19 protein-coding genes are annotated in these 43375 nt (G+C 73.2%); 6 read left to right on the top strand and 13 right to left on the bottom strand.

All coding sequences use genetic code 11. The annotated features are described in order from the left end of the window. Window positions 1-151: 151 nt before the first annotated feature. Both ACMA1D_RS12350 and idi read left to right on the top strand, forming a co-directional pair. The gene (locus tag ACMA1D_RS12350) at window positions 152-1099 is read left to right on the top strand and encodes a cation diffusion facilitator family transporter (RefSeq protein ID WP_414724050.1); all 948 of its coding nucleotides are present in this window, start codon (window positions 152-154) and stop codon (window positions 1097-1099) included. 57 nt (window positions 1100-1156) lie between these two features. Further along, entirely contained in the window at window positions 1157-1768 is a 612-nt protein-coding gene (gene idi, locus ACMA1D_RS12345; RefSeq protein ID WP_414723959.1) for an isopentenyl-diphosphate Delta-isomerase, read from the top strand. On the opposite strand, the gene ACMA1D_RS12340 is transcribed toward idi, so the two are convergent. Further along, a complete protein-coding gene (locus ACMA1D_RS12340; protein WP_414723958.1) occupies window positions 1743-2237 on the bottom strand; it encodes an ATP-binding protein in 495 nt (164 codons plus the stop codon). The two genes, idi and ACMA1D_RS12340, sit on opposite strands and share 26 nt — an antisense overlap. Before the next feature lie 683 nt (window positions 2238-2920). On the opposite strand from ACMA1D_RS12340, the gene ACMA1D_RS12335 reads away from it, so the two are divergent. The 4 genes from ACMA1D_RS12335 to ACMA1D_RS12320 all read left to right on the top strand — a co-directional run bounded on the left by ACMA1D_RS12335 (window position 2921) and on the right by ACMA1D_RS12320 (window position 7739). Continuing rightward, entirely contained in the window at window positions 2921-3679 is a 759-nt protein-coding gene (locus ACMA1D_RS12335) for an enoyl-CoA hydratase/isomerase family protein (protein ID WP_414723957.1), read from the top strand. A gap of 68 nt (window positions 3680-3747) precedes the next feature. Beyond that, window positions 3748-4605, top strand: a complete 858-nt coding sequence (locus ACMA1D_RS12330) for an SCO6745 family protein (protein WP_414723956.1) — start codon at window positions 3748-3750, stop codon at window positions 4603-4605. Window positions 4606-4824: 219 nt separating this feature from the next. Then, a complete protein-coding gene (locus ACMA1D_RS12325; RefSeq protein WP_414723955.1) occupies window positions 4825-4959 on the top strand; it encodes an LPFR motif small protein in 135 nt (44 codons plus the stop codon). Between the two features lie 383 nt (window positions 4960-5342). After that, window positions 5343-7739, top strand: coding sequence for a Tex family protein (locus ACMA1D_RS12320; RefSeq protein WP_414723954.1), 2397 nt, complete (start codon window positions 5343-5345; stop codon window positions 7737-7739). 318 nt (window positions 7740-8057) lie between these two features. Here ACMA1D_RS12320 and ACMA1D_RS12315 read toward each other — a convergent pair whose 3' ends face one another. From ACMA1D_RS12315 to ACMA1D_RS12260, 12 genes are all read right to left on the bottom strand, one after another. Continuing rightward, window positions 8058-9080 carry an SMP-30/gluconolactonase/LRE family protein gene (locus ACMA1D_RS12315; protein ID WP_414723953.1) on the bottom strand — a complete coding sequence of 341 codons (1023 nt, stop codon included), beginning with the start codon at window positions 9078-9080 and terminating at the stop codon, window positions 8058-8060. A 365-nt stretch (window positions 9081-9445) separates the two neighbouring features. Further along, window positions 9446-11659 carry an MMPL family transporter gene (locus ACMA1D_RS12310; RefSeq protein ID WP_414723952.1) on the bottom strand — a complete coding sequence of 738 codons (2214 nt, stop codon included), beginning with the start codon at window positions 11657-11659 and terminating at the stop codon, window positions 9446-9448. A gap of 823 nt (window positions 11660-12482) precedes the next feature. Further along, the gene (locus ACMA1D_RS12305) at window positions 12483-13751 is read right to left on the bottom strand and encodes a hypothetical protein (RefSeq protein ID WP_414723951.1); all 1269 of its coding nucleotides are present in this window, start codon (window positions 13749-13751) and stop codon (window positions 12483-12485) included. Then, a complete protein-coding gene (locus tag ACMA1D_RS12300) occupies window positions 13751-15325 on the bottom strand; it encodes an MFS transporter (protein ID WP_414723950.1) in 1575 nt (524 codons plus the stop codon). The genes ACMA1D_RS12305 and ACMA1D_RS12300 overlap by 1 nt, the downstream gene beginning before the upstream one ends. Window positions 15326-15736: 411 nt before the next feature. After that, window positions 15737-16477, bottom strand: coding sequence for a thioesterase II family protein (locus ACMA1D_RS12295; RefSeq protein WP_414723949.1), 741 nt, complete (start codon window positions 16475-16477; stop codon window positions 15737-15739). A 293-nt stretch (window positions 16478-16770) separates the two neighbouring features. Next, on the bottom strand, window positions 16771-17841 hold the full coding sequence (locus ACMA1D_RS12290) for an HAD-IIIC family phosphatase (RefSeq protein WP_414723948.1): 1071 nt from the start codon (window positions 17839-17841) through the stop codon (window positions 16771-16773). Continuing rightward, the gene (locus ACMA1D_RS12285) at window positions 17838-19004 is read right to left on the bottom strand and encodes an acyl-CoA dehydrogenase family protein (protein ID WP_414723947.1); all 1167 of its coding nucleotides are present in this window, start codon (window positions 19002-19004) and stop codon (window positions 17838-17840) included. The genes ACMA1D_RS12290 and ACMA1D_RS12285 overlap by 4 nt, the downstream gene beginning before the upstream one ends. 13 nt (window positions 19005-19017) lie before the next feature. After that, on the bottom strand, window positions 19018-19275 hold the full coding sequence (locus ACMA1D_RS12280; RefSeq protein WP_414723946.1) for a phosphopantetheine-binding protein: 258 nt from the start codon (window positions 19273-19275) through the stop codon (window positions 19018-19020). A gap of 14 nt (window positions 19276-19289) precedes the next feature. Further along, on the bottom strand, window positions 19290-20201 hold the full coding sequence (locus ACMA1D_RS12275) for a 3-hydroxyacyl-CoA dehydrogenase family protein (RefSeq protein WP_414723945.1): 912 nt from the start codon (window positions 20199-20201) through the stop codon (window positions 19290-19292). A gap of 169 nt (window positions 20202-20370) precedes the next feature. Then, complete coding sequence (locus tag ACMA1D_RS12270; RefSeq protein ID WP_414723944.1) at window positions 20371-24180, bottom strand: SDR family NAD(P)-dependent oxidoreductase; 3810 nt, start codon at window positions 24178-24180, stop codon at window positions 20371-20373. Beyond that, window positions 24177-33968, bottom strand: a complete 9792-nt coding sequence (locus ACMA1D_RS12265; protein WP_414723943.1) for an SDR family NAD(P)-dependent oxidoreductase — start codon at window positions 33966-33968, stop codon at window positions 24177-24179. Before ACMA1D_RS12265 ends, ACMA1D_RS12270 begins: the two co-directional genes overlap by 4 nt. After that, complete coding sequence (locus tag ACMA1D_RS12260; protein WP_414723942.1) at window positions 33965-43315, bottom strand: SDR family NAD(P)-dependent oxidoreductase; 9351 nt, start codon at window positions 43313-43315, stop codon at window positions 33965-33967. Before ACMA1D_RS12260 ends, ACMA1D_RS12265 begins: the two co-directional genes overlap by 4 nt. Window positions 43316-43375: the final 60 nt, after the last annotated feature.

The raw sequence follows: 43375 nt of genomic DNA, 5'->3' as shown, positions 1-43375 counted from the left end.
CTCACGCGATCCCGGCCCGTAGGGCATCCGCGCAGGTCACAGCCAATGACAACGGTATTCAGCGCCGCGTTGCATTCACCCCCCGGCACCCCGTTCACTGAGATCGACGCCGCGCTGCAAGAGCCGGCCGATGACCGATGTGGAGGCATTCATGGGTGCTGGGCACCAGCACGGTCACTCCCACGCGGCCCCGCCCGCCGGGGCGACGGGCACCGCTGCCGCCGCCTACCGCGGGCGGCTGCGGATCGCGCTCGGCATCACGCTGACGGTGATGGTGCTGGAGATCCTGGGCGGACTGCTCGCGGGGTCGCTGGCGCTGCTCGCGGACGCCGGGCACATGGCCACCGACGCGGTGGGCCTCGGCATGGCGCTGCTGGCCATCCACTTCGCCGGGCGGCCCGCGAGCCCGCGCCGCACCTTCGGCTACGCCAGGGCCGAGATCCTGGCCGCGCTCGCCAACTGTCTGCTGCTGCTCGGCGTCGGCGGCTACATCCTGTACGAGGCGGTCAGCCGCTTCCTCACCCCGGCCGCGACCGAGGGCGGGCTGACCTTGGTGTTCGGCGCGATCGGCCTGGTCGCGAACGTGGTCTCGCTGTCGCTGCTGCTCCGCGGCCAGAGCGAGAGCATCAATGTGCGCGGCGCCTTCCTTGAGGTGCTGGCGGACGCACTCGGCTCGGTGGCCGTGCTGGTCTCGGCCGGGGTGATCATGGCGACCGGCTGGCAGGCGGCCGACCCGATCGCCTCGCTGGTCATCGGGGTCATGATCGTGCCGCGCACCTGGAAGCTGCTGCGCGAGACGCTGAACGTACTGCTCGAAGGGGCGCCGCAGGACGTGGACACGGCCGAGGTGCGCGACCACATCCTGGCGCTGCCGGGCGTCGAGGGGCTGCACGACCTGCATGTGTGGACGATCACTTCGGGGCTGCCCGTCCTCTCAGCCCATGTCGTAGTAAGCCCGGAGGTGTTGGATTCTGTCGGTCATGAGAAGTTGCTCCACGAATTGCAGGGTTGCCTGGGCGAGCACTTCGACGTGGAGCACTGCACCTTCCAGTTGGAGCCCGGTGGCCACGCGGCGCACGAGGCTAGGTTGTGCCACTGACGCATGCCACTGACATGCGGCAAACTGGACCGCCGAAGCCCAACGACGAGGATGGACATGCCGACCACACCCATCAACGGCCCCTCCACCGACAGTGCGGCGGCAACCGTGCCCGCCCCCGCCGCGCAACCGATCATGCTCGAACTGGTCGATGAGGCCGGCAATACGATCGGCACCGCGGAGAAGCTCTCCGCGCACCAGGCCCCCGGCCGGCTCCACCGCGCTTTCTCCGTCTTCCTCTTCGACGACCGCGGTCGTCTGCTGCTCCAGCAGCGCGCGCTGAGCAAGTACCACTCCCCCGGCGTCTGGTCGAACACCTGCTGCGGCCACCCGTACCCGGACGAACCGCCGTTCGTCGCCGCCGCGCGCCGCACCGGCGAGGAGCTCGGGGCCGCGCCGCTGCTGATGCGCGAGGCGGGCCGGGTCCGCTACAACCACCCCGACCCCGCCTCCGGGCTGGTGGAGCAGGAGTACAACCACCTGTTCGCCGGGCTCATCGGGACCGACCTGCGGCCCGACCCCGAGGAGATCGCCGACACCGCCTTCGTCACGCCGGAGGAGTTGGACAAGCTGCGCGCGGAGCGGACGTTCTCGGCGTGGTTCATGGACGTGCTGGACACCGCACGGCCGACGATCCGTGAGATTACGGGCGCTGCCGCGGGTTGGTAGCCGTCAGCGGGAGCGCGGCCCAGACGACCTTGCCGCCGCTCGCGGTGTGCTCGACGTCATAGCTTCCACCGACCTCGTCCGCTACCGCCTTGACCAGCAACAACCCCCGCCCGCCGGTCTGGCCCTGGTCCGCGACCAGGGCCTTCGGCCGGTAGGGGTGGTTGTCCTCGACGGCGACCTTGACCCACTGCGGTCCGACGGAGACCTCGACCGCGATCTCCGGTGAGAGCAGCGCGGCGTGCTTGACCGCGTTGGTGACCAGTTCGGAGGCGATCAGCAGCAGGGACTGGAGGATCTCGTCGGCGACGGGAACGCGCTGGTTCCTGAGCAGGTCGCGCACGGCGTGCCGGGCCTGGGGCACGGCGGCCTCCTCGGTCTTGGCCGTGAACCGCCACACACCCTCGTACGCAATGGGTCTCCGGGGCGGGGCCTGCCCTGGGTCAGGCGGGACGCTCCCGAGAATCTCCATGTCCGATACCCACCCATCTAGCACTGCCGTGGCTCGATACTCGTGACGAGTGTTAGGAGTGCGCGGGGCGGCGCCGACCAACTGAACACAAGTCGGCGCCTATCGACACTTTTTGACCGGGTGGCGTTGGCGGGTTTACTAGTGCGACGCATTGTGTCCGCCCGGCCGGAAGCACCTTGATCGTCTCGGGACGGCTCATGGGGTACGCGTCCGCGTTCGGGCCCCACCGTCCGCCGGCGCCGTCGCACGCCCTGACCGGGGGCCGCGACCTCGGCGGTACGGGCCGGGCGCGGGCGGCCCCGACGCGGCGGCGGGTCCGGGGGTCGGCTCCGTACGGGCCCCGTCAGAACGGGCCGCGCGCCGGCCGGCCGTCGCGGCTGGATCGAGCCCGTCCGCGACGCCGTCCCGGGTGGCCGACCGCACTCGTCCGGGTGGTCCTGGTGCTCGCACTCCCCCGCCGCACCCACCCCATTGCGCCGCGCACCCCCCGTACGACGCGCCGTTCGCACCCCGAAACGCGTCTCATGCCGGCCGCCAACCCGTCTCCGACCAGGCACATCGCCCCTTCTGAACATCAGTGAGAACTTTGTTCCAGGGTTGGCCGCCGGACGAGTGATCTCTTCCACTCAGCAGACGATGGGATCTTCGTCGTAGCCTTCCAGCCACCCGGATACGATCCGCGCATGGAGCCTTGCCTGCTGTATTCGGTCACCGACGGCATCGCGACCGTCATGATCCACAACCCCACCAAGCGCAATGCCATGACGTACGACATGTGGCGCGAACTACCCCCCCTGCTCGACAAGCTCACGGTCGATCCGCACGTGCGGGCGCTGGTGCTGACGGGCGACGGCGACACCTTCTGTGCAGGCGCGGACATCGGCTCCCTGATCGAGCGGGGCGAGGAGGCCCAAGGGCTCGCGGTGACGGCCGAAGAGGCGCTCGCTGCCTTCCCCAAGCCCACCCTCGCCGCGGTGCGCGGCTTCTGCGTGGGCGGCGGCTGCCAGTTGGCCGCCGCCTGTGACCTGCGCTTCGCCACCAGCGACAGCGCCTTCGGCATCACCCCGGCCAAGCTCGGCATCGTCTACCCCGCCTCGTCCACCGCCCGACTGGTGGGCCTGGTGGGGCAGGCCACCGCGAAGCACCTGTTGTTCTCGGCCGAGTTGATCAACGCCCAGCGGGCCCACCTGCGCGGCCTGGTGGACGAGGTCTTCGCGCCGGAGGACTTCGACCACGAGGTGGCCCACTTCGCGCGCGTACTGGCCTCCCGCTCGCAGCTCACACAGGCCGCGGCGAAGGAGTTCATCGCCGGCGCGGTGGACCCCGACCGCATCGCCTACTGGACCGAGCAGGCCCGTACCAGCGACGACACCGGCGAGGGGGTCACCGCCTTCCTGGAGCGCCGGGCACCGCGCTTCCAGTGGACGCTTCCGGCCAGCTAACCGACGGCGGCCGGTCGCATCGCCGGCGCCGCTTCCGGGCGTGGCTACCTGCCGGTAGCGTGCGCGGCATGACCTCACTGCCCGAGCGCGCCGCCCGGCGCTGCTACAGCGTCCTCAACCCGCTGCACTCCTGTACGTACTTCGCCCCCGAGACCGCCGACGAGCTGGGGCAACTCGGCGTCAAGGAACCGCGGGGCGTCTACTTCGCCGCCCGCTCGGCCCCGCTGGGCCGGGTGGGCGCCGCGGTGGTCACCGCGACGTTCTACGGGTTCAAGCACGAACTGGTCGCCCAACACGTGCCCGGCGTGTGGGAGGTGACGACGCCCGAGGCCGCGATCGAGGCCCGCTACACCGCGGTCGACGCGGCGCTGCACCGGATGCTCGGGGCGGAGGCCTCCGCCGAACTCGCGGAGGCCGCCGAACTCGCGGTGCGTGCCACCGAGGCGTGCAGCCGCGCCGCCCGCCCGCTGTACGCGGCGCACGCGGAGATCCCCATACCGCAGAGCCCCGTCCTGGCCCTGTGGCACGCGACGACGCTGCTGCGCGAGCACCGCGGCGACGGCCATCTGGCACTGCTCGTGGACGCCGAACTCGACGGCCTGGAGTCGGTGGTCTCGCACTCGGCCAGCGATCACGGGATGAACCCCGAGTGGGCCCGCAAGATGCGCGGCTGGTCCGAGGAGGAGTGGGCGGCTGCCGAGGACCGGCTGCGCGAGCGCGGCCTGTTGGCGGCCGACGGGACGCTGACCGAGGCCGGCAGCGAGCTGCGCAAGGACCTGGAGCACCAGACCGACCGGCTGGACCGGGCGCCGTACGAGCACCTGGGTGCGGCGGGCGTCGAGCGGCTGACGGAGCTCGCCTCGACGTTCGCGGCGACGCTGGTGGCCGCGGGCGCCTTCCCCGCCGACCTCTTCCCCAAGCGCTGACCCGGGGTCCACGGCCGGGGAGGCTCGGCAGCGGCACGCCGGCCCGGGGCCGAACGGGGCACGCAGGGAGCCGCTTTGGGCGCGTCGGGTGCGCGCGGGCCGGTTTATCGGGGACGTCCCGGGTACTCGGGTTTCGGCAGGCGGCGTTCTGACGGGCGCGTCGTCGATGCGGACGAGACAGGAGCCCGAGACGGAAACCGAATCCGAGGAGGAAGTGCCGTGTTCCGTGCCATCGCCGATGTCCTCCGTACCGTGGGCGGCACGCTGGCCGCCGTCGTGACGCTCCCCTTCCGGGCCCTCGCCCGGCTGTTCGGCGCGGCGTCAGGCGGCGGTCCACGCCGCCGCAGGGTGTGAGCGCGCGCCGGTGGGTGACCACCTGACCCCGCCCGCGTACCGCCACATCCACGCAGCACACCGCAGCCGCCCGGCACCATGCCGGGCGGCTGTGGCGCGCCCGGGGCCGGACGCAGGGCGAGGCTTGCCGACGGGTGCGGCGCGGGCCCCCCCGGGGCGGGCGCGCCCGGGGCGCCACGTGGCGCCGGGCAGTGCTGACCGGCCCGAGCCAGCCTGCGCCGTCCCGGCCGACCGTCGCTCACCTGCGGCGCCGTGCCGTCGGCCGTGCCGGGGCGGGGCGCCCGTGGGGCGCGGGGACGCGCGGGTTGGTCCGCCATGGCCGCGTTGTCACACCCACCTGCCACAATGCAGGTCGCGGTGCAGACCAGAAAGCGGAGCGTGAAGTGACGACGTCCATCGAAGGCCGGATCGCCGATGAGCTGGGAGTGCGGGAGCGGCAGGTGAAGGCCGCCGTCGAGCTGCTCGACGGCGGTTCGACGGTGCCGTTCATCGCGCGCTACCGCAAGGAAGCGACCGAGATGCTCGACGACGCGCAGTTGCGCGCCCTTGAGGAGCGGCTGCGCTATCTGCGCGAGCTGGAGGAGCGGCGGGCGGCGATCTTGGAGTCGGTCCGTTCGCAGGGCAAGCTCGACGCGGAGGTGGAGGCCCGCATCCTGGCCGCCGACTCCAAGGCGCGCCTTGAGGACGTCTACCTCCCGTTCAAGCCCAAGCGGCGGACGAAGGCGCAGATCGCCCGCGAGGCGGGGCTCGAACCGCTGGCGGACGGCCTGTTGGGCGACCCCTCGGTGGAGCCGCGGGCCGCCGCCGCCACCTTCGTGGACGCCGAGCACGGGGTGGCCGACGCCGCCGCCGCGCTGGAAGGCGCGCGGGCCATCCTCACCGAGCGGTTCGGCGAGGACGCGGACCTGATCGGCGAGTTGCGCGAGCGCATGTGGCAGCGCGGCCGGCTGGCGGCCAAGGTCAGGGAGGGCAAGGAGGAGGCGGGCGCGAAGTTCGCCGACTACTTCGACTTCGCCGAGCCGTTCACGGAGCTGCCTTCGCACCGGGTGCTGGCGATGTTCCGGGCCGAGAAGGAAGAGGTGCTCGACCTGACGCTGGAGCCGGAAGAGCCGTCGGAGACGCCCGGCCCCAGCTCCTACGAGCAGGCGATCTCGCGCCGCTTCGGGATCGCCGACCGCGGCCGGCCCGCCGACGGCTGGCTGGCCGACACGGTGCGCTGGGCCTGGCGCACCCGGGTCCTGGTGCACCTGGGCATCGACCTGCGGCTGCGGCTGCGGCAGGCCGCCGAGGACGAGGCGGTGCGGGTCTTCGCGGCGAACCTGCGTGACCTGCTGCTCGCGGCGCCCGCCGGGACGCGCGCCACGATGGGGCTCGACCCCGGGTTCCGTACGGGCGTGAAGGTCGCGGTCGTGGACGCCACCGGCAAGGTGGCCGCCACCGAGACGATCTACCCGCACGTGCCGCAGCAGAAGTGGGACGCCGCGCTCGCCACGCTGGCCCGGCTGGCGAAGGAGCACCAGGTCGAGCTGATCGCGATCGGGAACGGCACCGCCTCCCGGGAGACCGACAAGCTGGCGGCCGAGCTGTGTGCGGGCCACCCCGAGCTGCGGCTGACCAAGGTGATGGTCTCCGAGGCGGGCGCCTCGGTGTATTCGGCGTCGGCCTTCGCCTCCCAGGAGCTGCCGGACCTGGACGTTTCGCTGCGCGGCGCGGTCTCCATCGCCCGCCGGTTGCAGGACCCGCTGGCCGAGCTGGTGAAGATCGACCCGAAGTCGATCGGCGTCGGCCAGTACCAGCACGACCTGTCCGAGGTGAAGCTCTCGCGCTCGCTGGACGCGGTCGTGGAGGACTGTGTGAACGGCGTGGGCGTGGATGTGAACACGGCGTCCGCCCCGCTGCTCAGCCGGGTCTCCGGGGTCAGCGCCACCCTCGCCGAGAACATCGTGGCGCACCGGGACGCCAACGGCCCGTTCCGCAACCGCAAGACGCTCAAGGACGTGAGCAGGCTGGGTCCGAAGGCGTACGAGCAGTGCGCGGGCTTCCTGCGCATCCGCGGGGGCGACGACCCGCTGGACAGTTCAAGCGTGCACCCCGAGGCGTATCCGGTGGTGCGGCGGATGGTGGCGACGGCCGGGGGCGACGTCGGCTCGCTCATCGGCAATACGGCGGTGCTCCAGCGGATGGACGCGGCGCAGTTCGTGGACGACTCGTTCGGGCTGCCGACGGTCACCGACATCCTCAGGGAGTTGGAGAAGCCCGGCCGGGACCCGCGGCCCGCGTTCAAGACGGCCACGTTCAAGGAGGGGGTCGAGAAGCTCGGCGACCTCGTGCCCGGGATGTTGCTGGAGGGCGTGGTGACCAATGTGGCCGCGTTCGGCGCGTTCGTGGACGTCGGGGTGCACCAGGACGGCCTGGTGCACGTCTCGGCGATGTCGAAGACCTTCGTGAAGGACCCGCGGGACGTGGTGAAGCCCGGTGACATCGTGCGGGTGAAGGTGTTGGACGTGGACATCCCGCGCAAGCGCATCTCGCTGACGCTGCGGCTGGACGACGAGGCCGCGCCGGCGGGTGCAGGGCGGGACGGCGACCGGCCGGAGCGCGGCGCCGGCCGGCGGGGCGCGCCGCAGCAGCGGCAGCGCGGATCGGGTGGCGGCCAGGGCGGGCGCTCGGGCGGCGGCCAGCGCTCCGGCTCCGGGGCGCGGCGCGACGCGGCGCCCGCCGGCGGGGCGATGGCCGACGCGCTGCGCCGGGCGGGCCTGCTGGACCCGGGCCGCGGCTGAGCCCCAATGCGGCGGTGTGGTCGGGCAGTTGGCTACTTCCCGTTGTCCGGGCCCGCCCGCTGGCGAACCGTGGGGCGGGCCCGGACGGGTTCGGGCGCCGCGACGGGCGTGCCGCACGGTGGTCGTGCCGCAGCCCGCACGCGGCCGAGGCCGGTACGGGCTGCGGTTCGGTGGTTCTTCTTGGCTCCGCCGGTGCTGGTGCCGGGACCGGTGGACCGGCGCCCGGTTCGGGCCGTGGTTTGGTGCTTCCCCCTGGCTCCGCCGGGTTCCAGCGGTCCGACGGTCGGTGCGCCGGGGCCCGTGCGGGCCCGCCGGCTCCTACCCCTGGGGGCGGCGGGCGCTCAGGCGCCAGCGGGTGGCGTAGGCGTCGAGGTTCTGGGCGGGGGCGTCGGTCGCCGCCGCGTGGGGGCGGGTGGGGCCGCAGCCGCGGATGCGCGGGGCTCCGGTGGCCGCCACGACCAGCGAGTAGACGTGGTAGCCGGCGGTGATGAAGAGCCGGTTGTTCTTGGGGCCGCCGAAGGTGACGTTCGAGGCGGTCAGCGGCAGGATGATGCGGCCGATGAGGGTGCCGTCCGGGGCGTAGCAGTGCAGTCCGCCGCCGCCCGCCGCGGCCCACAGCCGGCCCTCGTCGTCGAAGCGGACGCTGTCGAACTGGGCGACGTTGGCCGGCGCCTGGGCGAAGACCGTGCCGGGGCCGAGCGTGCCGTCGTCGCGGACGTCGTACACCTTGATGTGGCCGCCGACCGTATCGGCCACAAAGAGCCGGCGCTCGTCGGGGGAGAAAGTCAGGCCGTTCGGCGTGAGGAATCCCTCGGCCATGATGCGGACCTTACCCGTGGCCGGGTCCACTCGATAGATGTTGCTGGCGCCGATCTCGCTCTCGCCACGGTTTCCCTCATAGTCGCTGAGGATGCCGAAAATGGGATCGGAGAACCAGATCGAGCCGTCGGACCGTACGATCACGTCATTCGGGCTGTTGAATCGCTTGCCCGCGTACCGGTCGGCGATGACGGTGCGGGAGCCGTCGTGCTCGGTCCTGGTGACGCGGCGATTGCCTTGTTCGCAGGTGATCAGCCGGCCCTCGCGGTCCAGCGTGTTGCCGTTGGGGTGGCCGGCCGCGGTGCGGAAGACGCCGACCGTGCCGGTGGCCTCGTCCCAGCGCAGCAGCCGGTCGTTGGGGACGTCGCTGAAGATGAGCTGACGCCAGGCGGGGACGTAGAGCGGACCCTCCGACCAGCGGGTGCCGTCATACAGGAGTTCTAATCTCAGATCTCCGTTGGCGGGGATAAGAAATCGGTCGTCCAGGATTTCATAAATATCCGAGCGCCCATCAATTGCCATGGTTTCTCCCACTGGCTCACATGCCTCACGAACACCCGCATGTTTACAGAACCTCCACCACAGCCGCAAGGGCTCGTATCGCATTCTTCAATGCGTTCCAAAATGCCAAAGAAAACGGACTCACTCATTCCTGGTGGGCGTCCGCCGGCGGCCTTCACGAAAAGCGGACCCGGCGATTCTTAAAACGTGCACGGCACACACGGAACGGGCTCGGAAGCTGCCGGGCCGGCCGGCCGCGCCTGGACTGCCGCGCCGGCCTTGGCCGGGCCAGGGCCGCGGGACCCACCGCCCGGCCCGGTACGCGCCCGGCGGCGGCCACCCCCGTCGGGGATGGCCGCCGCCGTGTGGAGCGGGCGCCCGCCGTGCTAGACGCGGGGTGCCATGCGCTCCGCGTCCAGCGCGCCGTGCGCGACGGGCTGCGGCCGGTTCAGCTTGGCCCCTTCGATGTCCAGGTTGGGCAGCATCCGGTCCAGCCAGCGGGGCAGCCACCACGCGCCACGGCCCACCAGCATCAGCAGCGCGGGCACCAGCGTCATCCGGACCAGGAAGGCGTCGACGACGATGCCGACGGCGAGGCCGAAGGCGATCGGCTTGAGCGTCAGGTCCTCGGCGGTGACGAAGCTGGCGAACACCGAGAACATGATCAGCGCGGCGGCGGTGACGACCCGGGAGGCGTGCCGCGAACCCGCGATGACGGCCTCTTCGTGGTTGCCGGTGTGCACGAAGTGCTCGCGCATCCGGGCCACCAGGAACACCTCGTAGTCCATGGCCAGGCCGAACAGCACGGCGATCAGCACGATCGGCATGAAGCTGAAGACCGGGCCGGTCGTCTCGACGCCGATCAGTTCGGCGAGCCAGCCCCACTGGAAGACCGCGACCGCAGCGCCGAAGGCGGCGCCGACCGAGAGCAGGAAGCCGAGGGCCGCCTTGATCGGCACCACGACCGACCGGAAGACCAGGAGCAGCAGGACCAGGGCGAGGCCCACGACCACGCCGATGAACGGCAGCAGGGAGTCGCTGAGCCGGTCCGAGACGTCGATCGCGGCGGCCGTGGAGCCGGTGACCAGGATGCGGGCGTCGGCCTCCGCCGCCCACTGCGGCGTCTCGTCCCTGATGTCACGGACCAGCCGCACCGTCTCCTCGTCCCGCGGGCCCTCCTTCGGCACCACGGTCAGGATCGCGGTCCGCCCGTCGTTGCCCACCTGCGGCTCCTGCACGGAGACGATGTCCGGCAGGTTGAGCCCCTTGAGCTCGGCCTCGACCTGCTTGGCCGCGGGCCTGGGGTCGCCCGTGGCCTTCTGCACGAGGACCAGCAGTCGGCCGTTGTTGCCCGGGCCGAACGCCTCGGAGATCTGGTCGTACGCCTTGCGCTGCGTGGAGTCGGGCGACGCGGTGCCGTTGTCCGGCATGGCCAGGGTCAGTTGGGTGGTCGGGACCGCGACCGCGCCGAGGCCGAGCACGACGATCAGCACCGTGGCCAGCGGCCGGCGGGTCACCAGGCGGGCCCACCGCTCGCCCCCCGTGCGGCCCTCGCCGGAGGAGGCGCGCTCGCGCCGGCTGGCCCGGGAGCCGACCTTGGGCCGTACCCGCTCGCCCGCGAAGCCGAGCAGCGCCGGCAGCAGGGTGATCGCCACGGCCACCGCCATCAGCACGGTCCCGGCGGCGGCGAGCCCCATGACGGTCAGGAACGGGATGCCGACGACGCTCAGGCCGGCCAGCGCGATGATCACGGTGAGGCCGGCGTAGACGACGGCGCTGCCCGCGGTGGCGGTGGCACGGGCCGCGGACTCCTCGGCCGCCATGCCGGCGGCCAGTTGCGCGCGGTGCCGGGAGAGGATCAGCAGGGCGTAGTCGATGCCGACGGCGAGGCCGACCATCAGCGCCAGGCTGGGCGCGGTGGAGGAGATGGTGGCCACGTTCGAGATCAGCATCAGCCCGATCAGCCCGACGGCGAGCCCGATCAGGGCGGTCAGCAGCGGCAGCCCGGCCGACAGCAGCGAGCCGAAGGTGATGACCAGGACGACGATGGCCACGGCCAGGCCGATGACCTCGCCGATGCCGGGCTCAAGGCCGGCGGTGCTGTAGATCGTGCCGCCGACCTCGGCCTCCAGGCCGCTCTTGCGGGCCTCGGCGGCCAGGTCTTCGAGCGCGGTGACGCTGGAGTCCTCCAGTGCGTCCCGCTTGATCGGGTACAGCACCTGGGCCAGGGCGGTCCGCTTGTCCTCGGAGATCTTGTTCGCCTTGAAGGGGTCGACCGCGGTCTCCACCTGGGGGGCCTTGGCGGCTGCCGCGACCGTGCGCTCGATGGCCTGGCGGTAGGCGGGGTCCTGGACGGTCTTGCCCTCGGGGGCGACGAAGACCAGTTGCGCGGTGACGCCGGTGGAGGCCGGGAGCGACTTCTCCAGTACGTCGATGCCCGCCTGGGACTGCGAGCCGGGGATGGTGGCCTCACTGTCCAGGTGGGAACCGTACGCGGCGAGCCCGCCGCCGGCCAGGGCCAGCAGCAGTAACCAGACGGCGAGGAAGCGGCCTCGGCGACGGAACGCCGCTCTACCGAGGGAGTACAGCAAGGTGGCCATCAGATTGTTCCTTCTATCGTCGATGGGAAGGTTGCCCAGCACGGGCCTGCCTCGGCCTCACACAGCGACGTTGGGTGGCGTCGGTGCTGGTCAATCCCTGGTTCTGCGGAGCGGTCACGCCGGGCGGCGGGCCGTCCCCGCCGGGCGTCGGTCAGCAGACCTGACCCGGCGGGGGCGGCGGTACCAGTGGTGCGGGTGCCGGCGTGGGGTGCCGGCGCGGTGCGGGTCGTGCCGGGCGCGTGGGGGGTGCGGGCGCAGGTGCGGGAGGCCGGTGGGCCGCTCACACTGGGTGGTGCGGCGGCGGGCGGCGGGCCCGCTGCGCGCCCCGGTACGTCCGGGGCGCGCGCCCCGTAGGGGGTGTGCCGCGCCGGGGGCCGTGGGGAGCTCGTCGGGTGTCGACCGGTCCGCGGGCGCCGGCCCGTACGCCCGGGGCGCGAGCGGGGCGGGTGCGGTGCTCAGGTACGTGCGGAGAGAAGTGGCCACGAGAAGGCCCTCCGGGTTCCGATGGAGTCCGACGAGATCTCAGACGCTACGGAGAATGCGCGCCGCCATCGAGCCGCCAGACCCCCGGATCTACAGGGGGGGCTCCCCCGCGCCCCTGGTAGGGGTAACCCCCGAACTACCCGGATCGCGCTGGTCAGTTGGGTTACGGCCGGCTCGGGAAACCCTACCCAACCCCTACTGCTGATGCGTAAGGGGTTTGAGCGTGCGCAGTGATGTATAGGGGTTCGTGGGATGGATGTTTCTGGTGATGCTTCTGAGGTCAGCGTCCGCGCCGTCACGCGCCGGGGAGCCAGCGCCGCGAGACGATCGGGCGGGGGCATCAGAGCGCGTCGGTGTCCACGAGGCGTCGCCAGCCCTGGCCGGTCAGGGCGTGGGCGGGGACGCCGGAGCCGCCGAGCCGTCGCCAGCTCCCCGGCACGGCGAGCAGACAGCCGGTGAGCGCCGCGAGGGACAGCCCGGCCGCCGGGTCCGAGCCGACCGGAAGCAGCTCCTCCCGGCTCCCGGAGTACCAGCCGCTCCGGGTGGCGGCCCGAGCCAGTTCGCGTACCATCGCCCGCCGTCCGCGGCCAGTCTCCGCGTGCCGGACCAGGGCCGTCAGCAGCATGTGGGTGCGCACCCCGGCGCGGACGGCGGGCAGCGGCCCGACCGGCTCGGCGCAGGAGACCCGGAGCCAGCGGCGCACCAGGTCGGCCCCGGCGAGTTCGGCGTTGACCGGCTCCACCAGGCGCGGGTTGACGTCGATGTAGTGGACCAGGCCGAAGTCCTCGTCCAGTACGGCGTCCAGCGCGAGCGGGCCGTGCCAGTCGAGCACCGCGCCGAGCTTCGCCAGGTGTTGGATGACGTCGGGCAGCACCACCGACTCCTTCACCGACGCACTGCCCTGGACGCCCTCGCGTCGGCGCAACACCGTGTGCGCGCCGGCCAGTTCACCCCGGTCGAAGAGCGCCTGCACCATGACCACCAGGCCCGGCATCCGGCGCTGCACCAGCACTTCGCCGCCGGCGTCGAAGGTCTCCCGGACGGCGGGAAGGGTGGCGATGCGGGTCAACTGCTCGGGCTCTTCGGCCAGCCACACGCCCCGGCTCGACGTGGCCACCGGGAGCTTCACGTACGCCGGCAGCCGGCCCGCCTCGGCCAGCAGGGCGCCTTCGTCCGCGGCGAGTGCGGTCTCCGGCTGCGGCAGTCCGATGTCGTCGAGCAGCCGGGTGGCGGCGGCTTTGTCCTGCACCTGGCGGATCGCCCGGAAGTCGGGGACGGCGAGCCCGGGCACCAGGGGGGCGAAGTCGGCGCGGTACCTGGCCAGCGCCACCAACTGCTCGTGGGTGGGCAGCAGTACGTCGTACGGGTGGCGGGTGAGGACCTCGCGGAGGGCTTCGAGGTAGCGCAGCGGGTCGGCGGCGAACGGCGGGCACTTGTGGCGGCGCCCCACCCACCGCGAACCGGCCGTCAGGGAGGTGCCGCCGCAGTCCATCACCCCCACCCGGTGCCCCTGTCGGCCCAGCACGGTGAGCACCTGGCGGGCGGTGGCGCTGGACGCCTCGGTGAGGAGCACCCGGTAGCGCCGGCCTGCCGGGGCGGAGTCAGCCATCAGTCTTCCCCTCTGCCTGCGCCGTTTTCGTGGTGGTCTGCACGGCCTTCACGGCCTGCGCGGCTGTCGCGGTCTGCGCGATCTTCGCGGTCCGGCCCGGGCGGAAGGCCCGGCGCGCCGTCGCCGGACACGCCGGGCCTGGTGGTGGTGCCCGGCTGGATGGTGCTGCCGGGCGGGGTGGTGCTGCCGGGCCGGGCGGCGTTGCCCGGCCGGGTGGGCCCGTGGCGGCCCGTCCCGCGGGCGAGGACGCCGGGCGCCAGCGCCGCGGCGCCGGCCACGAAGAACACCAGGATCGACAGCCAGGCGGTCCGGTAGCTCCCGGTCTGTTGGAGGACCAGGCCGAAGACGGTGGGGCCCACGAACCCCAGGCACCGGTTGGCCATCTCGAAGATGCCGAAGTACTCCGCCGTGCGGCCGGCGGGCACCAGGCTGACGAAGACCGACCGGGAGAGCGCGTACGTGCCGCCGACGACGAATCCGGCGGCGACGCACAGCGTGGCGAAGGCCGGGAAGGAGCGCTGCGGCAGCAGGGCGCCGGTGATCACGGTCGCGGACCAGACGCAGGTGAAGCCCAGCAGTACGGTGCGTCCGCCGAGCCACTCAGCGAGCCTGCCGGCGATCACCGCGCCCGCGAAGGCCACGAACTGCACCAGCAGGATCGCGGTGATCACGTCGTCCTGCGGCAGGTCGAGGTGTTCCACCGCGAACGTCCCCACCAGCGAGGTGACGCTCTGCATGCCGTTGTTGTAGAGCACGAAGGCGACCAGGAACCAGGCCGCGCCCGGATAGTGCCGCAGCCCGCGGACGGCGGCGACGACGGCACGGTAGGTGCTGGCCCGGGCGGGCGCGTCGGCGGCGGTGGCGCGGGCCGCTTGAGGCCGGCCGTAGCCGCGCAGCAGCCACACCGCGAGCAGGCTGAACGCCAGCCACCACAGCCCGGTGGTGAGCAGGATGAGGCGGACCGCCTGCTCCTCGGTCAGCCCCCACTCCTCGTGCTGGGCGTAGATCAGCAGGTCCGCGATGAGCACGATGCCACCGCTGAGGAAACCGGCCGCGGAGCCCTGGGCCGAGGTGCGGTCGCGCCGGCCGGGCGGCGCGATGACCGGCAGATAGGTGTTGACGATCATGATGGAGGCGCCGAGCCCCATGGCCGCCAGCACGTACAGCGCCCCGCCCAGCAGGTAGTCCGCGTCGCCGATCGCGTACAGGGCGCTGGCCGCGCCGGCCCCGGACAGGGCGGAGACGGCGAGCAGCAGGCCCTTGTCGTACCGCTCGGTGAGCACCGCGGACAGCGGCAGGACGAAGAGCTGGAGGAAGACCGAGAGCGCGATCAGGAACGGGAAGTACGAGCTGGCCAGCACCTGGATGCCCAGGGGGTGCAGGTAGCCGCGGCCGTCGGCGGCGCGCTCGCACACGTCGGTGATGAACGGGCCGAAGAAGATCGAGGTGACGGAGGTGGTGAAGACGGCGTGCGCCCAGTCGTACGCGTACCAGCCGAGCCGGCCGCGGCGGGCGGCCCGCCACAGGGCCTCGGTGGCGTCCGGCGGGCCGGGTGCCGTCGTGTGCGCGGTCATCGGCACCGCCCCGCGGCGGGCGGGCGCCGCCGGCCGGGGCGCCGGTGCGGGCATCGGCACTGGCGCGGGCGGGCGCCGGGGCGGGGGTCGGCGGCCGGCTGGCTGGCGGGCGGTGCGGTGGCCGGGTGGCCCGGTTCCCCGGTGGTGGTCGGCCGGTGGGCAGGGCACCGAGCTGCGGGCATGGGCGGTTCCTCCGGGTGGGTGCGGGCGCGCGGCCCCGGCTGGCTGGGGCCGGTACGGTCCGCGCCCCCGCGGTCGGTGAGCGACGGGTGCCGCAGCGCGCCGCCGGGTGGCCGTCCGGGGCTGCGGCAGCGGTGGGGTGGCGGGGCCGGGCGCAGATCGGCCGGCCCGTCGAGCAACCGGCCCACGGGACAGCCGATCAACCGGTCAGCGGGACGATCCGTCAGCGGATCAACCGGTCAGTGGTCGGGCCATCTCCTGGATGAGGGTCTTCGCGTGATCGTGCAGGAAGAAGTGGCCCCCGGGGAACATCCGCAGCACGAAGGGGCCGCTGGTCTGTTCCCGCCAGGCCGCGAGTTCCGGCTCGTCGGCCCGGGGGTCGGCATGGCCGCCGAAGACGGTCAGCGGCAGGTCCAGGAGTGGTTCGGGGCGGTGTACGTACGTCTCGTTGACGGCGAAGTCGGCGCGCAGCAGCGGCAGCAGGGAGTCCATCAGGGAGCGTTCGCGCAGCACCTCGGGTGGGGTGCCGCCCATCCGGGCCAGCTCGTCGATCAGCTCATCGGTCGGCAGGTCACGCAACGCGGCACGACTGTCGGGGAGTTGGGGTGCGGCCCGGCCGGAGACGAACAGGTGGACCGGGAGCGGCCGGCCCGTGCGGCGCAGCCGGCGTACGAGCTCGAAGACGACCAGCGCCCCCACGCTGTGGCCGTAGAGCGCGTACCTGCCGGTGAACTGCTCGTGCAGGGCGTCGGCCAGCGCGTCCACCAAGGTGTCGACCGAGGTGTGCGGCGCCTCCCGGAACCGTTCGGCCCGGCCCGGCGGTTGCACCGGACAGAGGGTGACGCCGGCGCCGACGAGTCGGCGCCATGGGGCGAAACTCGCCGCTCCCGCTCCGGCGTTGGGCAGGCAGTACAGCCGGGGGCGGGCCGCGGGCGGCTCGCCGAAGGGCAGCCACGGTGTGGCCCTTGACACGGTCGGTCGGTTCACGGCCGGCTTCCGTTCCTCGGGGTCGGGGTGCTCGTCTTGTGGGCGTTCTTGCGAGGGTGCGGTGGGGCCTTCGTGGGTGGCTGTGGGGGTGCCGGCTGGCGGTGGGCAGCCGGCGCGGTCCGTGGACCGCGCCGGCCCGGCACCACGGGGCGACGGGCCGTACGACCGACGCGCCGTACGGTCCGCGCCCCGCGGGGCCCACCCGTCTCAGGGCCAGCCCGCCCAGGGCCAGTCACACCCCAGAGCCAACCCACCCCGGCGACCAACCCACCACAGGATCAATGCACCGTGATGGTCAGGTAGTCCGGCGGGGGTTGGATGCGGTCCAGGTCGGACTGGAGGACCACGCGGTCGCCGTCGCGTTCGATCTCCTGGAAGCCGGCGAACGCGTAGGTGACGTACATGACGCGGTTGCGGCCCGTCTCCACGAAGTCGGCGCGGAGTTGGGCACCGGCGTCGGCCGCCCGCCGCATGATGTGGTTGAGCAGCACCGTGCCCACGCCGCGAGCCATCACGCGGCAGGACATGAGCATCATGCGCAACTGCCAGATCGGTCCCGCGCGCTCCACCAGTGCGAGGCCGATCTTGCCGTAGCTGCCGTACTGGTCGGTCAGCCCCGCCACCAGGAGCAGGTGGTCCGGGTCCTGGCGCAGCTTGTCCAGCTCTTCGTAGGAGTAGGTGCGGCCGGTGGAGTTGAGCTGGTTGGTGCGTACGGTCAGCTCTTCGGCGCGCTGGAGGTCCTCCTCCTGGGCCGGGGCGATGGTGAACTCCATGCCCAGGGTGGCGAGGAACTCCTCGCTGGTGCCGGCGTACTCCTGCTCGGCCTCGTCGCGTACGGCCGCGCTGCGGTACATGTGGCGGCGCAGCTTGGACTCGTCGGTGATGAACTTGGGTTGGAACTCGGGGGTGTGCAGGGCGGTGGGGACGTCCGCCGCGTCGACCGTGAGCACGTCGGGCAGTTGGTGGGACACCTCGGCGCGCTCGAAGGGTTGGTCGTCGACGAAGGCGATGGCGTCCAGGCCGATGTTGATCGACTTGGCGATGTGCTCGATGGAGCCCGACTTGGGGTTCCAGTTGATCTGCGGGTAGAGGAAGTACTCGGCCAGGCCGGCCTCTTCCAGGCGCTGCATGGCCGCGTCGTGGTCGTTGCGGCTGGCGATGGAGTGCAGCACGCCCAGCGTGTCGAGCCGGCGGATCTCCTCGACGACGGCGGGGCGCACGGTGACCCGGTTCTCCTCCAGCAGGACGCCGTCCCACAGGGTGTTGTCCAGGTCCCACACCACGCACTTGATGCGGCCCTGCCGCGGCTTGCCTGCGGGCGCGGCGGAGGTGCCGTTGGCCTCGCTCACCGGGTCACCTCCCGGTAGGCCGCGTCGGCGATCGTGATCTGTTGCAACTCCGTGCTCCCCTCGATGATTTCGGCGACCTTCGCGTCGCGGTAGAGCCGGGCCACCGGGTAGTCGCTGACGAACCCGTTGGCGCCGTGGATCTGCACCGCGTCGCCGGCCGCCGCGGTGGCCGCGGTGGACGCGTGGTACTTGGCCACCCAGGTGGCCATGATGGTGGCCGGGTCGTCGGCGTCCTTGAGCCGGCCGGCCTCCGCGCACAGCAGCCGGGCGGACCGGCTGCCGACGACCATGTCGGAGATCTTGCGGCGGATGAGCTGGAGCTCGGAGAGCCGGCCGGCCGCCACCCGGCGCTTGGACGTGTAGGCCACGCAGGCGTCCAGACAGGCTTGGACGACGCCGACCGAGCCGCAGGCCACGCTGTACCTGCCCAGGTCGAGCGCGCCGGTCATCACGGTGCCTGCGGCCCAGCCCGGCGGGCCGATCAACGCATCGGCGTCGACGCGCACCCCGCGCAGGACGATCTCGGCGAGCATGCTCGCCCTGGTTCCCATGGCGCCGGTGATCGGGGTGACCTGTACGCCCGGGCTGTCGGCCGGGACCAAGAAGGCGCTCATCCCGGTCTCGGTGCGCGCGAAGACCAGCAGGAGTCCGGCGACCTGGCCGGCCGTCATCCACTTCTTGTGCCCGTCGATGATCCAGTCCGAGCCGTCCTGGCGGGCCGTCGTGCCGGCGGCAGCCGCGTCGCTGCCGCTGTCCGGCTCCGTCAGGCAGAACGCGCCGATGAGCTCGCCGGCCGCCAGCCGGGGCAGCCACCTGGCGCGCTGCGCATCGCTGCCCCAGCGGTGGACGGTCCAACTGACCATGGTGTGCACGGTCAGGAAGCTGCGTACGGAGGAACAGCCGCGGCCCACCTCCTCGTGCACCCGGCCGAGCTCGCTCCAGGTCAGTCCGCTGCCCCCGTCGGCCGGTGGCAGAAAGGGCGACCAGAGCCCCAACTCGGCTATCCGGTGAAGGAGTTCGGGTGGCAGCCGCTCGGCCTGGTCCCAGCCGTCCGCGTACGGCACGATCTCGGCGTCGACGAACGCCCGGACCTGCGGGAGGTCGACCGGCGGGGCGGCGCCCGGCGGGCCGGCCGGCCCCGGGTCGGTGGCGTGCACCGTCATCGCGTCCTCCACATCAGGTCGTGACGGGGGCGTCGGTGGTCAGCCGCTGCACCAGCGAGGCCATCGAGTCGATGGTGCGGAAGCTGTCCAGGCGCAGCTCCTGGTTGGGCACCCGGATGCCGAACTGCTTCTCCACGAACATCACCAGTTGCATGGCGAACAGGGAGTTCACGAAGCCGAGTTCGAAGATGTCCTCGTCGTCCTTGAGGACGATGTCGGGGAAGTTGCCGGTGATGAAGTCGCGGATCGGGGCGCGCACGTCGTCGGACATGATCAGGGGTCTCCTCAGCGGGTGGCGGTCACGGGGGTGTGGGCCTTGCCGTTCTGGCTGGGCCGCGGGGTGGCGGCGGCCGGGCCGCCGTAGGCGTAGAAGCCCTCGCCCGACTTGCGGCCGTGCAGGCCGGCGTCGGTCATCTTCTTCAGCAGCGGGCAGGGCCGGTACTTGCTGTCGGCGAAGTGCTCGTACAGCACCTCGATGCTGTACAGGATGGTGTCGACCCCGATCAGGTCCGCGGTCTCCAGCGGGCCCATCGGGTGTCCGAAACAACTGCGGAAGACCTCGTCGACGGTCTCGGCCGTGGCCACGCCCTCGTACACCAGGAACGCGGCCTCGTTGACGGTCAGCATCAGCACCCGGTTGGAGACGAAGCCGCAGGCGTCGTTGACCGGGATGGCCTTCTTGTCCATGGAGGTGAGCAGGGTGCGTACGCGCTCCAGGGCGTCCTGGTCGGTGTGGTGGCCGGGGATGATCTCCACGGCCGGCTTCATCGGGACCGGGTTCATGAAGTGCACGCCGACGAACTGGCGGGGCCGGCCGGTCAGCGAGGCGAGCCGGGTGATCGGGATGGCCGAGGTGTTGGCGACGAAGACCGCCGACGGCTGCACCACCGCGTCCAACTCCAGGTACAGGGCGCGCTTGAGGTCCCAGTTCTCGGTGATGTTCTCGATCACGATCTCGGCGTCGGTCAGCAGCGCGAGATCGGTGCCGGTCCGGATGCGGGCCAGTGTCTGGTCCGCGTCGATCTCCGGGCCGCCCAGCATCCGGCTCATCCGGCAGTTCATCTCGATGGTGCCCAGGGCGCGTTCCGTTGCCTGCGGGTCGTTGTCCACCAGGGTTACGGTGTGGCCGACCTGGGCCAGGTTCTGTGCCACTCCGGCGCCCATGACGCCGGCGCCGACGACTCCCACGTGTGTCACCGCGGTGCTCCTCTTCTGGGTTGCTGGTCCGCTGGTTGCGGTTGCTGGTCCCCCGGCCTGTGGGGTGCAGCGGTCGGGTTGGCTTGCTGTGTGGGTGGTTCGCCCTCCGGTGCTCCGGCCGCCCGGCCCGTTGTCGTGGCAGCGGGTGGTCGGGGCGCGGCGGGGTGGGTCACGGTGCCGCGTGGGGTGCGGGGAGCACCTTGCTGAAGCTGCGTACCGTCGGGTTCTCGATCAACACGTCGCCGGGGAAGCCCCCGAACTCCGCTCTGACCTGGGCCATCATCCGGACGGCCGCGAGCGAGTGGCCGCCTAGGTCGAAGAAGTTGTCGTTGACGCCGAGGCCGTCGATGCCGAGGATCTCGCTCCAGATCTCGACGAGCGCGGCTTCCCGCTCCGAGGCGGGCGGCTCGAACGGCACCAGCAGTTCGGGCCGCGGGTAGCGGGTGCGCGGCGGGGTGGGTTCGGTCTGGTTGAGCCGCGTCCACTGGTCGAAGCGCTGCTCCAACGGGCCCGTGGAGATGGTCAGTTGGGGCACGCGGTGGGCGACCGACAGGCAGCGTTCCAGTACTTCGCAGCCCTCGTCCGCGTCGTAGTGGTAGTCCTTCATGGTGACGCCGAAGTCGCCGTGCGGGTCCTCGCCCAGGTTCCAGGTGTCCCAGTTGACCGGCAGCCAGCCGGTCCGTGGGCGCAGCGCGCTGGCGTAGGCGTCCATGGCGGCGTTGGCCGCGGCGTACGGGCCGTAGGCGACGCCGCCGAGCACCGCGGCCAGCGAGGACATGGTCAGTCGGAGGGGTGCTTCGCCGGGGGCGAGGAGTTCGTCGAGCACCCGCAGTCCGGTCACCTTGGTCGCGAAGTGCGCCTCGCACACGGCGCGGCTGAGCCCGGGGGCGAAGCCGAAGTACTCCCGGCCCTGGGCGCCGGCGGCGTGGATGACGACGTCGATGGGGCCGAAGCGGTCCCTGGCGGTGGCCAGTGCGGCGGCCATCTGGTCCCGGTCGGCCACGTCGGCCGCGACCGTCAGCACCTGCGCCCCTTGCTCGCGCAGTTCGGTCAGGGTGCGCAGGTGGCCGGCGGTGCGGTCGTCGGCGGGGTGCTCGGCCAGCCACTGCTGCCACTGTTCGGGCGGCGGCAGCGGGGTCCGCCCGGTGAGCACCAGGCGGTGGCCGGCCGCGGCGAAGTGCCGGGCCATGGCGGTGCCGACGGTGCCGAGGCCGCCGGTGATCAGGACGGTGGCCTGCTCGGGCACGGGCTGCTGGCCGTCGCGCACCGGCCCCACCCAGATCGGGTCGAAGGAGCGTATCCAGCGGTTCGGTCCGCGCAGTGCGGCCGGTTCGGTGCCTTCGGTGCCGGTCTCGGCGAGTAGTTCGGCGGCCAGCCGCGCGTGGGCCGGGACGCCGGTGCTGGTGGCCGGGTCCCCGCCCTGGTCCGGGGCTGCCTGGTCCAACCCTGGGACGGGCCCCGGGCCCGCAGCCGCCCCCTCCCGCCCTGACTCCGGAGCCGCCGCTTGATCCAACCCTGGGACCGACCCCGGGTCCAGAGCCACCTGGGCCAGGTCTCCCGGTTCACGATCGGCCAGCTCCAGGTCCGCCGGGTCGAGGTCGAGCAGCCGGCAGGTGATGTCGCCGAACTCCTGGTTGATCACCGGTTGCAGGCCGAGCAGGGTGGCCTGCTCCGGGTGGCGCAGGTCGCCGCCGGTGGCCTCGACCGCGCCCGTGGTGCACAGCAGCAGGTCCACCGGGCCCGGGTTGCTGTCCTGCGAGAGCGCGCCGACCAGGGCCAGTACGGAGTAGAAGCCAAGCCGCTGCGCCGCGGCGAACTGCCCGTCTCCGTCTGGCTGTTGGCTGACCGAAAGGCTCAGGGTGTGCAGGACCGAGCGGGGCCGGCCGAGGTCGGCGAGGGCGCGTTCGACGTCGGACCGTACGGTCGGGTCGAGTGCGCGGACCCGCAGCCCCGGCAGGTCGGCCGCGGGCCGCGCGGCACCGGTCGGGCGCAGCAGCACCACGTCCGCGCCCTGCGTCGCCAGCAGCCGGGCGGCGGCCAGCCCCGGCCCGCCGTCGGCCACCACCCACCAGGGCCCGCGCCCGCGCAGGTCGTCGGCGCTCGGCCCGTACGGGAGCGGCGCGGTGCGCCAGACCGGGTGCGAGAACCAGTCGCCGATCTCGGGGATGCGGCCCGCGGGTCGCTGTGCCTCGTCCGCTGCCCGGCCGGTGGTGGGTGGGGCGCCGAGTCCGGCGAGGCCGGCGGGCAGTTCGGCCGGTTCGAGGAAGTAGCGGCGCCGCTCGAAGGGGTAGCTGGGCAGCGGGACGCGCTGCCGCGGGCCCTGGTGCAGGGCCGACCAGTCGACGTCGGCGCCGGCCAGCCAGTTTTCGGCGGCGTCCTGCGGGTCGGTGGGCCGGTGCCGCTGGCCGGTCGGGGTCACCGGTCCCGCGGTGCGCAGCCGGTCGGGGCTGGCCAGGGCCCGTACGGCGTCCTCGGTGTCGGTGCACAGCACGGCCGTGCGGTGGGCGAAGCCGGTGCGGCTGGCTTGCAGGGTGTGGGCCACGTCGGCGAGCCGGAGGTCGGGGTGGCTGCGCAGGTGGTCGCCGAGGCGCCGGGTGGCTGTGGTGAGCGCGTCGCGGCTGCGGGCCGAGAGCACCAGCAGGTGCGGGCCGGTCGCGGCCGGTGGCGTGGGGCGGTCCGGTGCCTCTTCGAGGAGGACGTGCACATTGGTGCCGCCGGCGCCGAAGGAGTTCACGCCGGCCCGCCGTGGGTGGTTCGCGGGCCGCGGCCACGGCCGGTCCTCGGTGAGCACCGTGAACCGGTCGGCCAGCGGTGCGAGCGCCGCGTTTGGGGTCTTGAAGCCGCGGGTGGCCGGCAGCGTCCTGTGGTGCAGGGCGAGGGTGGCCTTGATCAGCCCGGCGACGCCGGAGGCCCGGTCCAGGTGGCCGATGTCGGGCTTGAGCGAGGAGAGCACCCTGGGCGCGGTCGGGGTGCCGGTGTAGGCCCGCTCGACGGCGGCCAGTTCGATGCTGTCGCCGAGCCGGGTGCCGGTGGCGTGGCACTCCAGGTAGTCGACGGTGGCCGGGTCCACCTCGGCCACCGCGAGGGCGTAGCTCATCACGGCGCTCTGGCCGTCGACGCCGGGGGCGCTGTAGCCGGCCCGGGCGGCGCCGTCGTTGTTGAGTGCGCTGCCCAGCAGGACGGCCCACACGTGGTCGCCGTCGCGCTGCGCGTCGGCCAGCCGCTTGAGGGCGACCAGGCCGACGCCGTTGCCCATCACGGTGCCGTCGGCGTCCGCGTCCAGGCTGTGCACCACGCCGTCCGGCGAGGTGATCGAGCCCTCCTCGAACTGGTAGCCGGTGGGCAGCGGGTCGAAGATGGCCGCGCCGCCGGCCAGCGCGACGTCACAGTCGTAGGTCAGCAGGCTCTGCGCGGCCAGGTGCACGGCCACCAGCGAGGTGGAGCAGTTGGTCTGCACGCCGAGGACGGGGCCGGTCAGGCCGAGCTTGTACGCGACGACCGCGCACAGCGAGTCGGCGGTGGTGCCCATGCCGTACTGCTCCAGGGTGATGGTGGCCATCACCTCGGGGCGGCCGAGCACATGGCGCATGCCGTACTGGCTGGGGGCCACCCCGCCGAACACGCCGACCTTGCCCGGTACGGCGTTCGGCCGGTACCCGGCCACCTCCAGCGCCTCCCACGCGCACTCCAGGAACATCCGGTGCTGCGGGTCGGCCACCTCCGCCTCGCGCGGGCTGTAGCCGAAGAAGGTGGCGTCGAAGAGGCCGGTGTCGGCCAGCGGGGCGCCGCGGCGCACGTAGCGCGGGTCGGCCTGGGCTGCCGGGGGGACCCGGGCCGCCGTCAGTTCCTCCTGGGTGATGTCGCGGATGCCGCCGACGCCGTGGCTGAGGTTGCGCCACAGGTCCTCGGTGCTGGGCGCACCGGGGAAGCGGCCCGCCATGCCGACGATCGCCAGCCGGGATTCGATGTCCTCGCTCATGCGCCCTCGGCCTCCCGGTTCTTGGCGCGGCGCAGGCTGCGCTTGCGCCGGTCGCTGCGGTCCTGGTCGTCGGCGGTGTCCGTGGGGGCCGCCGGGCCGCTGGCCGGTGCGCCCCGGCCGGCGAGCAGGGTGGCGAGGCGGGCCACCGTGGGTGCCTCGTACAGCACGTGCGGGGCGAGTTCGTCGATGGCCAGCCGGCGGCGGATGCGGGCCATCACCTCCATGCCGATCAGGGAGCTGCCGCCGAGGTCGAAGAAGCTGTCGTCGGCGCCGATCTCGGCCAGCCCCAGCAGGTCGGCCCAGACGTCGGCGATGACCTGCTGCACCTCGCCGGACGGCGGTACGAACGGGGTGACCAGGTCGGGACGTGGGTGTCTGGTGCCCTCCTGGGGGCCGGCGTTGCGTCCGCCGCCGACCAGTTCGACGGTGAAGTTCCGGCTCAGCCGCTCCATCAGGGAGAAGTCCTGGGTGTTGGCCACCACGTACGGCTGGTCCTGGCGCAGGGCCCGCAGCAGCAGGCGCCAGCCGGCGTCGAAGTCGATGCCGAAGCGCTGCCGGTTGGCGCGGAAGAAGTCCCGTACGTCCGCGTCGTAGCCGGCGAGTCCGGCTTCCCAGGCGTTCCACTGCCATTCGCCCCAGCCGATGGTCAGGGTGCGGCGGCCGGCCGGGCCGCCCTCCCCGGTGCCGGTGGCAGCGGCGGTTGCGGTGGCCTCGGCGTAGGAGTCGAGGAAGGAGTTGGCGGCGCTGTAGTCGACCTGTCCCGGGCCGCCGCCGGTGGCGGAGGTGATGGAGGAGAAGAGGACGAGGAAGTCCAACGGGACGCCGCTCAGGGCCTGTTCGAGGGCGAGGGTGCCGCCGGTCTTGGGGGCCATCACCTTGCGCATGTCGGCGATGGTCTTGAACTGCATGAGGCCGATGCCGGGCAGCCCCGCGGCGTGCAGCACGCCGTGCAGGGCGCCGAACCGCTCGCGGGCGGCGCGTACGGCCCGCGCGGCGTCGGCCACCACGCTCACGTCGCCGGTGACGATCTCCACCTCGGCGCCGTGTTCTTCCAGCCGCAGCACACCGGTGAGGCGGCGGCGCACCTCGTCGCTGACGGCCGGGTCGTCGAGCGCCTGTTGCCAGGTCTCGCGCGGTGGCAGTCCGGTGCGGCCGAAGAGCACCAGCTTGGCCCGGCTGTCGCGGGCCAGCCGTTCGGCCATGGCGAGGCCGATGCCGCCGAGGCCACCGGTGACCAGGTAGACGCCGCCGGGGCGCAGCGGGCCGGGTTCGGTGGGGTTGCCGGCGGGGCGTTCGGTGGCAGCGGGGTCGGCGATTCGCTCAGCGCCGGCGCGGCCGGTGAAGCCAGCGGAGCCACCGGGGCCGGCGGGGGCCGGCTGGTCGGGCAGCGTCTCGTAGTCGGGGAGCCAGCGCCGCCCGTTGCGCAGCGCCACCACGGGTTCCAGGTCGCCGTCGCCGAGTTCGGCCGCGATGAGGGCGGCGAGCGCGGCGGCGCCCGCGGGGCGTACCGGGTCGGTGTCGATCATCCGGCAGGAGACGTCGGTGTACTCCAGCGGGATGCCGCGTACGGGGCCGCTGACGGTGCTCAGTTCGGGGCGTACCCGCTCGGCGCCGGTGACCGCCCGGGTGCCGCAGGTGACCACGTCAAGGGACCACTTCTCGGCGCCCACGTCGCTGGCCGCGGTGGCGATGCCGACGAGCGTGTCGGCGCCGTACACCAGGGCCCGTTCCACCTCGTCGGCGCTGGGCAGCGGCGCCGCGGGGGCGGGGAGGCCGAGGGTCCACAGGTGGACGATGCGGTCGGGCAGCCCGTCGCCGTCGCGGAGCCGGCGCATCAGGGTGCGCAGCGCGCCGGCGTCGCCCGGGCGGACCCGGTAGTCGTCGCCGTCGGCCGCGGCCTCGAAGGTCTCGGGCCCTTCGGCCGGACGGACCAGGGTGACGGTGCCGCCGGCCGCGGTGAGGCGGCGGGTCAGGGGCGCGCACACCTCGTCGGCCGCGCCGGTGTCGGTGAACACCAGCCAACGGCCGGCCGGCAGGCGCCCGCCGCGCGGTGCGGTCTGCCGCCACACCAGGGCGTGCAGCCAGTCCGCTTCGGGCAGCAGGGGCAGCGGGGCCCGCTTGACGTCGTCCAGCGTGACGTCGGTGAGCTGGACGTCGACGGCTGCGGCGGGGGCCGCGGGGCGCTGGGTACGGGCCGGGTCGAGCCAGTACTCGCGGCGTTGGAAGGGGTAGGTGGGCAGCGGTACGCGGTGGACGGGGCGGCCCTGGTGGTAGCCGCTCCAGTCGATGTCGGTGCCGACCAGCCACAGCCTGGCCAGGGTCTCGGTGACGACCTGGTCGTCCGGGCGCGGGTCGGCCTGGGCCGGCAGCGTGGGCACCACCAGCGGCCAGCGCTCGCGCGGGCAGTCGGGGTGGACCCGGACCATGGCGCCGAGCGACTGCCCGGGGCCGATCTCCAGGAGTACGGTGTCGGGCTCGGCCAGCAGGTGGGCCAGGCCGGCGGAGAAGCGCACGGTGGTGCACATGTGGCGGGCCCAGTAGCCGGGGTCGGTGACCAGGTCGGCGGTGGCAAGCTCGCCGGTCACGTTGGACAGGTAGGGGCGCTGCGGGGGATGCAGGGTGATGTGCTCGCTGATCCAGGCGGTGAGTTCGGCGCTGATCGGCTCCAACATGCGGGTGTGGAAGGCGTGCGTGGTGGCCAGCCTGCGGCCGGGGACGTCGGCGGCCTGGAGGCGGGCCTCGAAGGCGTCGACGGCGTCGGTCGGGCCGCCGATCACGGTCAGGTCGGGGCCGTTGCTGACGGCGATGTCCAGGCCGAGGTCGGCGAGGTTGCCGAACCTGGTGCCGAGGTCCTGCGCGGAGAGCGGCAGCGAGAGCATCGCGCCGGCGGGCAGCCGGCCGATCAGCGCGGCCCGGTGGGCGACCAGCCGCAGCGCGTCGGGCAGGGTGAGTACGCCGGCGAGGCAGGCGGCGACGTACTCACCGAGGCTGTAGCCGAGCATGGTGGCCGGGGTGATGCCCCAACTGCCGAGCAGGCGGGCCAGGGCGTAGTCGACGACGAACGCGGCGGGTTGGGCCAGTTCGGTGCGGGCGAGTTCGGCGGCTGCCGCCTCGTCGGCGGCGTCGGCCGGGCCGCCGCGGCCGAGCATCGCGGCGAACACGTCGCCGTCGTCGGCGGGGCGTTGGCGCACCGTGGTCAGCAGCCGGCGCAGGTCGGCGCCGGTGTCGGGCAGCAGGTCGAGGCAGGCGTCGACGGCCGCCTTGAACTCGGGTTCCCGGTGGTAGAGCTCGCCGACCAGGCCCGGGTACTGCTCGCCGACGCCGGCGAAGAGGAAGTCGACCGGCCTGGCCGCTGTCGCGTCGGCCCGGCGCATCAGCCCGGCGACCGAACCGGCCGCGTCCGCGCCCTCGGTCGCGGAGTGCAGCGCTTCGGGCGTCTGGGCGACCAGCACCCGGCGGTGTTCGAAGCGCTCCCGCCCGGCCTGGAGGGTGTAGGCGACGTCGAGCGGCGTCTCTGGGTGCTGGCGCAGGTGATTGCCGAGGCGGGCGACGGCCTGGTCGGCGGCGTCCGCCGTGCGGGCGGAGAGCGGGAAGAGCTCGTAGCGGCGGTCGGGGCCGCCCGGCGCCGCGGGCTGTGGCTCGGGCGGCTCTTCGACGACGACGTGCACGTTGGTGCCGCCCATGCCGAGCGAGTTGACGCCGGCGATGCGGGTCCGGCCGGGCTCGACCTGCCAGGGGGTGAGTGCGGTGTTGACGTAGAAGGGACTGCTGCCGAAGTCGATCTCGGGGTTGGGCGAGTCGAAGTTGAGGCTGGGTGGGAGTTGGCGGTGGCGCAGGGCGAGGACGGTCTTGATGAGGCCGCTGGCGCCGGCCGCGGCGCCGAGGTGGCCGATGTTGGTCTTCACCGATCCGATCGGGCAGTACTGCTTGCGCGTGGTCGGCCCGAACGCCTTGACCAGGGCCCGCACCTCGATGGGGTCGCCGAGTTCGGTGGCGGTGCCGTGCGCCTCGATGTAGCCGATGTCCTCGCCGGTGACGCCGGCCGCGGCCATCGCGTCGGCGACCACGGTGGCCTGGCCGACGACGCTGGGCGCGGTGTAACCCACCTTCAGGGAGCCGTCGTTGTTGATGGCCGACCCGCGGATCACCGCGTGCACCGTGTCACCGTCAGCCAGTGCCTGATCGAGCCGCTTGAGCAGCAGCACGCCGACGCCGTCGCCGAACAGGGTGCCGCCCGCCTGTGCGTCGAAGGTGCGTACCCGCCCGTCCGGCGACTCCATGCCGCCGGGCACGTACAGGTGTCCCACCCGGTCGGGTACGTGGATGCCGGCGCCGCCGGCCAGCGCCATTTCGCACTCGCCGTGCCGCAGGCTCTGGCAGGCCAGGTGGGTGGCGACCAGGGCGGTGGAGCAGAAGGTCTGCACGGACAGGCTCGGCCCGGTCAGGCCCAGCTTGTAGGAGACGCCGGTGGCCAGCGAGTCCTTGTCGTTGCCGATGACGGTGCTGTACAGGTCGGCTTCGCCGGCGTCGGCGAGGCTGGCGGCCTGCAACATCAGGTACGTGCTGAGGTTGGAGCCGGCGAAGACGCCGACCCGACCGCGGCCCGCGGCGGTGCCGTAGCCGCCGTGTTCCAGCGCCTCCCAGGCGCATTCGAGGAACAATCGGTGCTGCGGGTCGGTGGTGGACGCCTCGCGGGGGCTGTAGCCGAAGAAGCCGGCGTCGAAGGTGCGGATGTCGTCCAGGACCGGCCGCGCCGGCACGTAGTTCGGGTCGTGCACCAGCTCGGGGGCGACGCCGGAGGCGAGCAGTTCCTCGGGGGTGAAGCGGCTCACGGACTCGACGCCGTTGCTGAGGTTCTCCCAGAAGGCGGCGATGTCGGCGGCGCCGGGGAAGCGGCCGGCCAGGCCGACGACGGCGATCCGGTCGTCGTCGGTGCGCTCGCGCGGCGCGCGGGCCGGCTCGGCGGCCGGCTGCGGCGCGGTCTGCGGGGTGTCGCCGCGCAGTTCGGCGATGACCGCGGCCATCGCGTGCACGGTGGGCGCCTCGAAGAGGGTGATGGGCGAGACCGTGACGGCGAACTCGCGACGGATCTGCTTGACGAGTTGCAGCACCATCAGCGAGGTGCCGCCGAGGTCGGAGAAGTTGTCGCGGGCGCCGATGCCGTCCACGCCGAGCAGGTCGCCCCACAGGTCGGCGAGCTTGCGTTCCAGGGCGCCGGCCGGCGGCACGAACTGCTGGGCGAGGTCGGGCCGCGGGAAGCGGGTGCCGGCGCCGCCGGCCGGGGCGGCGGCGCGCCGGTGCACCCACTCGGCGAGCCTTACGGGCAGGCCGCCGGCGCTGACCAGGGTGCGTGGGTGCGGGTTGGCGAGCACTTGGTCGACGGCGGCCAGCGCCTGCGCCTCGTGCAGCGCGTACTCGGCCAGCGAGGCGCCGAAGGACTGGCCGCTGATGCTGGCCGCGGTGGCGGGCCAGGTGTCCCAGTCGACGGCCAGCCAGCGAGTGCGGCCCGTGCGGTGCCGCGCGGCGATGGCGTCCAGGAAGGAGTTGGCCGCCGCGTAGCTGCCGAAGCCGATGCCGCCGAGGACGGTGGACATCGAGGAGAACAGCAGGCAGAAGTCGACGGGCAGCTCCGCCAGCACCTTCTCCAGGGCGAGCGCGCCGTCGATCTTCGCGTGGAAGTGGGCGTCGCGCTCCTGCGGGCCGAGGCCGGAGAGCGGGCTGAGCACCTCGGCGTCGGTGATGGCGGCGAGGTGGATGACGCCGTCGAGCCGGCCGTGCCGGTCGCGCACGTCGGTGACCAGGGCGCGCAGCCGCGCCTCGTCGGTGACGTCCGCGGCGACGGCCTCCACCTGCACGCCGCGCCCGGCCAGCCGCAGCAGCCCGGTGAGCCGCTCGCGCAGCGCGGGTTCGGTGGCGGGGTCGGCGGCGGCCCGCTCCCAGTCCGCACGGGCGGGCAGTTCGCGCCTGCCGGTGAGGACCAGGCGGGCGCCGTGCGCGGCGCCGAAGTGTTCGGCGAGGAGCAGGCCGACCGGCCCGAGCCCGCCGGTGATCAGGTAGACGCCGTCGGCCTTGGGTGTGATGGCCGGCGGGTCATCGGGCGCCGGCGCCGGCACGTACTCCAGGGCCAGCCGCTCGCCGCCGCGCAGGGCCAGCAGGTGGTCGGCGGTGGTGGCGGCACGGTCGGGGGTTGCGGCGGGAGCAGTGGTGGCCGCGCTTTCGGTGCCGGCCGCGGGGTGGTCGAAGCCGTGCAGCAACTCCGCGTACAGGGCGGCGGCGACGGTCAGCGGTGTGTCGCCGGCGGCCCTCTCGCTGCTGGGTGCGTCGTCGCCCGGCACGTCGCCGGTCAGGACCGTGTCGATCGTACGGACCTGGAGGCCGGCGTACTCCTGCGGGGCGACGAGGAGCGGGCCGAAGGCGGTGGCGCGCTCGGGGGCCGGCCGGTCGGTGTCGAGCACGGCGCGCGCCGACTCGGTGGCCGCGAGCAGCGAGACCGGGTGCGGCAACCGGGCGTCGCCGAGCGCCGCGGTCAGGGCCCGCAGGCTGTCGAACCCCAACTCCCGTGCGCAGTCGGCGTCTTGAGGGGAAAGAGCGCTGCCAAGGCCCCAGAGGTGGACGACCCAGCGGGGGGCCGGGGACGTTTCGATGAGCTGCTGGTAGTCCTGCTGTTCGGCGGGGCGTACGGTGCGGCTGCCGTCAGTGGCGGCGTCGGCTGCGGGCAGGCCGGCGGGGCGGATCAGGAGGTGGTCGACGCGGGCGGCGGCGAGCCGTTCGGCGAGCGCGTCGGCAACCCCGCGCTCGTCGGCGAAGATCCACACGGGGGCGTCGGGGAGGGCCGTCGCGGGGGCCGCCGGCAGCGGTCGCGGCGTCCAGCGCGGATGGAACAGGCCCCGCTCGGCGAGCGGATCGATCTGCTCAACCTGCTTGTCAGATAAATGAGTTAGTGACTGTACGGAGGTCACCGCGGCGGGTTCGGCGGGGCTCGCCGTGGCGGTGTTGGCGGGCCCGGCGGCGGCCTGGGTGGGCGCCGGGTCGATCCAGTAGCGCTCGCGCCGGAAGGGGTAGGGCGGGGCGGAGACGCGGCGGGGCTCGCGGCCCTCGTGGTAGGCGTCCCAGTCCACCTCGCCGCCGGCCAGCCAGAGCTGGGCCAGTGCCGTGGTGAGCACGGCCTCGTCGGTGGTCGGGTCGGCCTGGGCGGGCAGCGTGGGCAGCAGCAGCGGCCAGCGCTCGCGCGGGCAGTCGGGGTGGTTGCGGGCCATGGCGCCCAGCGACTGGCCGGGGCCGAGTTCCAGCAGGACGTCGTCGCCGGCGGCGAACAGGTGGGTGAGCATGTCCGAGAAGCGGACGGTGCCGCACATGTGGTCGGCCCAGTAGCCGGGGTCGGCGAGTTGCGCTTGGCTGATGGGCGCGCCGGTGACGTTGGAGAGGTAGGGGATGGTGGGCGCCTTGGGGCGCAGTTCGGCGCGGGCCCAGGCGGTGAGCTCGGCCGCTGCGGGGCGCAGCGCGGCGGAGTGGAAGGCGTGGGTGGTGCGCAGCGGGCGGCTCGGCACGTCGGCGGCGGCCAGCCGGGCGGAGAGTGCGGCCACCGCGTCCACCGGCCCGGAGACGACGGTGAAGCCGGGCCCGTTGATGGCCGCGACGTCGACCCCGGTGCCGGCGAGCGGGCCGAAGCGGGTGGTGAGTTCGGTCTGGGAGAGCGGTACGGCGGCCATCGCGCCGGCCGGCAGGCCCGCGATGAGCTGTGCGCGGAAGGCGGTGAGCCCCGCGGCCTCGGGCAGGGTGAGGGCGCCGGAGAGGCAGGCGGCGGCGAACTCGCCGACGCTGTAGCCGAGCAGCAGCCGCGGCTGGATGCCCCAGGACATCAGCAGCCGGCCCAGTGCGTAGTCGACGGCGAACATCGCGGGCTGGACGATCTCGGTGGCGCTGGCCGTGTCCGTCTGCTGCGCCGGCCCGGTCCGGCCGAGCAACTGGGCCAGGTCGGGCGCGCCGCTCTCCCGCTCGCCCAGGAAGCCGGCGACCGGGTTGACGCCCAGCAGGTCCTGGAAGAGCGCGGCGCAGGTGTCGATGGCGGACCGGAAGGTGGGTTCGGTGCGGTAAAGGCCGCCGACCATGCCCTGGTAGTGCTCGCCGACGCCGGCGAGCAGGAAGCCGACCTGGCGGCGGGCGGCGTCGCGGCGGGCGAAGACCCGGTGTTCGGCGTCGGCTCCGAGCGCGGCGAGCGCGTCGCCGCGCGAGGTGACGACGGCCGCCCTGCGGTGCTCGAAGACCGCACGGCCGCTTTGCAGGGTGTACGCGAGGTCGGCGATGTCACCGGTGGCGGGTCGGCCTGCGCCGGGCTCGGGGAGTTCGGCGTGGGCCTGCCGCAGCCGGCCGGTGAGCTCATCGGCGGCCTCGGCCGAGCGCGCCGACCACAGCAGGAGCTGGTTCTCGCGCGGGGTGGGGCGGGGCCTGGCTTCGGCCGGCTCGGCCTCTTCGAGTACGACGTGGGCGTTGGTGCCGCCCATGCCGAACGCGCTGACGCCGGCCCGGCGCGTGCGCTCGCCGCGCGGCCAGGGCCGCAGCTCGCTGACGACCTCCAACCGGTCTGCGGAGCGCAGCAGTTGGGGGTTGGGGCGGTCGAAGTTGAGGGTGGGTGGGATCTCCTCGTGCTGGAGGGCGAGGGCGGTCTTGATGAGGCCGGTGACGCCCGCGGCCCGGTCCAGGTGGCCGAGGTTGGTCTTGACGGAGCCGATCGCGCAGCGGGTGACGCCGGGCACGTCGAAGACGTGTTGCAGGGCGCTGATCTCGATGGCGTCGCCGAGGCCGGTGCCGGTGCCGTGCGCCTCCACGTAGTCGATGTCGGCGGGTTCCAGGCCGGCGCTGGCCAGCGCCTCGGCCATCACGGCGGCCTGGCCGCGGACGCCGGGCGCGGTGAAGCCGACCTTGTCGGCGCCGTCGTTGGTGACCGCCCAGCCGCGGATGACGGCGTACACCCGGTCGCCGTCGGCCAGTGCGTCCTCCAGGCGGCGCAGTGCGACCACGCCGACGCCGCTGCCGACCGGGGTGCCCTGGGCCGCGGCGTCGAAGGCCCGGCAGGCGCCGTCGGGCGAGGCCATGCCGGCCTCCTGGTAGAGGTAGCCGACGCGGTGCGGGACCAGCACCGAGACGCCGCCGGCCAGCATCAGGTCGGCCTCGCCGCTGACCAGTGTGGAGCAGGCCAGCGAGACGGCGACCAGCGAGGTGGAGCAGTAGCTCTGGACGGTGTAGCAGGGGCCGGTGAGGTCGAGGGTGTAGGCGGTCCTGGTGGCGAGCGAGTCCTTGTCGTTGCCGAGGCCCACCTGGACGTCGCCGAAGAGTTCGGTCAGCTCGGGCCGGGTGTTGAGGTTGTTCATCATGTACCAGCTGATGCCGGTGCCGGCGGCCACGCCGATGGTGCCGTCGAACCGCGCGGGATCGGCCCCCGCGTCCTCCAGGGCGTGCCAGGCGGTCTCCAGGAACAACCGCTGTTGCGGGTCGAGCAGTTGGGCCTCGGACGGCGTGTAGCCGAAGAACCCGGCGTCGAAGAGGTCGATGCCGTCGATGACCGAACCTGCCCGTACGTAAGCGGGGTCGGCCAGGAGTTCTTCGCTGACGCCGCTCGCGCGCAACTCTTCTTCGGTGAAGCGGGTGATGGTGTCCTTGCCCGCACGGATGTTGTGCCACAGTCTGCGGACGCCGTCCGCGCCGGGAAACCGGCCCGCCATGCCGACCAGGGCTATGTCGGTGCCCACCTCGTCGTCCAGCGGTCCGTCCTCGCTCGTGTGCCGGCTCACTTGCCTGTCCTCCTGCGCTTGATGGTCGAGGCTCCGGCACGACGCCGCCGCCCCCGTGCCGCGCTGCCGTCCAGCCGTGGCTCCTCAGGTGTCCCGCCGTCGGCCGCGCCACCCGGGCGCGAGCGGTCGAGCAGCGCGGCGAGCTGCGCGACGGTGGGGTGTTCGAACAGGCTCGCCGCCGCGAGTTCCACCTCGAACTCGGCCGCGAGTCGGGCCACCACGGCGAGGCCGACCAGCGAGGTGCCGCCCAGTTCGAAGAAGGGGTCGTGGATGCCGACGCGTTCCATGCCCAGCACCTCCTGCCAGGCCAGCGCCACCCGCTGTTCGGTCTCGCTGCGCGGGGCCAGGTAGGGGACGCGCAGTTCGGGGCGTGGGTAGCGGCGTTCGGGCGCGCCTTCCGCGCCGGCGCCGGTGAGCGCGTCGGGGTCGGACATCAGCCGCATCAGTTCGACCAGGTCGGCCAGCGGCTGGTTGAGTACGTACAGGTGGGCGGGGCCGGCGGCGATCGCCCGGCCGAGGGCCGCGGTGCCCTCCGCGTCGGTGAACCCGAACTCGGCACGGGCCCTGGCCACCCGCTCGCGCAGCACCGGGGCCGCGGCGTAGGCGGCCGACTGCCAGCGGTCGTGCTGCCAGGCACCCCAGCCGATGGAGACGACCCGGGCGGCGACGGCGCCGTCCTCGGCCGCGGCGAACGCGTCCAGGAAGGCGTTGGCCGCGCCGTAGTCGCCCTCGCCGTGGCCGCCGATGGCGGTGACGGTGGAGGAGTAGAGCACCAGCAGCTCGGGCGGGTCGCCGCGGAGCGCGTCGGCCAGTGCCAGGGTGCCGGCCACCTTGGGCGCGAGCACGGCCCGCGCCTGTGCTTCGGTACGGGTCTGGAGCAGCCCGCCGCCGGGCACGCCGGCCGCGTGGATGACGCCGTACAGGTCGCCGAAGTGTTCGCGTACGGTGCGCAGCGCGGCGGCGGCCTGGCCCGGGGCGCTGATGTCGGCGGTCACCGGCAGCACCTCGGCGCCGGTGGCGCGCAGCCCGCGGATGGCGTGCAGCACGCCGCTGATCCGGTCGTCGGGGCGGTGGGCGTCGATCCAGTGGTCCCACAGGGCCGGTTCGGGCAGTTCGGTGCGGCCGATGAGGGCGAGCTTGGCGCCGCCGACGGCGAGCTTGCGGGCGAGCGCGAGGCCGAGGCCGCCGGTGCCGCCGACGATGGCGTACACCCCGTCGGCGCGCCACACGTGGTCGTCGGGGACCTCGGGCAGCGTCACCTGCTCCACACCGGGCAGCCAGCGCCGGCCGCGCCGCCAGGCGGTGAGCACCCGGGAGCCGACCGACTCGGCGCCCCGCGCCCCGCCGGTGGCGCCTTCGGTGGCCGCCTCCACGCCCAACAGCTCGAATTCGCGCAGCAGTTGGGGCGCGGAGCGGGTGGCTGGCGCGTCCGGTTCGAGGTCGACGCAGCGGCAGTGCAGCCGCGGGTACTCCACGACGATCGAGCGGCACAGGCCCACCGCGGGGGCGGCCAGTGGCGTCACCTGTTCGCCGCCGAGCACGTCGGCGGTCCCGGAGAGCGCGACGACCAGTTCGACGTCGCGGCTCGGCAGCACGCGACCGACCGCCTGCACGAGCCAGAGCAGGCTGTAGAAGCTCGCTTCCAGGGCGTCGCCGGGCTCGGGGCTGCTGTGTTCGGGGTTGCTGTGTTCGGGGTTGCCGGGCCGCTCGCCGCCCGGTCGCTCACCACCGAGCCGGCCCCCGTCCGGGTGGCCGTAGGCGTGGATGATGCGGAGGGGGGCGGTGGAGTTGGGTGTTCCGTTGGCAGTGGACGTGCCGTTGGCATTGGGTGTGCCGTGGAGGCTGGGTGTGCCGTTGGCGTCGGCGTGACCGCCCGGGTCGGCCAGCCCGGTCACATCAGCCAGTTCGGTCAGGAGTCGTACGTAGTGTTCGGGCTGGCCCGGGTCGATGGTGATGGTGGACCCGGTGCGGCGGTAGTGGTCGCCGGGTTCGACGCGTACGACGGTGTCGCCGGCCGCCGCGGCCCCCGCGGCCAGAGCGTCGCCCAGCCCGGTGCGGCCGGCCAGCAGCAGCACCGTCCCCGGCGTACGGGAGGTGCCGGCGGGCGGCAGCGCGTCGTGCCGCCGCCAGGTGGGCGCCAGGAACCTGGTGCCGCGCGCCTCGGCGGCCGTCCTGGTGGCGGGTTCGGCCGGGTCGGCGGGCTGGGTGGTGGGCGTCGGCCAGTAGCGGGTGCGCTGGAACCGGTAGGCCGGCAGCCGCAGCAGCTTGCGCCCGGCCGGGTGGCCGGCGGCCCAGTCGACGGTGAGCCCGAGTTCCCACAGCCGCCCGATGGCGACCAGCGGACCGCCCGCACCGGATGCCGCAGCATCATCCAACAGCCGTACGGTGGGCGGTAGTTGTGCTTCCTCGTCGTCGCCTTCCCGGGCCTCCTGGGTGTCGGCGGCCGGCGCCAGGGTGTGTCCGGGGCCGGCTTCGACCAGCAGGCTGGCGTAGGGCGCCAGCGCATCGGCCGCGAGGGGCGGTGCGGCCGACCGTTCGGGGACGGCCGCCCAGTGGGCCGGGTCGAGCGCCTGCTCGGCCGTGAGCAGCACACCGGTCGCGGCACAGGCCACGCTGGTGTGCGGCGCGTGCAGGGCCACCGTTCCGGCCGCCGCGGGGTCCACCACCAGGGCGAGCGCGTCGGCCAGTTCGAGCACGCCGGCCGCGCAGGCCGCCACGTACTCCCCCACCCCGCGGCCGACCAGCACCGCGGGCCGCACCCCGTACGCCGCCAGCCACTGCACCAGCGCGTACTCCACGGCGAAGGTGGTCAGCGCGGCGTGCTCGGTGGCGGTCTCCGGCGCAGCACCGGCCGGCGGGGGGCCGAGGTCGCCCGGCGCGCCGAGCGTGCGGCCGAACCGGTCGGCGGCCAGCTCGGCCACCGTCTCGTACGCCGTGCGGAACGCCTCCTGTTCCCCGTAGCCGTCGCCCAGCGGGCCCGGCCCGGCGGCCTGGGCCGAAAGGAGCAGCGCGACCCGGTGGGTGCGGGTGGGGCCGGCCACACCGGTGCCCGGGTTACGCAGCCTGGCGACGGCGTCCGCGCCGTCCGTGCACAGCAGCGCGGTGCGCACCGGGAAGGCGGTGCGTCCGGTCTGGGTGGTGTACGCCACGTCGGCGAGCGACAGTTCCGGCTGCTGTTCCAGGTGGTCAGCGAGGGCGGCGGCGGCCTCGGTGAGGCTGGCTTGATTGGTGGCGGACAGGGTGAGGAGGTGGGTGTCGGGGGTGGCTGGCGGCTCGGGGGCCGGCTGCGGGCCCGGGTCCGCCTGTTCGACCACCAGGTGGATGTTGGTGCCCGACCAGCCGAAGGAGCTGACGCCGGCCCGGCGGACGGCGTCGGCGCCGACCGGGAAGGGTTGGGTGGCCTGGGCGGGTTGCACGGGCCCGGTGAGGTCGAGGTCGGGGTTGGGTTGCTCCAGGTTGAGGTTGGCCGGGACCTCGCCGTTGCGCACCGCGAGCACCGTCTTGATGAGGCCGGCCATGCCGGCGGTGGTGAGCAGGTGCCCGACGTGCGTCTTGACGGCCCCGACCAGCACCGGTCGCTCCACCGGGCGCCCGCCGAACACCTCGTTCAGCGCGCCGAACTCGATGGAGTCACCCAGGCTGGTGCCGGAGCCGTGGGCCTCGACGAAGCCGATGTCGTCCGGGCCGACGCCGGCGTCGGCGAGCGCGGCGCGCACCACGTGGGCCTGGGCGGTCCGGCTCGGCGCGGTGAGCCCGTTGCTGCGGCCGTCCTGCGTCATGGCCGAGCCGCGGATCACGGCGTGCACCGGCCGGCGCTCGGCCGCGGCGTCCCCGGCCCGCTGCAAGATGACCGCGCCACTCCCCTCACCTGCGACGAACCCATCGGCCCTGGCGTCGAACGCCTTCACCTTGCCGTCCGCGGAGAGCATGCTCATCTTGCACGCCTGCACGATGGCGCTGGGGTCGAGCAGGGCGGAGGCGGCGGCGATGATGGCCATGTCGCACTCGCCCTTGCGCAGGCTCTGTACGGCCAGGTGGGTGGCGGTCAGCGCGGAGGAGCAGGCGGTGTCCACGGTCAGGGTGGGGCCGCGCAGGTCGAGGTGGTAGGCGATGCGGCCGGCGGCGGCACTGGCCGACAGGCCGAGGAAGAAGCTGGGGTCGTCGAAGCACGCCTGCCCCTCGGCCTCGATCTGCCGCCTGGAGTACTGGGTGGAGTCGCTGAGCCCGAGGAACACACCGGTCTTGCTGCCGCGCATCCGCTCGGCCGGGATGCCGGCGTCCTCCATGGCCAGCCAGACCATCTCCATCAGCATCCGGTGCTGGGGGTCGAGCCGCAGCGCCTCCTGCGGGGTGCAGCCGAAGAACTCGGCGTCCCAGTCGGCGAGGTCGGTGACGAAGGACGCCTTGCGGGTGTAGGCCTTGCCCGGCACGCCCTTGCGCGGGTGGTAGTAGGCGTCCATGTCCCAGCGGTCGGCCGGCACCTCGGAGGCTGCTTCGACGCCGTCGAGCAGGTTCTGCCAGAAGGCGTCGGGACCGTTTGCGCCGCCCGGGAAGCGGCAGCCCATGCCGAGCACGGCGATCGGCGCGTCGGCCGCCGCCGGCAGGGCGGCCGGCGCGGGCGTGGCCGCGGCGGAGGCCGCAGGCAGCCCGTCGACCAACTCGGTGTGCAGGAACTGGGCGAGGGCCAGCGGGCTCGGGTGGTCGAAGGTGAGGGTGGCGGCCAGCCGCAGGCCGGTGGCCGCGGCGAGCCGGTTGCGGAGTTCGACGGCGGTCAGCGAGTCGAAGCCGAGCGCGGTGAACGGCTTGCCCACGTCGACGCCGTCGGGCCGGCCGTGGCCGAGCACCGTGGCGACCTGCCCCGCCACCAGGTCCAGCAGGTGTCGGTCGCGTTCGGGCCCAGGCAGCGCGGCCAGGGTCGCCCGGAGCTGGTCCGCACTACCCTGTTCGCCGCCGTGGTGGGCGGTGCGCCGGCTGCCGCCAGGGGCGGCCAGCCCGCTGAGCAGCGGCGGCAGCGGCCCGTGGGCCGCCACCTTGGCCACGTTCAACTTCACCGGTACGAGGGCGGACGCGCCGTGCGCCAGGCCCGCGTCGAACAGGGCGAGTCCTTCTTCGGGGCTCATGGCGACCACGCCGCTGCGGGCGAACCGTTCCCGGTCGGCCGCGCCGAGCGCGGCGGTCTGGCCCACGCCCTGCCCCCACCAGCCCCAGGCCATCGAGACCCCGGAAAGACCGGCCGCCCGGCGGGCCCGTACCACGGCGTCCACCGCCGCGTTGGCCGCCGCGTAGTTGCCCTGGCCCGGGCTGCCGAGCACGCCGGCGGCCGAGGAGAAGACGACGAACAGCCGGCATTCGGGGGTCCGGGTCAGCGCGTCCAGCCGGCACAGGGCGTCGACCTTGGGGCCGAAGGCCCGGGCCACCCGCGTCGCGTCCAGGGCCGTGATCACCCCGTCGTCCAGTACGGCGGCGCAGTGCACCACGCCGACCAGCGGGCGTTCGGCGCGGATCTGCGCGACCAGCGCGTCCACTTCGGTCGGCTCGGCGATGTCGCAGGCCAGGACGTCGACGCGGGCCCCGAGGGCGGTGAGGTCGCTCCGCAGTTCGTCGACGCCTGCCGCGTCGGGGCCGCGCCGGCTGACCAGCACCAGGTCGCGGGCACCGTACTCGGTGACCAGGTGCCGGGCCACGAGGCGGCCCAGGTCGCCGGTGCCGCCGGTGATGAGCACCGCGCCGCCGGTCGCCGCCGCGGGGTCCACGGTCAGCACGATCTTGCCGGTGTGCCGGGCCTGGGCCATGAAGCGGAACGCCTCGGGCGCCTGCCGCACGTCGAAGAGGGTGGCCGGCAGGGGGGTGAGCACCCCACGGGCGAAGAGTTCCATCAGCTCGCCCAGCATGGCCGCCACCCGGTCGAGCCCGGCGTCCAGCGCGTCGTACGCCTGGTAGCGCACGTCGGGCCGGGCGGCGGCGATCTCCTCGTCGGTACGGATGTCGGTCTTGCCCATCTCAAGGAACCGGCCGTCGTCGGCGAGGAGCCGCAGCGAGGCGTCGACGTACTCGGCCGCCAGCGAGTTCAGCACCACGTCCACGCCGCGGCCACCGGTGGCGGTGCGGAACGTGTGCTCGAAGTCCAGGCTCCGCGACGAGGCGATGCGCTCCGCCGGCACTCCGAGGGACCGCAGCACCGGCCATTTCCAGGGGCTCGCGGTGGCGTACACGTCGGCGCCGAGGTGGCGGGCGAGCTGGATGGCCGCCATGCCGACGCCGCCGCTGGCCGCGTGGACGAGCAGGCTCTCGCCCCGCTGCACGTCGGCGATGCGGCACAGCCCGTAGTACGCGGTGAGGAAGACCACCGGGACGGTCGCGGCCTCGGCGAAGGTCCAGGCGTCGGGCATCCGCACCCAGCCGCGCCGGTCACTGACGACCACCGAGCCGAAGGAGCCGAAGGCCAGGCCGACCACCCTGTCACCCGGCGCCAGGTCGGTGACCTGCGCGCCGACCGCCAGTACGGTGCCGGCGGCCTCCGTGCCGAGCAGTCCCACGTCGCCGCGCATCATGCCGAGGCCGGCGACCACGTCGCGGAAGTTGAGCCCGGCGGCCCGCACTTCGACCCGGATCTGGAGCGGGTCGAGCTCCTGCCACACGTCGTCGGCGGCCAGCCACTCCAGGTTCTCGGCCGACCCGGCCTCCCGCATGCCCACCCGCATCGCCTGCCGGGTCTCGACGGAGGCCGTCAAGGCGGCGGGGGCGAGCGGCAGGGACTTGCTCTGGTGGGTGCGGGCGAGTCGGGGTGCATGGAACTCGCCTTTACGCAAGGCCAGTTGGGGTTCCTCGCTGTGTGCGACGGCCGCTACGAGTTCCGGGGTCACTCGCGTGTCCGGCTCGACGTCGAGCACCGTGATCCGCCCCGGGCTCTCCGCCTGCGCCGAACGCAACAACCCCCACACGGCCGCGGAAGCCGCATCCACCGGCTCATGCTGAGCAACACCGACACCGCGCTCGGTGACCACCACCAGCGGCCGGTCGCCGTCCTCAGCCAGCCACTCCTGCACCACTTCCAACGCGGCACAGGTCGCGGAACGCGCGGGCTGGGCCTGATCGCACGAAGCGCCGCGGGCGGCTTCCCCCGCCAAAGCAGCGGCTTCCCCCGTCGGAGCGGCCCACACCAACACATCACCCGCACCCGAGGCCGAAGCCGCACCCGCACCCTCCGAGGCCGACCCCAGGGCCGCGCCCTGGGCCACCTCCGGCACCGACACCGCAACCGGCACCCACCCCACCTCATACAAATCCGACACCCGCGAACCCACCACCAACTCACCCAACGGCAACGGCCGCAACCTCAACCCCTCAACCACCACCACCGGATCACCCACACCATCCACCACATCCAACCTCAACCCACCCCCACCCACACCAGAAATACGCACCCGCACCCGCACCGCACCCACCGCAAACAACCGCACCCCCGACCACACAAACGGCAACACCGGAACACCCACCTCCAACCCCGGCACCACCCCACCCAAAACCACCGCATGCAACGCCGCATCCAACAACGCCGGATGCACCCCAAAACCACCCACCCCACCACGACCACCCTCAGGCAACACCACCTCAACAAACGTCTCACCACCCCGCCGCCACACACCCTCCACACCCCGAAACACCGGCCCATACTCCAACCCACGCCCCACCAAATCCTCATACACCCCACCCACCGACACCACCTCAGCACCCACCGGCGGCCACACCCCCAACCCCACCACACCCACCGGACCTTCCGGCGTCAGCACACCGGTGGCATGGCACACCCACTCGTCGTCGCTCTGGGCAGGGCGGGCGTACACGGCCACCGGGCGACGGCCGCCCGACTCGGCCTCCCCGACCACGATCCGTACGAAGCTGACGCCGGTCTCGGTGAGGATCAGCGGGACCTGGGTGACGAGCTCGTCGAGTACCGGGCAGTCGACCTGGTCACCAGCGCAGATCGCCATCTCCACCAACGCCGTACCCGGCACCACCACCCGACCCTGCACCCGATGCTCACCCAACCAACCCTGCTCCCGCACCGACAACCGACCCGACACCACCACCCCACCCGAACCCGGCACCTCCACCACCGCACCCAACAACCCATGACCCACACCCCTCAACCCATACACACCCACATCACCCACACCCCCACCACCACCCACCAACCAAAAACGCTCCCGAACAAACGCATACGTCGGCAACTCCACCAACCCACCACCCACACCACCCGACCCCACACCGTCAAAGAACGCACCCCAATCCACCCCCACACCCCGCACAAACAACTCACCCACCGACACCAAAAACCGACCCAACCCACCCTCACCACGCCGCAACGAACCACCCACCACCACACCACCCGCACCCACATCCTCCACACCCGCCACCAACACCGGATGCGGACTCACCTCAACAAACACATCAAACCCCAACCCCACCAACGACCGCACCACCGACTCAAACCGCACCGGCTCCCGCAAATTCCGATACCAATACGCCGCGTCCAGCTCGGCTCCGTCCACCAGTTCGCCGGTGACGGTGGAGTAGAACGGCACCTCGCCGGTGCGGGGGGTGATGTCGGCCAGGTCGGCGAGGAGGCGTTCTTCCAGGAACTCGACGTGCGCCGAGTGCGAGGGCACGCTGTCCGGGACCCGCTTGGCGCGGATCGCGTCTCGTTCGCATTCGGCGAGCAGTTCTTCGAGGGTGGCGTTGTCTCCCGAGACGATGACGGCCGACGGGCCGTTGACGGCCGCCACGCTCGCCCGGCCCGACCAGCGTTCCAGCCGCTTCTCCGCCTCGGCCGCCGGCAGCGCGACGGACAGCAGCCCGCCCTGTCCCGCAAGGTTCTTCAGCAGCGTGCTGCGCGAGACCACCACGGTCGCGGCGTCCTCCAGCGTCAGCGCGCCCGCCACACAGGCCGCGATGACCTCGCCCTGGGAGTGGCCCACGACTGCGGCCGGCTCCACACCCAGCGAACGCCAGAGCGCCGCCAACGACACCATCACGGAGAACAGCGCGGGTTGTACGACGTCGAGTTCGGCGAGGTCGGGCGCGCCTTCGTCGCCGCGGATGGCGTCGATGACCGACCAACCCACCAGGGGTGCGAAGGCCGCGTCACAGGCTTCGAGTCGAGCCCGGAACACCTCCGACTGGTCCGCCAGCTCCAGTGCCATGCCCACCCACTGCGAGCCCTGACCAGGAAAGACGAACACCACCCGACCACCACCATCAACCCGCACCCCACCACCACTCGTAACAACCCCAGCAGCCTCCTCACCACGCTCCACCACACCCAACCCCGCCACCAACTCACCCAAACCCCCACCCACCACCACCGCACGCTCACCCAACCGCGCCCGCCCCCGCACCAACGACAC

The organism is Streptomyces sp. 796.1, assembly GCF_047525675.1.
In the GTDB taxonomy this organism is placed as follows: domain Bacteria; phylum Actinomycetota; class Actinomycetes; order Streptomycetales; family Streptomycetaceae; genus Streptomyces.
Note: the sequence above shows the minus strand (reverse complement) of the source record. Positions and strands in the feature narration are given on the sequence as shown.

Bases quoted from the DNA above. Each gene is read 5' to 3' on its own strand.
- ACMA1D_RS12350 (WP_414724050.1), top strand. From the start codon at position 152: ATGGGTGCTGGGCACCAGCACGGTCACTCCCACGCGGCCCCGCCCGCC.
- idi (WP_414723959.1), top strand. From the start codon at position 1,157: ATGCCGACCACACCCATCAACGGCCCCTCCACCGACAGTGCGGCGGCA.
- ACMA1D_RS12340 (WP_414723958.1), bottom strand. From the start codon at position 2,237: ATGGAGATTCTCGGGAGCGTCCCGCCTGACCCAGGGCAGGCCCCGCCC.
- ACMA1D_RS12335 (WP_414723957.1), top strand. From the start codon at position 2,921: ATGGAGCCTTGCCTGCTGTATTCGGTCACCGACGGCATCGCGACCGTC.
- ACMA1D_RS12330 (WP_414723956.1), top strand. From the start codon at position 3,748: ATGACCTCACTGCCCGAGCGCGCCGCCCGGCGCTGCTACAGCGTCCTC.
- ACMA1D_RS12315 (WP_414723953.1), bottom strand. From the start codon at position 9,080: ATGGCAATTGATGGGCGCTCGGATATTTATGAAATCCTGGACGACCGA.
- ACMA1D_RS12310 (WP_414723952.1), bottom strand. From the start codon at position 11,659: ATGGCCACCTTGCTGTACTCCCTCGGTAGAGCGGCGTTCCGTCGCCGA.
- ACMA1D_RS12305 (WP_414723951.1), bottom strand. From the start codon at position 13,751: ATGGCTGACTCCGCCCCGGCAGGCCGGCGCTACCGGGTGCTCCTCACC.
- ACMA1D_RS12300 (WP_414723950.1), bottom strand. From the start codon at position 15,325: ATGACCGCGCACACGACGGCACCCGGCCCGCCGGACGCCACCGAGGCC.
- ACMA1D_RS12285 (WP_414723947.1), bottom strand. From the start codon at position 19,004: ATGACGGTGCACGCCACCGACCCGGGGCCGGCCGGCCCGCCGGGCGCC.
- ACMA1D_RS12280 (WP_414723946.1), bottom strand. From the start codon at position 19,275: ATGTCCGACGACGTGCGCGCCCCGATCCGCGACTTCATCACCGGCAAC.
- ACMA1D_RS12270 (WP_414723944.1), bottom strand. From the start codon at position 24,180: ATGAGCGAGGACATCGAATCCCGGCTGGCGATCGTCGGCATGGCGGGC.